The following is a 57264-nucleotide window of genomic DNA, read 5'->3' on the forward strand; positions in this document are numbered from 1 at the left end:
TGTTCAACATACGTCCCTGCAAGGCGCAGATGGGCCGCACTCAGGTTTTCTTCTATGCGGCATAGGTTGATCGCTGGCCCGGTGGTGGCGGTGCCGAAGGATTGCCCCTGCACTTTGCCGCCGAAGGCATGCTGCTGCAAATAGTAAAAGCGGGCGGCCCGCTGGATGTCCGTCAAGGATTCGGTGGACTGATTTTGCATCCACTTAAATACTTGCCGACTGGTGATCGCCCACTTGAACTGGCGCACGAACTCTTCCATGTGATGCTGCACCACGCGGTACAGATTCACCAGTTCGCCATTCACATCATTGAGTACCTCGGTGCCTGCGGGCACCGGGCGCAGGAAGTACAGTGCAGCACCTCCACAGAACAATTCCACATAGCATTCATGCGGCGGGAATAGCGGCAACAATCTATCAGCCAAGCGTCGTTTGCCGCCTAGCCAGGGAATGATCGGACTGGCGTCCATCTGTAGCTCCTGGTTGAGGCGCTCCGGGGCGCTCTGCTTTGAAATGGTTCATCGCCCGACAACGCGGGCACTTGATGTGCAATTCCAGATAACGACCGGCCGCCAATTTGCGACCGCACTGTGTACAACGAATATCCTGATTCATGTCTGCAAGACCCTTAACGGGTGCCAATAATTCCGCTAGACTTGCCGCGCTTTCAGCGCTGAAGGCGGCAGCCTTGGGTGAGCTTGCAGGTCTGTTCTGCGGGTTTGCTGGCCGTGTAGGAGGTTACCGCCTCTTGCCCGGTCGCTGTCTTCTCTATCTCTTCTATTGCCTACGTTCCTGCTAGGTGGAGAGCGTCGGCCACTCGATGACGGTGGGGAAACCGGCCTGGGTGGTGACATCCCGCAGTGCTTGTCGATATGCCTTGATCCGTGCAAGCCGTGCAGCACTAACCGGGTAATCCGGCATCAAGAGGTAATCCGTGGCGGCAATCAGTGCGTCACGCTGGGCGCGGGCATGAGCCGCCAACACGTCCAGGGCCGGTGCCGGTGGATCAATGGCAATCGGCAAGCCGTCTTGATCCGCCGCAATGATCTTGACCGAGTCAGCCCCTTGCGCGGCCATGAGTGCCTGACGTGTTTCAAGGCTGATTTCCACGGCGTCTTCGGGTAATTCGGTGTTAATGGCCGAATCGTAGAAGCCCAGGGTGGAGGCTGAGAAATAGATTTTGCTGTTTGTCATATTGTGCCCGATCAGTTCGGATCAGAATCCAATGGCAATATAGAAGATGGGGGTCGTGCCGCCCCCAGCGCCGCCGACGTTGAATGCCGCCACGGGGATACTGGTTTTAGTGGCGGCATCCGCATTCGCCAGTACGGTGGTGACATTGACCCCCGGTGAAATGATGTTGCCAGTAAAGGACACCAGCCGATTGGGGAAGGCCACCGGGAAGGTCCCTTAACGACCCGGGCCATGTTCTGGCGAACCAGGGTAAGTGCTGGGCGTAGGCTCATCCGGGCAGCGGCCAGATTCAAAGGCATGGGGATTACGCCCAGAATGTTGATGCCCAGGCTGACCCAATCCAATAACTCTTTGGTCTTGCTCTTGGAGAGGGTGATGATGTCATTGAACACATCGACCAAGGCGATGATGTTGCCTATCACCGGCAAACTCCCCGCCACCATCTGTACGTTGCCCATCAAAGCCGGTTTCGTCCAGCAGCCGCCCGAGGCGGTCCCAGCGGTAACGCAGGGTTTGGCCCAGGGCGTCATGACGCTGGGCAATGAGGCCCGCACCGGTGTAGTCGTAGCGGGTGATGCGCCCGAGCGGGTCGATGTGGGCGAGCAGCCGCCCTTCGGCGTCTTGAACGTAGCGCTCTACACTGCCGTCAGCACGTTCAATACTATCTAGGTGGCCTACAGCGTTGGGGGGGGAGGCCTTCGAGGCCGGATATTTGTGCTGCTTGTGTTGCTTGTGCGGTTTCTACGCCTTCTGCATAACGGTATACCAAACGCCAGGAATGTGGCTAGACAGCCAGCGAAATCCGGGCCCTGGGCAAAAGAAGCTTGATATAAATGACAACAATCTCGTTGCTGCAGAGAGATAACAAATGGCTGCTGAAAGATATTGGGATATTTTTCCTGGATCGCAACAGCTGGCTATGGGCATGAAAGCCGCAGGACAGATTGCCCGAAGCGTCCCTGGAGCCTCACGTATTTTTGGTAAGCCGGGGTCTAGTGATCCTGGTTGGACGGAGAGGTGGGGGCTTGAAGGGGCCGAAACATACGATTCCGGAAAAGAGCAATTTCAATGCCCTTGCGACTCTAAATAACATGATGAAATTTTATTGTTTATTTTGTGTATTTTCTTTCGTGATTGATGTGCTAGTTCAGTCACCTTTGTTAACCTTCATCGCTTCTGCGATTGGCATCTTATATTTTGGAACAGCATTGCGTCGTCATTCGGTTGTTTCAAGCGTGGGCCAAACGAAAAAGATTTACATTGTTTTTGTTTAGTTCCTGTACTGTCAAGCCTAACTGTTGGGATTTTTTTGTCGTACCTTGCTTTGATGCAGGCTAAAGAAATCAGGGAGTTTTCCGTGTCGTCAAATACTCCAATATTTTTAGCCTATAAAAACATGTGTAGTGGCTATGAAAATAAACGATGCGGATATTTTTCTTATGCCATAGTTCCAAATGGGCCTAGTACAAAAGCTCCGAAAGGAACATTGATCGTTATGCAATTTTTTGAGCAAAAAGCATTGATAGATGTACAAACGGGAGCTGTTTATAGTTCAGATATCGCATATTAGCCAAGGGTGCGCAACGTGTTACGCATGCGTTCGGGGCGCTGGTTGGGACATGCGTTTGTTTGATGGACTTTCTTCTGCGACGGCCCGTGCTTTCTTGATCATCACGCGTTCGCACGCTGCGCGTGCAAACCCTACGGTTGCCTCCGTTGGTCGTGTGTGTTGGTGCTGATTTTGACGTGGCGATGCTTTGCAAAACGCATTGACATATCTATCATGCGTTCATGTCACGTTATCGTCGGGCGACGGTGCCCGGGGCTTTATACTTTTTCACGGTGGTGACGTTCCGACGGCGGCCTGTGCTGACGGATGAACGGGTGTGGGCGGCGTTGCGTACTGCCATTGCGACTGTACGCCACAGCCATCCGTTCTTGATTGATGCTTGGGTGCTGTTGCCGGATTGATCGACCTTACTGTGGGATGGCACTGACCATGAAATGCCAATTGTTGTAATGCTCCACCTTGTCGGTGGCCACTACACCCACGATGTAAATGTAGGGACTTCCCTCCTTGGTTGGTCAGGATCGATTACCCGAGATAGGTATGGACGGTGGTATACAACCCCATGGGGTGCTGGCATTGGAAAAGCAGCCCCTAAAGTATCTGGTAGCTTGACAGCAAATTGGATGAATATGGGCGGCACACCGAACGAACGCACATTAGATGGACTGCTGTCTGGTCATGGTTTTAATGCATCGCTAGGTTACGGTTTGGGGCTCTCCGAGACAGGTTACTCCGGAAGCGGGAGTGCGACAGGTATTGGTCTATTTACTCCGCAGATAGGTGTGGGCTACGGTTATTCGTACGGGCATTAACTTTGTAGTACATCGATTTCTGGGCTTTGCTGTGGTCAGACCGTTGGGTAAAATGTTGCCGAGTTCATAAGTTATAATCCCATGTCGAATTTCGGTTTAATGGCGAATCGAGCCTTCTTCACTGCACATGCAGCGTTATGGAGTTATGTTATGTTTATGGTGATGATGTTAATGCTCGGACTGGTTTGTCTTCTTATTCCTGCAAGAATTCAGAAATTTGTGATTTGGCTTAGTGAATTCGATAGAGGGTATGAAAAAATTGCAACGAATTATGTTAGAAGTCAATTTTATATATGGCATTTGCGTTTTTGTGGTCTTATAGCATTGCTGATGGGGATAGTTCAAATTCCTGGTTGCGCCCCATGAGCCGGGTAGGGTGTGCAACTTGTTGCGCATGCGTCCGGGACGTTGATTAGGATATGTCGTCTGTTTGATGATATTTTCTACGTCGGGCCGTGATTTTTCGATCATCACTATATTGTTGCCGGGTTAATAATATATGTTTATGGTTAAAACATGATGAATTCTATGTTTTCTTGGTTGAATTCAGTAGGCGTGTTTCTACTGGTTTCCATGCGCTAGTGGTGATATTTAATATGTTTAGTAGAAAAATATAGGGGGTGGAAGATTTACGCTTTATGCTCGGATTTGCAAGGTATTTGCTTGGTGTTTAGGGTTGGCTATAACATGTTCTTGGTTTTTTTATCGTATTGGTTTAAGTCTACGACTGGTTCAATAGATGTGGTTTCTGGTATGTTGACGTTGTTTGTGTCTTTGTTTTTCTCGGTAAAAAAAGAAATGGCTTACAACGGTTACCCGTAAGGTAACCCGATAGCTGGGTAGGTGCGCAACTTGTTGCGCACGCGTTTGTGACGTTGATTGGGAGTGTCGTGTGTTTGATGGTGTTTCTGCTGCGACGGCCTGTGCTTTCTTGATCATCCTTGGCCAAATGATGGGTTATGTTCCCAAAGGTGGAATTAGCACCCTTCAGCGTCTTCTTGAAGCCCCAGCTTCTTCTTCACTTGTGGCTCTGGAGGATAAACCATGGTGCATTTAAGACTCTGGTGTTTTATCGCGTTTGCATTGCTAACATCCTGTGTGTCAATACCGCCTCTTAAAATAAAGAGCGTGGAAATGTTGGCGACAAAAAAAGAAATATCTGACCACTATGGAAACGCAGTCTATATAAAAGGCTATCTATTGTTTACGATTGAGTCCGGTAAGGATCTCGCAGCATTGGCAAGAGAAAATGATTCTATGGTTGTCGCCCAAGCGGAAGGTTGTCGCTCTCATATAAAAATGGACGTGCGTTCTTGGGTTTATGCTAATGACCCTAGTCACAATTTAGTAATTGTTTCTTATAAACACACAGGCATTAATCCATACAATATTGCTATTCAACCTGAGGATATTTGTCTTGAGATAGGCTTGGGTGAGAATATGAATTTATTTAAAAATTCCAAGGTTCGTTTGCGTTACGTCATTACCGATGAATTACTGCAATCAATAAGAGTTTTTGACAGAGAAGACGGTGTAGCAGTGTATCAGCTTGATGATAAATGCCAATTTTCTTTATGCATGCCTCAATATGGACCCCATGAAATTGGTTATTCGCCATGATGAGCTGTAGCCAGGGGACGCAACGAGTTGCGCACGCGTTTGTGACGTTGATTGGGAATGACGTGTGTTTGATGGTGTTTCTTCTGCGACGGCCTGCGCTTTCTCGATCATCACGCGTTCGCATGCTACGTATGCAAACCCTACTTGCCTTCGTTGATTCTGTGTGTTGGCGATGCTTTGCAAAACTCATTGACATATTTAGCATGCGTTCATGTCACGTTATCGTCGGGCGACCGTGCCCGTGGCCTCATACTTTTTTGCGGTGGTAACCTTCCGACGGAGACCTGTGCTGACGGATGAACGGGGGCGGGCGGCTTTACGCGCTGCCGTGACGACGGTGCACCAAAACCATCCTTTTGTGATTGATGCCTGGGGGGGTTGCTGTCGGATTGATCGACCTCACTGCGAGATGGCACTGGCCATGAAATGCCAATCGCTGTAATGCTCCACCTTGTCGGCGGCCACTACACCCACGGGCAGATTCTGACGTACCGGGCTGGACAGGCTTTGAGAATACACGCCTGTGATGCCTCCGTCGTCTCCATGGATCAGGCCCCAATTGTAAGAGCGGGATACTGCGTCCCAGGGGATTTCGCGTAGATAGCGCCGTGTGCCGCCAAAGCGGCGGTCTTCCAGCAGGTCTTCCAGAGATTGCGGATTCAGATGCAAGCCTCCCTGTCCGACCAGGGAATAGGCACGAATGGCGCATGCAATATTCTGTGCTTGTTCGATCATTTGGGCTTCCCGTTCAAAGCGTAAGGTTTGCGCCAGCATGGGCACAAAGGCTCCCAGTGCAATCCCGAACAGTGCAATGGCAAAAAGCAGTACCCAATACGTAAAACCGCGCTGATGTTGGTGCCGGAGGGCGCTACCATGCTGCATAGGGTTTGCCATGGCTATCCTCCCCCTGTGTGCCACTGTGCACATCAAAAATGCCTTCGCCACGGCGGGTGTCCGTCACCAATTGCCAAGTCTCGGCAGACTCGGTCAGCGGGTCTCCTGGAATCTGGCGCAACAGACGCGAATCCACCAGTTTCTGCAAGGAGGCTGGGTAACGATCATATTGCCCCTGGAAGCGATCAATCGCTTCACGCATGCCAAACAGTTGCTGACGTAATACGGACTCTTTTGTACGGTTGACCTGATGAAAATATCTTGGCGTGATGATTGAGAGCAGAATCGCCATGACCACCAACATCTCGATCAGGGTAAAACCACGGTGTTTGGATGTACGTGCGTGCATACGGGCCTACCACTTCTGATATGCACGGCCACCATCACCGAGATCGGTCTGTTCACCACGCGCTTCCGCACTGGGTAGGGAGAGGAAATCATGCGCGGGGGAAACACTATGCATGAACCCCTCTTTTCTTTCTCGCGCTCAGAAAATAGAGCATTTGGTCCGCTTGCTGGTTCAATTTCATGTCGTACAGGTCAGTCAAGTATTCCAGAGGATCGGCCAAGCAACTGCAAGCGTCGCCGCAAGAAGAAGCCACTGCCCAACATGGCAGAACTCAAATGGTTCGACCGGACCGAACTCGATGCGCTCTTCCAGAAGAAACTGGCAATGCCGGTCAAACTTGAACTCGAGCATCACTACTTCTCTCCTCCAGTGAGTGGCAGACGACAAGCACAGTTTCTGGAGCGTTGTCGTCTTGCCTCTCCACTTCTCAGCTATAGCCATCTTCGAGAAGAAGTCCTCTCTGCGCAAGGATTCAGCACGCTGTCAAAGGAAATCATGGTGCTTGGCTGCAGCAAGCCGATGGCATATAAATTATATCCTTGCTATGCCGTTTTGGCTTTGCTGAACGCAGTCTCATGGACCGGCGTTTTGCATGTGGAGCCAAAGGGGAGTGCAGGTTCTACGAAGAAGGTGGCAACAAGAAAGCAGGGAGAAAACTGGTAGAACGGTACTCTCACTTCATTTTAGGGAACCCGTTTTTTCAGAACAACCCGGGATGGGCCGTGATTGGTTCAGTCGCATCATGGCAGCGGATGGAGAAATCTCGGCTTCCGAGAAAATTCGCATGAAGATGCCAGAGCGCATGAATCGAACGATCAAGGAAGCGACAGTAAAACGCTACTACTATGAATCGCACGAACAACTGAAGAACCACTTGCAGACCTTCTTGATGGCCTACAACTTTGCCAGACGATTGAAAACCCTCAAGGGCCTGACTCCCTACGAATACATCTGCAAAATCTGGACAACTGAACCGGAACGTTTCAACATTAACCCAGCCCAGCACACTGTGGGACTAAACAGTTAGGTACTACGACATGCTAGGTAAAGCGTGCGTGAGTGGTTGTTACGACGGAGTTACCCTGCTGGTTGCAGAAGCGCTCCTGCGTTCGTTGGATGCATTTCTATATTTGGTTGAGCCTAGGTAGGTGACTAATTAGCCTATGAGCGATTATTGGCGTTGTGGCAACGACAACTGCTGGAACGCCCATGTGCAAGTGCCCCCTCGGTTAGGAGGGGTTCACAGCAAGAACTTTATTGTCTAGGAAAGAACTATATTGTTTCGCGATACAATTATTCGCTGCAATTAGAGTTGCGAACTGCACTTCAATGCCCATGCGGCTCTTCGAGACTATCAATCATTTGCCTTTGCAAATAAAGTCGCAAACTACGCCTAGCAAGGCTTGCCGAGCATGTTTATCATGCTCCCCATCTCAAAAGCAGATCAATCAGTTGTGATTTCCAGAAATAGATGAGACAAAATCTGGCCGGAACAGTCGTGGGTGACTGATGTAGTAGAGTCTGAATGGCAGGTTATCGCTGACTATTGATGATTAGCAAACTGCGGCCGCATTTAGAAGGTTTTCGGACATTCCACTTCTAACTAGGTGGCGATTTAAGCGGTGGGTTCCAATTTACGTAGTCCTTCAATGTCCCGCTTGGGTGGTATGCCAAAAAGGCGACTGTACTCGCGGCTGAACTGCGACGGGCTTTCGTAGCCGACTTCAAACGCGGCACTCGCCGCATCGAGATCTTCATTCAGCATGAGTCGGCGAGCTTCATTCAAGCGCAACCACTTCTGATATTGCAGCGGGCTCATGGCAGTAAGCTGGCGAAAGTGGTGGTGCAGGCTTGACGGGCTCATCTGCACATGTGCCGCCAGGTCGTCGATCTTTAGCGTGGCAGCGTAGTTCATCTTGAGCCAATCAATGGCTTTCGATACACGGTGTCCCTGACCGCCCACCGAGGCGATCTGCCACAGGCGGGCGGCTTGATCACTCATCAACAAACGATAGTGGATTTCCCGCGTGATCATAGGAGCCAGTACGGGAATTGCGGTGGGTTCGTCCAGCAAGTCGATTAGCCGTTTGATCGGATCCATCAAGCCAGCTGTGACCGAGCCAAGCCCGATTCCGATTCCCTTGTCATTTGATTGCTCCAGGGGCAATGGCAATCGGCCTTGCGCGATTAACTCAGCGATGGTGCGAAGGTCCAGCTTTAAGCCGAGTCCGAGGCAGGGGTTTTCAGGACTCGCTACGACGATCTGTGACTTGGCAGGGATATCGAGCGACGTCACCAGAAAGCGATCGATGTTATACGGGAAGGCTTCCCCGCCTGCGAGCATCTGTTTCTCGCCTTGAACAACCAGAATGATGCTGGGCTCAACCAGACAGGTGGTGGGCGGCATTGGGGCCTCGCGTCGGAACAACATGAGATCCGGAATCGGGGATATCCAGTCGGATTTGCCAATGGTCCAGTGGCCAATGCGCTTGATCATCGCCTCACGCATTGCAGCCAGCGTGCCGGTTTCATCGTTTTCAGTCATGCCTCTACCTTGCGTTTGATTCCTATCCTAAGAATACGCAGACCTGTTGCTTGCGCCAATCAATAATCAGTAGCCTCGGAGGATCAGGCAAGAAACAAGCAGGATTTGGATACCGATCAATGGGGGCGGCCGAAGAGAATTTGCTTCAGGTGATCGCTGGTGCTTTGCCAGACAGACCCTGCCTTTCTCTAGCAAGGAAACCGAACCCATGAAATTTTCTCGCAAAGCTTTCATCCAGACTTCCATGCTTGCTTGTGTGGCCTTTTTCATCAGCACGGGCTCAACTCTGGCGAAAGCTAGCACCGCCTCAACCGGAGGAGACGTGCTCAAACTGACTCAGGAGTGGGACAAGACCTTCCCCAGAAGCAACAAGGTTGATCATGAGAAGGTCATCTTCAAGAACCGCTACGGCATCACGCTGGCGGCTGATCTCTACCTGCCCAAGAATCGCGGCAACAAGCGCCTGCCTGCGCTGGCAGTAGGCGGCCCGTTTGGTGCGGTGAAGGAACAGTCCTCCGGCCTGTATGCACAGACAATGGCTGAGCGCGGCTTCGCGACTCTGGCTTTTGATGCCTCCTATACCGGCGAGAGCGGCGGTGAGCCGCGCAATGTAGCCTCTCCCGACATCAATACCGAAGACTTCAGTGCTGCCGTCGACTACCTGGGACTGCGCGCCGAGGTGGATCGCGAACGTATCGGCATCATTGGCATCTGCGGCTGGGGTGGTATGGCCTTGAATGCTACAGCGGTAGACAAGCGGATCAAGGCTGTCGTAACCAGCACCATGTACGACATGACTCGTGTGATGTCCAAGGGCTACTTCGATAGCATGACCCTGGCGCAACGCACGCAGGCACTGGAACAGATGAGCCGACAGCGCTGGGTTGATGCCGAAAAGGGCAGCTCCGCTTACCAGCCTGCTTACAACAGCCAGCCGACCAGCGACGCGCCTCAGTTCGTAAAGGACTATTACGACTACTATGGCACGCCGCGCGGCTACCATCCGCGTGCAGTGAATTCTGGCAATGCCTGGACGCAGACCACGCCGCTGTCATTCATGAACATGCCGCTTCTTACCTACATCAAGGAAATCTCGCCGCGTCCGATCTTGTTCATCCATGGCGAGAAGGCTCACTCGCGTTACTTCAGCGAGACGGCCTATGCTGCTGCCGCAGAGCCCAAAGAGCTGCTGATCATCAAGGGTGCCAGCCACGTCGATCTGTATGACGACAAGGCAGGCAAGATCCCGTACGACAAGATGGCAGATTTCTTCAGCAAATACCTGAAGTGATTTTCGAAGCGATCCTGTCCTGCAACCGGCCGGATCAAGGCCGGTTGTCTGCTTTTTTAGGATTCTTATGTCGGACGTCATCATGCGCTCAACCACCACCGGGCATGCAGAAAAAAGCGGCGCGGTGCTATCGATGTCTTTTTGTGTAGCCATGCTGATCGCTGCAGAATTCATGCCGGTCAGTCTGCTGACCCCGATCGCTGCCGATTTGGCTGCTACAGATGGCACGGTCGGGCAGGCGATTTCAATATCCGGTCTGTTTGCCGTGATAGCCAGTCTGATGACGGCCAGCCTCACAGCACGCCTCGACCGGCGGCATGTCATGCTGTGCTTGACCTCCCTGTTATTGCTGTCTTTGATCCTAGCTGCCTGCGCCCCCAGTTTCTTGATTCTGATGCTTGCGAGAGCACTCCTGGGCATCGTGATTGGCGGCTTCTGGTCCTTGGCGACGGCCACTGTTATCCGCTTGGTCCAAGCCGAGAGCGTACCCAAGGCACTGGGGACGATGTATATGGGCAATGCGGTTGCCACCGCGTTTGCCGCGCCAGTAGGCAGCTATCTTGGTGGTTTCATTGGATGGCGCGGAGTTTTCTGGGCTCTGGTACCGGCCGCCATTCTGGCCCTCCTCTGGCAGTGGAGAAGCCTGCCCTCGATGCCATCCCACCATGCCACATCCATTCGCGAACAGTTGGCCTTGCTCGGGCGCAGAAACATGCGTTTTGCCATGCCGTCCGTCATGCTGACTTTTGCCGGCGCGTTCTCGGCATTTACCTACTTCCGGCCCTTTCTGGAAACCCAGACGCATGTGAGTCTGACACAGCTCTCGCTCCTGTTGTTTGGGCTAGGGTTGGCCGGATTCATTGGCACACGCGGCGCAAGCGCATTACTGGATAAACAGCTATACCGCCTGCTGTGTTGGCTGCCCTTTGTCATGGCGTTTGTCACCCTGGGATTGCTGGAGGCCGGGTCGATGTTATGGCCAGTGGCCATCGCCCTGATTGTCTGGGGGGCAGTGAACGCAGCTATTGCAGTGAGCTGGTCTGCATGGATTGCACATGGGATTGGCGACCAGCCGGAAGCTGGCGGTGGATTGATCATTGCCGCGATCCAACTCGCCATTCTGCTGGGCGGCACACTTGGTGGCGCCTTGCTGGATCACTGGTCAATTCAAGCCACCTTTGTTGGCAGCATCATTCTTCTCGTACTGGCATCAGTGCTTGTCGGCAATGGCAATCGTATCAAACCAGCATTTTGAAAGGCTAATGTAATGAAAATTCTGCATAACGGCTCGATTCCCTCCCTCACTGGGCCAGCCGAGTGGTTTTCTGGCAAGGTCCGGATTGATGGCATGTTCAACACAGAGGCACCGGTCACCGTCTCCGTGGCCATGGTGACGTTTGAACCCGGCGCCCGTACGGCGTGGCATAGCCATCCACTTGGACAGACGCTGATTGTGACAACCGGCTGCGGCCGTGTGCAGTTGCAGGGCGAACCGATGAAGGAAATCAAACCTGGCGATATTGTCTGGATCGCGCCTAGCGAAATACACTGGCATGGCGCAGCACCCGAAACCGCCATGACTCACATTGCCATTCAGGAAGCAATGGATGGCAAAGCCGCCGACTGGTTCGAACTCGTCAGCGACAAAGAATACACAGAGAACTGATTGAAAGGACTATCACGATGAACAATTTCAGCTACAAAAACGCTACCCAAATCCATTTCGGCCAAGGGCAAATCGACAAGATCCGTGAAGAAATTCCAGCGGGCAGTCGTGTATTGATCACCTATGGTGGTGGCTCGATCAAGAAAAACGGCGTGCTGGATCAAGTCCATGCTGCGCTGCGAGGATTTACCACTTTCGAATTCGGCGGCATTGAGCCTAACCCGCATTTCGAAACCCTGGTTAAAGCCGCAGAACTGGTCAAGAAGGAAAGCATCTCGTTCATTCTGGCAGTAGGCGGTGGTTCTGTGATTGATGGCACCAAATTCATTGCTGCCGCCGCCCTGTATCCAAACGACCCATGGGAAATCATCCAGACTTATGGCGCCAAAGTGACTCAGGCGGTACCATTCGGCAGCGTCCTGACGCTGGCCGCCACCGGATCTGAAATGAATAATGGCGCGGTCATTACGCGCGCTGCCACACAAGACAAGCTCTTTTTCTTTTCAGATCATGTCTACCCGCAATTCTCGGTACTTGATCCGGCCACCACCTATTCACTGCCACCCCGCCAAACCGGCAATGGCGTCGTCGACAGCTTTGTGCATGTCGTTGAGCAATATGTGACTTATCCAGTCAATGCCAAGGTACAGGATCGTTTTGCTGAAAGCCTGCTGCTCAATTTGCTCGAAGACGGCCCGAAGGCGCTGGAGAATCCATCAGATTACGATGTACGCGCCAATCTGATGTGGACCGCAACCATGGCGCTGAATGGCTTGATTGCCACTGGAGTGCCTGCTGATTGGGCAACACATATGATCGGCCAGGAAATCACCGGCCTGTATGGGCTGGATCATGGTCAGACCTTGGCTGTCGTCCTGCCGGTGGTCTGGCAATATAAGAAGGCACAAAAGAGAGAGAAACTCCTTCAGTATGCAACACGAATCTGGAGGCTGACCGAAGGCGATGAAGACGCACGCATTGAAGCCGCCATTGAGCATACGCGTCAGTTCTTCGAGAGAATGGGGGTCAAGACCCGGTTGCGCGATTACAACCTGGACAAGTCCATTATCACGGCCGTGGTGCAGAAGCTGGAAGCGCACAGCCACGTCAAACTAGGGGAGCACGCCGATATCACCCCGGCTGATGTCGCGCACATTTTGGAATTGGCGCTGTAAGGCATGTCAAAAGAGTAGGTGTAGAGCTGTTGTTTCAGGCCGCAGATCCACGTTTGCGGCCTTTGTTCACTCAGGATGACGCCTAGCGAAGATCGCTCTTTCACCCGCGTATTCCTTGCCCCGCAAAACCATAGCTGAATTCACGGTGCTACAGCTTCAATGGTGATTTCCAAGCCGCCCCGGGCCTTCAACAGGTCCACGCCCCCATCAAATCGGCCCAGACGAATCAGCCCGGTTGAATAGCCAAAATCGCGGTAAAAAATCGCCAGATTGCCCCAAGGAGCGTAGTAGGTGATGTCGCCAACTTCCGGGTCGATGCCTGCTGGCGCCCCGGTTGTTGTCAGCTTGCGTGGCAGATAGGCGATTTTTTCAGTGGCGTTGTAGTCATCAAGTTTCAATGTCATTGGCAGCATACTCAGGAAATCTCTGGCTGACGCGTTGTCCTCTAGTGTGGCAGTTGTGCTATAGCCGTTGATGGCCATGCGGACTTGCATAGTTTGGGCTCCTGTCATGGGTGATGAACTGCTTGAGGACGGCACAGCAGGCGATGGGGTCGGGTCATTACCACCAGAGCATGTTGAAATACAGCCAGCCATCAGTACGGACAGCAAACCGCCGAAGACACACTTCATTGTTTTTCTCCTGTAAATGTGGGAGACAGTTACGCTGTGATGCCGTTCCACCATGGGGAAAAGTACTGCGTTTGTACGTCCAGCCTCATTTGTTCACCCATCATAGGGGTGAGCAATGTGTAGCTTTGCTGCTGACTGGCAGCAACAATGCGCTCTAAAGGCTCGGTCCAGGTATGGCGGGCCAGATTGAACTTACCCACATGTGCTGGCAACAAAGTTTTGGCATTCAACTCTTGGGCGTTCTGTGCTGCCTGTTCAGGCGTCATGTGGATGTAGGGCCAGCACGGGTCGTACTGGCCCATGTCGAGCGCAACCAGATCAAAGCTGCCATAGCACTGCGCCAGTTCCTTGAAATGCGGGCCGTACCCCGTGTCGCCACTGAACAGCAGCCGCCGGTTTTCAGATTCCAGCACGAACCCCACCCCCACCCCACAGGGTTTTGTTGCGGGTCAGCCAACGGCCGGAATAGTGGCGGGCCGGAATCAAGTGGATAGTCAGCCGCTGGCTTACAACAAGCTTGTCGTACCAGTCGCCTTCGTGGATTTGGTCTGCAGCGTAACCCCAGCTTTCCAGGTGAGCACCAACCCCCAAAGGCACCATGACCTGGCTGACCTTGTTCTTGAGTTCGATGATCGTAGCATAGTCCAGATGATCCCAATGATCATGGGTGATCAGCAGTACGTCGATGCTCGGCAAGTCCTCAGCGGTATACAGGTTGGTTCCGGCAAAGGACTGGATCGAAAACGACACGGGCGAAGCATGGTCGCTGAATACCGGATCAATCAGGATGCGCTTGCCCGCTTGTTGCACATAAAATGAGGAGTGCCCCAGCCAGATCACCATGTCCTGCTCTATAGTCAATGATTTGAAGTCTGTTTTGAATGCAGGCACAGGCCGTGTCGGGCGGAGGTGTTCGACTCGCTCAAACAGGCTCTTGGTGAGGATGGAAAATGTACCCGTATCGCCGACCAATATAGGGGTGAGAATTTGGTTGCGGAATTCACCGTCGACATAGTGCGTGGAGCGGGCAATTCTTTCCTGACGATGACCAGCCGGGTAGCTGCCAAATTTCGGGTGCTGCAGGTAGGCACAGGCCCCCAGGCCCAAGCCAGCAAGCAATGCGATCGAGGTGACCATACGCTTTGTATGCTCGTCTCATCTGGAGAAATTTCCATAGATCATACCAAATTCTCTGTGGCAATCCAGACAAAGGGGTAGACAGATCCTCGACCTTTCTTGCCTGATCCTCCGGGTACTAGAACTGCCGACTGACCCGCAAATGTGTCGGCAGTGCATCCGGAAAAATGGGGCTCAAGCAGCCAAAACAGTGCCAAGTGGCGTTTGCAGACGCTCAGCGAAGTCTTTTTGCATGCGGGCCTGGGTTGCTTCATCTGCTCCCATCTCCAATCGATTCGTAGTTGATGTCATCGCGCCAGTCAGCGCGCGGCGTCGATGACCATTCCGCCGTCAGGTGTGAGGCTGTAGCCAGTGATGAATTGCGCGTCCTTTGTGGCGAGAAACAGGATGACCGGAGCGATGGGCATTGCCTACGTTCCCACTTCTGTGGTGCAGTCCTGCCTGGATGCGGGCCAACTGATAGAGGTTTTTTCTAACTGGTGCCCTGCAATCCTGGGTCTGTTTCTGTATTACGCAGGGCATCGGCATGTTCCTACGGGTCTGAGGGCTTTTATCGAGGTATTGAAGGAGCTAATGCCTTGACTCACTGGCGCACTGGAAATGCCTGAGCATACGGATACCGTCGCTCTACAAGCGGCGACTTCACGCTGTAACCAGCCAATCAACCATTGTGGCGATGAATGACTCCTGAGGGGCGGAAACACCTATTCGTCGGAAAGGAGGGCTGCCGTTCGCGATCTCTAAATGCTGAACGGCAGTTAAGCGGCGAATTGCTGTCTGATTTGGCGCTTCAGACCAAGGTCCGCTAAGGCCGAGAACCGAGCTTTCACTCCCGATTGAGGCCATGTAAAAACGCCGTGGCATTCCGAGGGACGCATCTGGACCGTTTCCCTTGACTTCAATGAGATGAGAGTAGGAGTCGTCAGGCGACGTCACGCGCTGATGGATGCGACGAACTGGTCAAAGATCGCGATGCATTCTTTCAACGCGTCACTCTCGTTAAACTCCCAGCTTGGAAACTGCCCATCAACGTACATGCGAGCCAAGCCGTAGACGAGCGCGCGAGCGGCCATCTGATGATGCCTAACATCCCCTGGCTGCAGCAAGCCCACTGTTGCTGCCTCATCCATCAACTCGGTCATTTTTGCGCGGATCATATCGTTGCGCTGGCGCAGAGACGACCCCTCGAAATCAATCACCGCGCGTGCCGAAATTACCTGAAAATGCGTGGGATTGGCAAAGGCCCAACGCAGAAAACCAATGCCAATTGCACGAAACTGCATAAGCGGATTTTGATCCGCAGCCGCTTGCAAGGACAACTCAATAGTCCCGGCTAGCCTGTTCATCGCTTCCTCAGCGACTGCGGTCAGCAGTGCCGTACGAGTGGCGAAATGGCGAAAAGGGGCACCAGGTGATACCCCCGCTATTTTGGCGACAGCCCGTACGCTTACCGCATCAACCCCATGTGTCTCGATCAACTGCACCGCAGCATCCAACAAAGAGCGGCGTAGGTCACCATGGTGGTAGCTGCGGCGCAGCAGTGTATCCTCAGGCGGCGAAGGAGGTCGGGTTTTCGTCATGGTCGGAAATTGTCAATGGTCGCTAAATGTAATCATTGCACACATCCTTCAAACCATGCCACAATTCAGAATGCAATCACTGATTACATTTTCAATGTCCATCGTCGAGGGCCTCCATGAAATTTCAATCACTTGTCGCTCGTTACCTGGCAATCACCGCTGCTCTCCTAAGCCTCACAACCGCGCATGCTGACGATCATGATGCCCATATTCTGCCTACAGCTCCGGTTGAACCCGCAGCCCAATTAATTGTTGATGCGCCGCTGGCCATCCCGTTAGCCAAAGGGATCGTGGTGGTGCCGTTCCGCACGGAGCACATTAAGATCATTCCCGTCTACGGCGAAGCCGCGTTGCGGGTCGTACCGAGAATCGGCCATCTGCATATCACGGTAGATCATGCAGCTTGGCATTGGTTGCAAGCCAGCGAAGAACCCATCGTCATTCAGGGATTGTCACACGGTCCCCACCAACTTACGTTGGAATTGGCAGACGCGAACCATCATGTGCTTGCGGNCAAAGATTTGGACTTCACCATTCCCTAGTTCCAGCAACCTGGGTGGAAGCCCGGCAATACCGAGTAATAGTGCAAGTGCCGGACTCATCAGGCAACAGCGAAGGGCGAATCAGCATGGCTATTCCTTTCTATCCAGTACGGATGGGATGGGCGACGCGAGTGCTGACAAGGAACGGATGACGACGGCAAGTGCCTTGGCGTGTGCCGCAGTGCCGTCCCAAGTCTGACGGAGGGCTTCGATGAGTTCCGTGTTCTGACAGACTGCCTCATGTGTCACACCTTGGGTCTTGCGCTCGGCGTAGAGACAGACTTCTTCAAATAAGCGGGAGGGGCGCAGGTTGTGGCCACCCAGGATGCGGCTGACCTGCGCTTGGGAGGCGCTGACGGCCTCGGCGATCTCTGTCTGGGAGATGCCAAGCTCCTGGAAGATCTGGCGGGCGCGTGTGGCCCTTGCCTGTAATTCAATCTCAATCATGTATTATGTATAGAAAAAAACATATATACATGCAAGGAGAAATAACGATAAGCAGCTTAACCGTGGTTCGCGTACTGTCAGATGGCATTACGAAGAGGCGATCACATGCGCTGTCGGCAAGTCGGATTTACTGAAGTCAGTCAAATAGATCTCTTGTCTCGCCTTGATGCTTGAGCGCGACATCCAGGCATTTGCGGGTCAGCGGAAGCCGGTCTAGCGCATTGAGTTTGGCTTTGAGTTCGGGGACTTCCTGGTAGATCTGCCAAAGGCGAAGTTTTTTGTGTGGGTGTTCTGTCTTGATCTTTAATACAGCGTCTTTCACCTGATGGCTGAGGCACCGATCCCTCTCGTCCCATCGAACATGAGGTTTACTGGATTTGGCAGAAGATAGTGCCGGAATGGCATGCGCTTGGAGCCAGATTCGATCATTCCTGTATAGCCAAGCGTAGGTTGTAGGCTCAATACTGCGCAGGTATTTTGTTCCAAGCTTGGCATAGCGTTGGATCGCCTTTTCCCAATCCTTTCTGGCTTTCCGCTGAGCTTTCTCGAAGCGTGCTGCCTGCCATTGTGCGTGCAGCATTGGAGTGGTTCGGAGGATCTTGGTGATGGTTACCACGGCAAGCCCATAGCGCTGAGCTGCCTCAGCCTTGTCCATGCCCCGTTGCAGAGCCTTTACAAGTCTTGCATGAAGTTCCGGTTTAAGGACTTTTGCACGGCGATGAACTACGATCCCGCATCGTGCCGCCCAGACCATTGCCGTGGTGATATCGACCTGCAAGTGGCTGGCCAGTCTGCGCATGCTGTAGTGCTCGACATCAACGAGCCTGTGGATTTCTGTTGCAGGAGTTTCGGGCAGGGTTTGGGAGTATGCCTGCTGACGGCCTGAAGGAAAGACACTCACTTGCTGCATTTGTCCGTAGCGCTGCAAGAATGCGCCAGCATCGCCGTACAGCCAGTCAATCAGCAGGAAGTGACGGATCGGGTGAGTGCCTGAGCGCATGGGGCGCAGCAATCGGCTCACCTGGGTCTGGGCCTCTTCAACGGTGATGGGAAGCGTGGCAAATTCCGGAATCTTATGCAATCCTTCCACATATGTCAGAAAGTCTTCTGCGATTAATCTTTGGCGTCGCTTACCTGCAGGTGTAAGGTAGTTTTTGTCAGCCAGTGCGGCGTCATAGCATCGCTGCAATTGTTCTATTTGCAAATGACCGCGTACCTGTGCGTTCACCAAGTCAATAATCAATGCTCCAAGATGAGCCAACCTGTCTTCACATTTGATGAAGGCGCGCTGTGTGGCGGACGACCAAGCGCGAAATTGACGGCTATCCGGCAGATGCCACAGAAATCGTTCGGCACCCGAGGATTTAAGGCGTGATTCACGCAATGGGATATGGTGTAGCGGACAGATCCAGACACCTGGACACTGATGGGTGAGGTGCCAGTAAGCGACGCCATGTCGCTCCACATCTGCTTGCATGCAGAGCGGACATGCCTTGAGGGGGTGGTTGGCCCTGAAACGACTGGTCAGCAGACCAAGCTTGAGTTTGAAATGTGCAAGTGAATGCCCGCACAAGGCATCCACGAAATCCTGACATTCAGGTTCATCCAGAAAGATTCGGTAATACTTATAGAGCGTATGCGTCTTGGCGATATCTGTAGCGCTTCCCAATAGGCCTTTGGTGTTCTGCGCAAATTCTGTGAGTCGGGTTGGGAAGTCGTGCTGACTCCCTCCCCGGTGGTGACCAAACAGAATCTGCGTGGTACTTCCCGCCAGCGGGTAGCCCCAGAGCTTATGTAGACGGCTGGCCAGACTGAAGACCGTTTCGTCTTCAAGCCAAGGGACAAGGAACACCACTTGTTGTTCCTGCATGACTTTGCCTCCACCCAGTCAAGTCATCTCTTCTTTTGCTCATGAGCATTCGGAGAAGACTGCGTTTTTGGAGAATGATCGTCCAGAAAAGCCGTTTTTACGCCTCGAATCAAGCAAACAAACCCATGTGCTAATGCATTGTTTTATTGAATAAAATCTTCAGTTCGCGACTTTATTGCACTGTTTTGGTGAAGTGCAGCCAAACGTGATCAATTGCGCGCAAACAAAAGCCCTGCGGGCGTTTGAGCGATTCCGCAGGGCTGGGTGGTAGTTCGCGACTTTAATAACCAGTTCGCGACTATAATTGTCGCGAATAAAAATTGTCACGGAACACAGGGATGATTATTCCACTGTCACACTCTTTGCCAGATTGCGTGGTTTATCAACGTCTGTGCCGCATGCGCATGCAGTGTGATATGCCAATAGTTGGAGTGGCACGACGTGGAGAATGGGGGAGAGTACGCCGTAGTGCTCTGGCATGCGGATGACATGGACGCCTTCCTGGCTTTCGATCTTGGAGTCTGCGTCTGCAAAGACGTAGAGTTCCCCTCCGCGTGCGCGTACTTCCTGCATATTGCTTTTGAGTTTGTCGACGAGGGTGTCATTGGGGGCGATGGTGACGACGGGCATTTGGTCGTCCACTAATGCGAGTGGGCCGTGCTTGAGTTCGCCTGCCGGGTAGGCTTCGGCGTGGATGTAGGAGATTTCCTTGAGTTTGAGTGCGCCTTCCAGGGCGATGGGGTAGTGCATGCCGCGCCCGAGAAAAAGGGCGTGGTGCTTGCGGGTGAAGTCTTGTGCCCAGGCGATGACTTGGGGTTCCAGGGCGAGCACAGCCTGCAGGGCGACGGGGAGGTGGCGCATGGAGCGCAGGTATTCGGTTTCCTGCTCGTCAGTCAGCCTGTTGTGGACTTGGGCGATGCTGAGGGTGAGGAGGAATAGGGCTGCCAGTTGGGTGGTGAAGGCTTTGGTGGAGGCGACGCCGATCTCGACACCTGCGCGGGTGATGTAGGCGAGTTTGCATTCGCGCACCATGGCGCTGGTCGATACGTTGCAGATGGTGAGGGTGTATTCCATGCCCAGGCTGCGCGCGTGTTTGAGTGCTGCGATGGTGTCAGCCGTTTCGCCGGATTGGGAGATGGTGACGACCAGGGTTTTGGGGTTGGGGACGCTGTCGCGGTAGCGGTATTCGCTGGCGATTTCGACTTGCGTGTTGATCTTGGCGATGGATTCGAGCCAGTATTTTGCGGTGCAGCCTGCGTAGTAGCTGGTGCCGCAGGCGAGGATGAGAACGGAGTCGATGTCTTTGAAAATTTTGTAGGCGTCGTCGCCGAAGAGTTCTGGAGTGATGCTTTCGATGCCTTGCAGGGTGTCGCCAATCGCGCGCGGTTGCTCGAAGATTTCCTTTTGCATGAAGTGGCGGTAGGGGCCGAGTTCGGCTGCGCCGCTGTGGGCATATACGGTGCGAACGGGGCGATCTACACGTGCAAAGCCATCGCCGACGCGGGATTCGACCCAGTATTTGCCGATCTGGAGGTCGACCACGTCTTTGTCTTCGAGATAGACGATCTGGTTGGTGACGCCTGCCAGTGCCATGGCGTCGGAGGCGAGGAAGTTTTCTCCGCCTTGTTCGCCTACGCCCATGACCAGCGGGCTGCCTTCTCGGGCGCCAATGATGCGGTGGGGTTCATCGCGGCAGAATACGGCAATGGCATATGCTCCCTTCAGGCGGAGCACGGCTTGTTTGACGGCGATAAAAAGATCGTTGTCATAATAGTAGTCAACCAGGTGGGCGATCACTTCGGTGTCGGTCTGGCTTTCAAAAACATACCCCTTGGCGCGTAATTCGGCTCGCAGCTCTTCGTGGTTTTCTATGATGCCGTTATGCACCAGGGCGACGCGTGCATCGTCCAGCGAGGGGGAAATGTGCGGGTGTGCGTTATGTACGGCAGGTACGCCGTGGGTGGCCCAACGGGTGTGAGCGATGCCCGTGAAGCCTTCCACGTGGTCTTCCTGGATCTGGGTATCCAGTTCTGCCACGCGTGAGGTGCTGCGTGCCCGGCGTACGCCACCGTGCTGGTGTACGGCAACCCCGCAGGAGTCGTAACCACGGTATTCGAGGCGCTTGAGTCCTTCGACCAGGATGGAAACGATATTGCGTTGGGCAACAGCTGCGACGATTCCGCACATGAGCAGGTACTCCTTGTTGAGAGGGCTTGAATGCTGCGCATCTTAGCGAGATGGGTGTAAAATTGTCTTGCAAAATTTAATAGTTATTGAAATTAATGTTCTTTTGGCTTGTTGCGAGAAATTTTATTCCTAAAAATATGGTTTTTTGGAGGTTTTCTTGAAGAGTCTTGGATTGGATGCATGTGATTTGCGGATTCTTGCGTTGCTGCAACAGGATGCTTCGCTTTCAAATCAAGACCTTGCAGCGCAGGTCCATATCTCCCCGGCTACTTGTTTGCGTCGTGTGCGCAGGCTTGAGGAGGCTGGGGCCATTGAGCGCAGGGTGGCGATTTTGTCGCAGGAGCTTTTGGGGGCAGGGCTGACCGCCATCGTGGAAGTGACCTTGGATGAGCAGTCCAGCGATAAGCTGCGCGCTTTTGAAGCACGCGTTTTGAGCGAAGCGGCGGTGCAGCAGTGCTATCAGGTATCGTCGGGGATGGATTTCGTGTTGATCCTGCAGGTGCGAGACATGGAGAGCTACCACCGGGTCGCGCATCGCCTGTTGGCCGCAGATGTGAATGTGCGCAATGTGCGCACATTCTTTTCGATCCACCGGGGTAAGTTTTCAACCCAGATTGATCTGCCGGATACGCCTTGATCACCGGGTGGTCAAGGCGCCAACCAGTCGGCCTGCCAGAGTAGGGGCTGCGTTTTAATGCAGGGCCAGGTCAAGCTCTTGGGTGCCATCATTCTCCAGGTGTATTGCTAATTGCGCAAAGCTTGGGGCCCCGATGGTAAATGTGGGCCTGTGGCCAAAGCCATACGGTTCCATCGGCCAGTCTTCATCATTCCGGTCCAACATGCCGTTGCCGTTATCATCCTGATAGGCCGCAACCACATAATCTCCAGGAGGCAGAGCGGGGAAATCTGCAACCAGATTTTGGCTGGCCATTAGTTTTTGGCCCCGGTAAGGGTGCTTGGTTTGGTATTGGTCCTGGGTGGCAAATACGGCCACCATGACAGGGGTGCTCTGATTCGAAAGATTGGTGAAATGCACGCGAATTTCACCGGCTTGGCTCGTAACGCAGCAGGCCAGACTCAGCATTGCGATGATGGGGCGTAACATGGTTTTTTCCTCCTGTGCATGAATGGTGATTCCATCCTATGCACCCGCTGCGTGTAAATGCAGTGCTATGAGATGAACTGCCTGAAGTGAGGCGTGAATCACCTGTTTTGCCTACCGACAGGAGGGGGATTGCCATGCTGTGTGGCCTTGGGGTTACGGCGCCTGGGTGCCATACTGGTGAAATAAGGAGCACTCATGAACCACATGCGCAAATCTCCAGAGAGAGCGTATCTGCGGCATCCTGCAGAAATGCCGATCCATGTGCATTGCGAGCACGCCCCCAAACATGCCGCCCATAGAATGCACAACGTCTGCAGGGGCGGGCTGGCCTGTCGGTCCGATGCCCCCTTGCCGGTTGGTGCCCAGGTATCGATCTGCATCCCTGTTGTACATCCTCCGTTTGAAGTACCGGGTGAAGTGGTGTGGTGTCGCCGGATTGATGACACATGCTATGAACTCGGGCTTCGTTTTGTCTCTGCAGAAGATGCATTTGCTGCCCGGATGGTGGAGCAGCTGTGCCACATTGAGCGTTATCGACGTGAGGTGGCAGAGCAGGAGGGGCGTGCAATTGATGCTGAAACCGCTGCCGCAGAATGGATTGCCAAGTTCGCGGGGCACTTTCCGCGTATCAATTGATCCCATGTGGGCTGGCTTCTCAATTTGTTTCAAGCTTGTGCCGATAATCACATGAGTTGGTTTTGAGTTAAGCAAGCCGCGCCAGAAGGCAGGAACTGGCGTAGCGGACCAGGGTTTTTATCGTGGGGAGATCTGCTGGTGAGACAGGGGACTGCCGATTCCAATGCCACGATGCAGTGGTTGATGCTGATGCTGGCCGTGCTGGTTTCAGGCTGTCTGGTGGCTGTCGATCTGTACCAGAATCATCGTCGGGTGGATGAGCAGGAAAATGTCCGTCTGATGACCCAGGGGCGCGTTGTCCGCCAGAATGTGCTGCGCCAGCTGGAAAGCACCAATCACATGTTGCGCCTGCTGCAGGTTGAAAGCGGAGGCGATGCGCCATATCTGACCAAGCTGGCTCAAGGTGTGCCTGGCATTGATGCCTTGATGGTGCTCGACGCCAAGGGCAGCATCTTCATGGCCAACCGCAGTTCGATGGTGGGGCAGGACATGAGCCAGTCGGCCATTGTTGACGCCATGCATCAAGGCCCGCCGCAACCCAAGTTATACGTGGCGCTGCCCCGGCCGGATGCCAAAGGTAGTCGCCAGATGCAGTTTGCCCGCATATTGCTGGCGCCCAATGGCGAATATGCCGGGGCGGTGGTGGCAAACGTCAATGTCGACTACTTTTCCACCTTGCTGGAGTCCATTAACTATGCTCCGGACATGTGGGGGGCGATTCTCCATAGCGATGGCCGGGTGTTTCTGACTACGCCGGAGCGCCGCCCGGAAACCGCCCGCCAGGATCTGGCCGCATTGGCAGATTACTTCAAAGACTTTAAACCCCTGGGGCGGGCAGAGGAAATACAATCCAGACGGAATCAATTCGGCCGGGATACCTATCGCATGGCCATGCTGACCGTTGATGCGGATTTCTTTGCACCGAACACGCTGCTCTATATTGGCATCAGCCGCCAGAATTCAGCCATTTATGCGCCGTGGATGCGCGAACTTAAAATCCTGCTGGCGGGTTATGGCTTGATTGTTGCACTGCTGGTGGCGGGGTTCTGGTGGTATTTATGGCGGCAGTCTCACCAGCAAAGGCTGCTTGCCCGTACCGAGCGCCAACTGCAAAGCAGCGCCAGTCTGCTACAACTGGCAGCCAAGGCCATGGGCCTGGGGCAGTGGGAGTTCTATCCGCAGATCAGAAAAAACATCTGGGATGCGAACATGTTCGCCATCTACGATGTGGACGACCCCAATCCCTCGGACTTCCATACCTATTGGACAGAACGAGTGTTGCTCGAAGACATCGAGCGTGTCTATCAGGAATTGGATGAAGCCTTAGCCGGATTGCGGCCTTATGACGTTCAGTTTCGGCTGCGTCGCCGCGATGGCGTCATTCGCACTGTGCGTAGCTGGGGGCACGTTTTCCGCGATGCCGACGGCGCGGTCGAACGTATTGTGGGGCTCGACGAAGACATCACGGAAAGGGTTCTGGCGGAGGAGCGCCTTGTTCAGCGTGAGCATGATCTGCAATCCATTCTGGATAATCTGCCCTCGTTGGTCGGGTATTGGGACAGTGATTTGCGCAACCGTTTCGGCAACCGTACCTATGGTGAATGGTTTCATGTTGATGCTTCAGTCATGCCTGGCATGCACCTGTCTGAATTGCTCGGGGAAGAGAACTTCCAGCGCAACCTGCCCCGCGCACTGGCTGCCCTGCGTGGTGAAGCTCAACTGTTCAACCAGGTTATTCCTCCGGACGATGGGCAGGGCGCGCGCCATACCTTGGTGCACTACATTCCGGACGTGCAAGAGGGGCAGGTGAATGGATTCTACGCCATGGTTTCCGATGTCACCGTCGCCAAAATTTCTGAAGACGCATTGCGTGAGAGTGAGCTGCGCTACCGGACATTGGCCCAGGTAGCGCCGGTAGGGATATTCTGTCTTGATGAAAATGCTGATTGCATTTATGTGAACGGGCATTGGCTCGATATTTGCGGCATGGCGGCTGAACATGCCTTTGGCCGGGTCTGGCTCGACAGCATTTATGGCAAGGATCGCCTGCGTGTCGAGAGTGAATGGCAGATGGCCATGCAATCGAATGCCAGCTACACGGGGGAATTCCGCTACCTGCGTGCCGATGGGCAGATCGTCTGGGTGCTGGCAAGAATTGCAGCAGAACTCCTGCCCAATGGATTGTTGAAAGGATATGTGGGAACGCTGACGGACATTACGGCAATCAAAAAGGCCGAGGATGAGCTACGCCTGGCGGCTAACGTGTTTTCCTATACGCAGGATGGGATTGTCGTCACCAATGACCAGAACCTGATTATTGACGTCAATCCGGCCTTCTCAAAAATTACCGGCTATTCACGAGAGGAGGCTTTGGGGCGTGACCCGCGTTTCCTTGGCTCCAAGCGCCAGTCCAAGGAGTTCTACACCCGCATGTGGCACAATCTGATGACGGACGGGTATTGGCGTGGTGAAATATGGAATCGGCGCAAGAGTGGTGAGGATTATGCTGAACTCATCTCCATCGCTGTGGTGCGCGGCAGTGGTGGTGGGCTGAAATACTATGTGGCCGTGTTCTCCGATATTACCCGTTATAAGAACTATGAAGCCGAATTGAGTCGGCTCGCCCATTTTGACCCGCTGACTTCTCTGCCCAACCGGCGCATGCTGACCGATCGGCTGAGTCTGGCGATTGCCCGAGCCCGGCGGACAGGGCAATCCCTTGCGGTATGCTATCTGGATTTGGATGGATTCAAGCCGGTCAATGACCGCTTTGGGCATGATGCGGGTGATCGGCTTTTGCTGGAGGTCTCCCGTCGTCTGCAGGAAGCGCTGCGTGCCGATGATACGGTGGCGCGCCTGGGGGGCGATGAATTCGTGCTGCTGCTCAATGGGGTGGCGCAAGTCGAAGAATGCCGGGTTGCCCTGCAGCGGATACTCACTGCGGTGGGCCTTTCACGCCTGGAAGACGTTCCGCTGGGAATTTCGGCAAGTATTGGTGTGACGCTGTTTCCCGAAGATGACGTTGACGCAGATACGCTGTTGCGGCATGCCGATCAGGCGATGTATACCGCCAAGGAAGAAGGGCGGAATCGCTACCACATGTTTGACCCGAGGTATGACAAACAGGCGCGCGCGCAACGTGAGGCGATAGAGCGCCTGTCAGAAGCCAAGAACGCGGGCGAGTTCATGCTCTACTACCAACCCAAGGTCAATCTGGTCAGCGGCGAAGTGATTGGGGCCGAAGCCTTGATCCGCTGGCGTCATCCTGAGCGTGGCATTGTGCCCCCCGGTGAATTCCTGCCCTTGCTTGAAGGCACGGACCTGGAGATTTCTGTCGGTGAATGGGTGATTGAACATGCCTTGCAACAGATCGAAGCCTGGAAATCCAAAGGGGTGAATCTGTCTGTGAGCGCCAATATCAGCCCGGAACATCTGCGCCATGAAGGGTTTATTGATTACTTGCGTGAAGCTTTGGCAAGACATACCAATGTTCTACCCGGCGATCTGGAGCTTGAAATCCTGGAGTCTGCGGCGATTGGTGATATTGAGCAGGCATCGGGCGTGTTGGCTGCCGGGGTGGCAATGGGGGTTCGTTTCTCGCTCGATGATTTTGGTACAGGATATTCTTCGCTGACCTATTTCCGGCGCCTACCGATCAGCGTGCTGAAGATTGATCAGACTTTCGTGCGTGACATGCTGGAAGATCCTGATGACCTTGGGATTGTGGACAGCGTGGTGCGTCTGGCAGAAGCGTTTGATCGCCCAGCCATCGCCGAAGGCGTAGAAACGCCGCAGCACGGTGCCATGCTTGTTTTGCTGGGTTGTCAATTGGCCCAGGGCTATGGCATTGCCCGGCCGATGCCCCCCGAGCAGATGGCGGATTGGATGGCGGAATGGGCGCGCAACGGCGCTTGGCGTGCCATGAGTTCAAGCGCAGCCCGCCATGCGGATGTGACCTTGTTGGTCGCGGTGCATGGTGAGCGGGTTTGGTTTGATGGAGTGGTGGAATGTCTGCGTGAGGGGGGCGGGGTGAATGTTCCCAGTCTGGTTGCCAGTGCCGGGCGATTTAGGCGCTGGCGGCAGGGTAGCGCCCACCGGCGCTATGGCATGATGCCCGAATTTCTGCACATGGGCGTTTGCTATGAAGCGGTGCACACGCTGGCTTCCGAGCTATTGACCCTGGCCGGTACGGCAGACGGCCCGGCCGCCTGTGACCGGCTGATTGAGCTGATCGGCCTGCAGGAAGAATTCATGGCCAGTGTGGAAAGCTTTACCGCGCAGTTAAGGTTGGGGCAAGCTTGATTGCGGTATATGCCGGTATAGTTTCAATCTACTCCCTGTCATACATTCCGGTTTTTGTGCGGTGTTGCACATGGGTTGCGCCATCTCGCGACAGACTGTGAGCAGATTCTGACAAGTACTTTGCATACCTTAACGTCTGAAGGCCGCAAAATGCGAGGGATTCTTGGTATTTCTGGAACTGCGCCGTCAAAAAATGAGATTTTTGTCTAAGAAGACGTTCTATGTGCTGGGCACCATTGTCGTGCTGGGTGCCGCAGTGGTTTTGCGCCTGACCGTGTTTGGTGCTGCCCCGCCGCCCCGGTTGGTGACTGCACAGGTGAGCCGGGCAGATATTGAAGACAGTGTGCTGGCTACCGGGGCTATCGAGGCGCTCAAGCAGGTGAGTGTGGGCGCCCAGGTCTCAGGGCAGATTACCAGCCTGAAGGTGCACTTGGGGGACCGGGTCAAGAAAGGTGATTTGATCGCCGAGATCGACTACCTGTCTCAACAGAACTCTCTGCGTACCGCAGAGGCATCGCTGGCCAACACCCGTGCCCAGCTTGAATCCAAGAAGGCCAGCTTGCGCCAGGCCGAACTGGCGTTTGCCCGGCAGCGCCAGATGATGGCGCAGGATGCCACCTCGCGTGAGTCCTATGAGAGCGCCGAAGCGACGCTCAATGTGACCCGTGCCGAGATCAAGGAACTGGAGGCGCAAATCACCCAGTCTGCCATTTCCGTGGATACCGCCAAGTTGAACCTTGGCTATACCAAGATTCGTGCGCCGATGGATGGTACTGTGGTGGCCATCGTCGCCAAGGAAGGGCAGACGGTGAACGCCAACCAGAGTACCCCTACCATCATCAAGCTCGCCAAACTCGATACAGTTACCGTCAAGGCCGAGATTTCGGAGGCTGATGTCACGCGCGTGAAACCCGGGTTGAAAGTGTACTTCACGATTCTGGGTGCCCCCGACAAGCGTTACACCACCACCTTGCGGGAGGTTGAACCTGCGCCGGATTCGATCAGTTCGGATTCCAGTTCTTCGAGCACTTCAAGTACAAGCAGCAGTTCCAGTAGCTCTTCCAGTTCTGCGATTTACTACAACGGCCTGCTGGATGTGCCGAACCCGGATGGCATCCTGCGGATTTCTATGACGACCGAAGTGCATATCGTGCTCGGCGAAGCCAAGAATGTTTTGAGCATTCCATCTACCGCACTGGGGGCACGCGGTGCGGATGGTAGCTATGAAGTCCGCGTACAGGATCGTGACGGCAAGGTCAGCCCCCGCAGCGTGAAAATTGGCCTGAACAATAATGTGGTGGCGCAAGTGCTCAATGGCCTCCGAGAAGATGAGGAAGTGGTGCTGGCCGAAGCCAGCGCCAGTGCCGCGCCCGCATCCCGTCGCATGGGCCCCGGCGGCCCGCCACCGATGTGAGATGCGCATGACGAACGATTACACCGACCCTATGCTCTGCCTGCAAGGGGTGTGCCGGGATTATCCTGCGGGTGAAGGCAAGCTGCGCGTGCTGGATGGGGTGGATCTGTTGATCCAGGCGGGTGAGATGGTGGCCATTGTCGGCGCCTCCGGCTCAGGCAAATCCACGCTGATGAATATATTGGGTTGTTTGGATCGGCCCAGTGAAGGGCGTTATCTTGTGGGGGGGCAGGAAACAGGCAAGCTTGAACCCGACGCCCTGGCCGCCTTGCGCCGCGAATATTTCGGTTTCATCTTCCAGCGCTATCACCTCCTCGCGGATATGGATGCTCTGGGCAACGTTGAAGTGCCTGCCATCTACGCCGGGGTGAAACGCCAACGTCGGCGTGAGCACGCACTGGGTTTGCTGCATCGCCTGGGCCTGCACGACCGTACCCACCACCGCCCAGGCCAGCTTTCGGGCGGGCAGCAGCAGCGGGTGAGTATTGCACGGGCATTGGTCAATGGTGGGCAGGTGATCCTCGCTGATGAACCCACCGGGGCGCTCGATAGCCACAGTGGGCAGGAGGTGATGCAGGTTCTGAAAGACCTGAATGCCGAGGGGCACACCATCATTATCGTGACCCATGATATGCAAGTGGCACGGCATGCCAAACGGATCATCGAGATCAGCGATGGATGCATTATTGGTGATCGGCCCAATGGCGATAATCCGCCTGATGCGGCCCGCACAGCAGCAGCCTTGCCCATTGAGCAGGGAACGTCATGGGTGGCAATGCGCGACCGCTTGGTGGAGGCCTTCCGGATGTCCTTGCGGGCGATGGCTTCGCACCGCCTGCGTACCTTTCTCACCATGTTGGGGATCATCATCGGCATAGCTTCGGTGGTGTCGGTGGTCGCGTTGGGGCAAGGCACCCGCCAGAGTATCCTCAATGACATCAATTCCATGGGCACCAACACCATTGATGTCTACCCCGGCAGCGGTTTTGGCGACATGCGTTCGCAAGCCATACGCACGCTGGTGGCAAGCGACGCGGATGCGCTTGCATCGCAGACCTGGGTGGATAGTGTGACCCCGGCGGTGTCGACCTCTAAAACCCTGCGGTTTGGCAACGTGGCTTCTTCCGGCTCGGTCAGCGGCGTAGGCTGGCAATATTTCCGTGTGCGCGGCCTGAGTTTTGCAGAAGGGCAGGGGTTTGACGCCAGCAGCGAGAAACGGCTGGCGCAGGAAGTGGTGATTGACACCAATACGCGTAAGGCATTATTCGGCACCCGGTCCCAGGTGATTGGCGAAACCATCCTGTTGGGTAACGTTCCGGTGCGGGTTGTCGGGGTAACCAAGAAGAAGGACAGCGGGTTTGGCAACAACGACAGTCTGAACGTCTGGGTACCCTACACCACCGCACAGAGTCGTCTCTTGGGGCAGTATTATCTGAAAAGCATTACCGTGCGGGTGCAGGATAATGTGTCGACCGTGGCGGCGGAGCAGGGGATTACCCATCTGCTATCGCTGCGACATGGCGGGCGCAAGGATTTTTACCTATTCAATTCCGATAGCATCCGGCAGACGGTGGAAAAGACCACGGCCACGCTGACACTGCTGATTTCTGCGATAGCCATGATTTCCCTGGTGGTCGGCGGAATCGGGGTGATGAATATCATGCTGGTGTCTGTGACCGAGCGCACGCGTGAGATTGGGGTGCGCATGGCAGTGGGGGCGCGCCAGTCGGATATCATGCAGCAATTCCTGATTGAAGCGGTGCTGGTCTGCCTGATCGGTGGCCTGCTCGGGATTGGGTTGGCACGGCTGGCCGGGTGGGTTTTCGCGCAGTTCGTCACCAATTTCAGCATGGTTTTCTCGATGACCTCGTTCATCGCCGCATTTGCCTGCTCTACCCTGATCGGGCTGGCCTTCGGTTTCATGCCTGCGCGCAATGCGGCAAAACTTGATCCGGTTGACGCCCTGGCGCGTGAATGAAAGACAACGTCATGATGAAGTATCGTCTCTCCACTCTGCTGTGTCTGCTGGCGCTGAGTGCCTGTGCCAGCCTGACGCGCAGTGAATACCATCGGCCAGCAGTCAGTACGCCCGCGCATTGGGCCTACGCGGGTGCCTCAGCGCAAGAGTCAGCCAACAATTGGTGGCAGGATTTCGGTGTGGCTGATCTGGATGCCTTGGTCGATCAGGTGCTGACCCGTAACAATAATCTGGTGGTGGCCGGAATCAAGCTGCACCGGGCGCGCCTGGAGGCGGGGCTGGCTGCTGACCAGATGATGCCCACGCTTTCCGCGCAAGTCTTTGCCAGCCACAGCCGCACCCTGAGTGCGCCTGAACGGACGACCCGCAGCTATGGCAGCACGGTTTCGCTCTCCTGGGAGGCCGATCTGTGGGGGCGTTTGGGTAGCGCCAGGGATGCAGCCCAGTGGGAGGCGCGCGCCAGCGAGGAGGATCTGCAGAATACCGCCTTGTCTTTGATCGGCACCACGGCGAAGCTGTATTGGCAAAAGGCCTATCTGAATCAACGTATCGAATTGGCGCGCCAGAGCATCGGCTACACCGAACGGGTGCTTGATCTGGCCCAGAAAAGGTATGCGGCAGGGGCGGTATCGGCCCTGGATGTGTTCGAGGCGCAGCAAAGCCTTGCCAGCCAGCAGGCCAGCTTGAGCCAGTTGCAGCAGCAGCGGGTTGAGGTGGATTCCTCGCTGGCCCTCCTGCTTGATGGCCCGCCAGGCCCCAGTTTTGTCGATCCGGCACGGCTGCCTGATCAGGATGTGCCCCAGGTGGATGCCGATCTGCCCGCCAAGCTGTTGGCGCGTCGTCCCGATCTGCATGCAGCAGAACTACGCTTGCGCAGTACATTGGCGACCGGAGACGCCACCCGGCTTGCCTACTACCCGAGCCTGAGCCTGACGGGTTCCTTGGGGACGAGCAGCACGGCGCTACGCGATATCCTGCAAAATCCTGTCGGAACGGCAGCAGCACAGTTGAGTCTGCCCTTTCTGCAATGGAACGAGATGCAACTGAAGGTGAAGGTAGCTAAGGATGATTACGATCTGGCTGTCGTTAATTTCCGCCAGACGCTCTATTCCGCCTTTGCCGATGTGGAGAACGCCCTATCGGCGCGTGCCCGCTACGCCGAGCAGGCGGTGCTGCTCAAGCAATCTCTTCAGGCCGCCCTGGCCAGCGAGCAGCGCTACGAGATCCGCTATAAGGCCGGAGCCGTGACTTTGAAGGATTGGCTGGACGCACAGGAAAAGCGGCGCAACGCCGAGGTATCCCTGGCGGAGAATCAGCTCAACCAGTTCAATAACCACGTGACCCTGATGTTGGCGCTGGGCGGCAATGCCTCGCATTCCCCACCGCCCTGATCCGCACTCGGCTCCAAACACGGGAAGGCCTGCTTTTGCAGGCCTTTTTCATGCGATCAGCCAAGGCTAGATACAAGCCGCAGCCTTGCGCACGGCCTGCTACGGCTTGATGTGCCGGTTCGGCGCAATGATGCTGCGCAACAATATGCAAATAACCTATAGATGCAGTTGAAAAGCCCAGGCGTTTAAAATGCCAATAAAATAACACTGGGTAAAGTATAAGGGTAAGTACCTATCCATAAAGTCAGCCCGAAGCGAAGTTCAAAAGCAGTTTTCTGCGTGTTGAAATCATAGAAACCCTGAAACCATCGATAAGAAAACTAGAGATAGTTAACGCCATAAAAACTCCGATATCGCATTGATAAAAAGCAACTTCTCCCTGGCCCTCAATGCTAATTTTTGATCGTGCCATCTGCGCTGTTTATTTGTTCCAACAAGAGGAACAGGTTTTTCAGACGAAATTTTAGCGATTTGGCATTGTCAGGAAGCAAACCGGGGGTTTTCCTGAAATCAGGGAAACATAGTGAAGTAGCTGAGTGTTTTGCGTTGTGGATGGCGGGTGGTGGTCGATCCCCCGGGGCAAACAACCAAAGGAGACTTGAGATGAGTGAAGTAAGCAGCGCAACGGCGGATACTTCCGTCGCTGACAAGGGCTTTTGGCCCAATGGCTGGTGGAAGGTGTTGAATTACAAGATTGGCGTGGTGCCGCTTCCCCTGTTCGTACTGACTGCTGTATTGATTTACGGCCTGGTGAGTACCAAAGGTGGGTTGAAACCGGATATCACCAGCATGGTGGCGATGTTTGCCTTCTTTGGTTTTGCCTGTGGCGAAATCGGCAAGCGCATCCCCTATCTGGGCAAGATGGGCGCAGCCGCGATCTGTGCCACGTTTATTCCGTCTGCAATGGTGTATTACAACATCCTGCCCGCAGAATTGACTGATGCAACGACCAAGTTCTACAAGTCGACCAATATCCTGTACCTGTACATCTGCTGCATCATCGTCGGCAGCATTATGAGTATGGACCGCAAGACCCTGATCCAAGGCTTCCTACGGATCTTTGTACCGATGGCCAGCTCGGCCGTGTGTGCGATGTTGGTGGGTACCCTGGTTGGCATGGCGGTGGGCAAGAGCGCGTTCGATGCCTTCTTCTTTACTGTGCTGCCCTGTATGGCGGGTGGTGTGGGTGAAGGGGCGATTCCGCTGTCGATCGGCTTCTCCGAAATCCTCAAGCAAGACCAAGGCGCGATGTTCGGCAAGATCATCCCGATGGTGATGATGGCCAACGTGATCGCCATCTTTACCGCAGGCGCGCTGAATCAATTGGGCAAGAAGCGCCCCGAGCTGACGGGCGAAGGCAGCCTGTTCAAGGGCGCCGACAATGATATCGGCTCCTTGTCTTCCGAAGGCAGCGGCAAGGTGGATATCACCAGCCTCGGTGGTGCGGTGCTGATGGCGGTGCTGATGTACCTGATCGGCGTGGTGGGGCAACGTTTGATCAGCCTGCCTGCTCCGGTTGGCATGCTGTTTGTGGCCGTGGCGGTGAAGCTGTTCCAGGTGTCGTCGCCGGAACTCAACGATGGTATGCGTACGGTCTACAAATTCTTCCAGACCTCGGTGACCTATCCGATCCTGTTTGCCGTAGGCGTGGCCATTACCCCGTTTGATGAGCTGATTGCCGCGTTCTCCGTCACCAATGTGATCATCATCTTCGCTACGGTGATGACGGCTGTGAGCGTGGGCTTCTTCGTCTCGAAGAAGATCGGGATGAATCCGGTTGATGCGGCCATCATCTCCTGCACCCAATGTGGTCAGGGTGGCACGGGCGATGTGGCAATCCTGAGTGCGGCCAACCGCATGATGTTGATGCCGTTTGCCCAAATCGCAACACGTATCGGTGGCGCCATTAACGTCACCCTATCGCTGATGATATTGGCAAAGTTCTTCCACGCTTGATTGTGTGATGCAGGCGGCTTGCGCCCAAAGGCGCAGGTCGCCTTGCTGCAAAAGATTCAAAGATATGTCGGTGGCGTTTTGTTTGCCGCATGCTTAACGAGAGGTAAAAAATGAAACTGGTGAGTATTTGCACCCAAGAGGGACGTAAGAGTTACGGAATCCTGACTGACGCTGGCATTGTTGACCTGGGCAAGCGACTGGGGGAACGTTTTCGTGACATGAAGGCGCTGCTGGCTGGAGGCGGTCTGTCGCTGTGTCAGGAGTTTGTGAATGCAGCACCGGACTTCTCCGAGAGCGATGTGGTGTTTCGGCCACTGATCGAGCAGCCCAACAAGATCTTCTGCGTCGGGATGAACTACGCTGCCAAGCGTGTGGAATTTGCCGAAACCAATCCGGCACCCACCTTGTTTGTGCGCTTCCCTGATTCCCAGACCGGCCACGAGTGCCCGGTGATCAAACCTGCGCAAACCAACGAATTTGACTACGAAGGCGAATTGGCCGTCGTCATTGGCAAGAGCGGTAAAGGCATCCACAAGGAAGACGCCCTTTCGCACGTTGCGGGCTACAGCTGCTATATGGATGGCTCCGTGCGTGACTGGCAACACACCTGGTTTACCGCAGGCAAGAACTGGAGTGAGACGGGTGCCTTCGGCCCCTGGCTGGTGACGGCTGACGAAATCCCTGATCCGCAGGAACTGGCGATCCGCACCTTCCTGAACGGCCAGATGGTGCAGGACGACAACACCGCCAACATGATTCACCCGGTGGCGGCGCTGATCGAATACATCAGCACCTTCAGTGCGCTTTCCGCAGGCGATGTGATCATCACCGGTTCGCCCGGCGGTGTGGGCAAAAAGCGCGTTCCCCCGCTGTTCCTGAAGGAAGGGGATGTCATCGAAGTCGACATCGAACGCATTGGCCGACTGCGCAACTATATTGCCCGCGAAGCGGTGGCGGCGTAATCATTGAGCAATTGATGTGAGGCCAAAGCTACATGCCACAAGCAAGAAATCTTTGGCCTATGCACATCAGGCAGCCACGAGGAGGGTCTGCCTGTGAGTGAAGAATTTGAGTTCTATACGGTGGCCGCCCCCCTGGAAGATGCAGAGGGTGCGGAAGTCGAAACCCTGCTGGCTCTGTGCGACCTCGATTGCGAGGAAGGCATCCAGACCTTTGTGCTGTGTCGCCTTGGGCGGCGTCTGGTCGGTTGCGCGGGTCTGCAGGGCAATATCGTCAAATGCGTGGCGACGGCCCCCGATCTGCGGGGAGAATCGCTCAGCCTCAAACTGATGAGCGAAGTCGTTCATCTGGCGTTGGAACGGGGGCATACCCACCTGTTCCTCTACACCAGCCCGCGCAACGTTTCCTTCTTTGAAGGCTGCGGTTTTTACGAACTGGTGGAAGTGCCGGGCTATGTCAGCCTCATGGAGAACACTCCCATCGGGATCAAGGGTTATGCCAAGCGCCTGATTCCCTTGCGTCAGCCGGGCGAGAAGATCGGCTGCATCGTCATGAATGCCAACCCGTTCACCTATGGCCACCAATACCTGGTGAAACTGGCGGCTGAAGCCTGTGACTGGCTGCACGTGTTCGTGGTCAGCGAAGATGCCTCCCTGATCTCCTACCGCGACCGCTTTGCCCTGGTGCAAGCGGGCATTGCGGGTATTCCCCGCCTGACCCTGCATCACGGTTCGGAATACATGATCTCGCGGGCGACCTTCCCGGATTATTTCTTCAAGGAAAAAGGTGTCGTGGGCGACTGCTGTACCGCCATCGATCTCCTGCTGTTCCGCAACTACATTGCCCCCGCGCTGGGGGTGACGCACCGCTTTGTGGGTACCGAACCGTTCTGCCCCACGACCCGCAAATATAACGATGACATGAAGTACTGGTTGCAGGCTGCACCCTCAAGCGCCCCCTCCATCCATGTCATTGAAGTACCGCGCACGGCTTCCAGTGGCGTGCCGATTTCGGCTTCCGAAGTGCGGCGGCTGCTCGGGCGTGGTGACTTCTCCAAGATCGGTGCCCTGGTGCCTCCTGGCACACTGGGGTTGTTGAACGACAAATATGCCACGAATTTTGCGGCACTGGTTCCCTGAACCGGCCCGCTTGTACGGATAGACCGCAGGTGACGCACTTTGCGCCCATGCATGCAATGGAGGTTATACAGATGGAAATCGTCAAGGAAGCACTGGCGGGCACGCTCGAATCGAGCGACTTGCTGGTGAAGGTTGCCCCCAGTCGGGGAGGTGACCTGGAAGTAGTGATCAACAGCGAAGTGATGCGCCAGTTTGGCGCCCAGATTCGCAAAGTGGTCGAGGAAACGCTCAAAAAACTGGATGTGACGGCTGGGCAGATCGTGATTGAAGACAAAGGCGCGCTGGACTGCGCCATCCGCGCCCGCGTACAGACTGCCGTGATTCGCGGCGCCAACTGCCAAACCCTGGACTGGAGTGCGCTGTCATGAAACTGCGTCGTAGCATGCTCTTCCTGCCCGGTGCCAATGCAGCCATGCTCAGCACCGCCTTTGTGTACAAGCCCGACTCTATCATGTTCGACCTGGAAGACGCTGTCTCGCTGCGCGAGAAGGATGCCGCCCGGCTGCTCGTCTTCCACGCCCTGCAAAACCCGGCCTACGCCGACATCGAAACCGTCGTCCGCATCAACCCCCTCAATACCCCATTTGGTTTGCTGGATCTGGAAGCCGTGGTCCGTGCAGGTGTTGATATCGTCCGCCTGCCCAAGACCGACTGTGCCGAAGACGTGCATGAGCTTGAACGCCATGTCGAACGCATTGAACGCGAATGTGGCCGTGAAATCGGCTCCACTAAATTGATGGCGGCGATTGAATCCGCCTCCGGGGTGGTCAATGCGCTCTCGATTGCCAAGGCTTCCACACGCATGATCGGCATTGCACTGGCCGGTTTTGACTACGTGATGGACATGCAGACTGAACGCAGCGACGGCACCGAACTCTTCTATGCCCGCTGTACCGTGTTGCATGCTGCCCGCGTAGCCAAGATTGATGCTTTTGACGTGGTGTATTCCGACGTCAATGACGAAGAGGGTTTCCTCAAGGAAGTGGAACTCATCAAGAAACTCGGCTTCAACGGCAAATCCCTGATCAATCCGCGCCAGATCGAATTGCTGCACAACGCCTACGCGCCCACCGAAGAAGATGTCGACTATGCCCGTCGCGTGATCGCCGCCGCCGAGAAGGCCGAACGCGAAGGCTTGGGCGTGATCGCACTGAACGGCAAGATGATCGATGCACCGATTGTCGACCATGCCAAGCGAGTGCTCCAGAAGGCCCAGGCCTCCGGGGTCCGTAAGTGAGCGCCGGGAGAAAATTGTCATGAACACACTGGTTACAAAATACCTGCAAGAAGATCCCGCCCTCAAGGGGTTGGAAGGTTTCGATGGCTTTGCCAAGCACACCCCGTATCTGAAGGATGCGCAAGAAAAGCTCTCGCGCAAGATCGTCGACTCCATTGAAGAGGCGGTGCGCCGCGTGGGGTTGAAGGACGGGATGACCATCTCCTTCCACCACGCTTTCCGCGAAGGCGACAAGACCATCAACAACGTGGTCGACGTGCTGGCCAAGATGGGCTTCAAGAACCTTACCCTGGCTTCTTCGTCGCTCTTGAGCTGCAATGCGCCGCTGATCGAGCACATCAAGAATGGGGTGATCACCCGCATCTATACCTCTGGCATGCGCGGTAAGCTTGCAGAGGCTATCTCCAACGGGCTGATGGAACATCCGGTCAACATCCACTCCCACGGTGGGCGCGTCAAGCTCATCCAGAGTGGCGAGTTGCACCTGGATGTCGCCTTCCTCGGGGTGTCCGCCTGTGACGAATTTGGTAATGCCAATGGCGTAGGCGGCAAGTCGCGTTGTGGTTCGCTGGGCTATGCCAAGGTGGATGCCCAGTTTGCCGACAAGGTGGTCATGCTCACCGAGGAATTCGTCACTTTCCCGAATACTCCGGCCAGCATTTCGCAAGATCAGGTCGACTACATCGTCAAGGTCGAACAGGTGGGCGACCCCTCCAAGATCAGCGTGGGCGCTGCCCGTGTCACCAGCAACCCGCGTGAATTGCTGATCGCCCGTCTGGCCGCAGACGTGATCGAACACTCCGGCTACTTCAAGCAAGGTTTCTCGCTGCAAACCGGTTCCGGGGCATCCTCTACTGCCGCGACTCGTTTCCTGGAAAACCGCATGCGCAAGGCCGGAATTGTTGCGAGCTTCGCCCTCGGTGGTATCACTGGTGGCATTGTCGATCTGCACCGCAAGGGCCTGATCGAAAAGCTTGTTGATACCCAGAGTTTCGATGTCGATGCCGCAGAATCTTTGCGCACCTCGCCGAACCATATCGAAGTCTCCACCAACGAATACGCCAACCCCGGCTCCAAGGGCACCTATTGTGACCGCCTGGATGTGGTGATTCTCAGCGCACTGGAAGTGGATCTGGACTTTAATGTCAATGTCATCACCGGTTCGGATGGCGTGATGCGAGGAGCATCCGGCGGGCATAGCGATGTGGCTGCCGCAGCCAACCTGTCGATTGTGGTCGGACCCTTGATCCGCAGCCGTATGCCGACGGTCGTCAAGAAAGTCACCACCGTCGTGACTCCCGGTGAATGCATCGGCGTGCTCGTCACTGATCATGGCATTGCCGTCAATCCCAATCGCCCGGATGTGGCCGAACGCCTCAAGGCTGCCGGTTTGCCGGTGATGACGATCCAGGAATTGCATGACCGTGCCATGAGCATTACCGGCGAGCCCGCACCGATTGAGTTTCTCGACAAGGTGGTCGGGATTGTCCGCTACCGCGATGGCACCGTGATCGACATCGTCCGTCAGGTCAAGCCATGAACGCCTGCACCCCTGTGACGCTGGAGCAGATGCTGGCTGCCCGCGAAGCACGGGTGCAGCGGCAACAACAGGCCCTGGAGAATTATCGTCACCCGATTCTGTCGATCAGTCTGGTGAGTCCAGGGCCGCTCAAAGATAGCCCCGATACCCGCTTTCTTTTATCTGTTGCACTCCAGGCCGTTGATGCTTTGCTTGAACAATGTGGATGGCATAGCCCCTGGAGCCAGATCGTCAGTGGTGTAACCGGCCCGGAAGCGCTCTACGTGGTGGCCTGCGAGGCCACCGCCTTCAAACACCGCCTGATCCTCCTTGAAGAGCAACACCCCTTGGGCCGTTTGTGGGATCTGGATGTGATCTGCCCACAGCGCGGGAGCCTCTCGCGTCGCTCCCTGGGTGCGGCCCCCCGGCGCTGCCTCCTCTGTGGGGAAGCTGCCCACGCCTGTGCCCGCTCGCGCACCCATACGCTCGAAGCCCTCGGGCAAGCCATTACTCGGACAATCCATGGATATCGCCGTCTCTGCGCTGGCTGAGGCCTACCACAGCCTGCGCCACGGCCAGCACGACCCGGCCCGGCTGGCCGAAGCCTTCGCACATCTGGCTTATCAGGCCCTCGTCACCGAGGTCGAACTCACCCCCAAACCCGGTCTGGTCGACAGGCGCAACACCGGTGCCCACCATGACATGGATGTGCACACCTTCTACGCCAGCGCCCAAGCCCTCAAACCCTGGTTTGCCAGCTTCTACCGCTGTGGCGTGAGCCATAGTGACCTGCCTGCCGACTACGCGCTGCTGCGCCTGCGTGAAGAAGGACTGGCGGCCGAGCGTGACATGTTCCAGGCTACCGCTGGCGTCAACACCCACAAAGGCGCCTTGTTCGCGCTGGGTCTGCTGTGTGCCGCTGCCGGTCGGCTGGTCGGGCAGGGGATTGGCCCGGATCGGGAGAGCCTGTGTGAAGAAGTCGCCCGCCTGTGTGAGGGGCTGGTGCGCAATGAACTCAATCGCCAAAGCGAAGCGCAAACGGCGGGCGAACACCTGTTCCAGCGCTACGGGCTGACTGGCGCACGCGGCGAGGCGGCCTCTGGCTTTGCCACCGTGCGCCACTATGGCCTGCCGGCCTTTGAAGAGGCCTGTCTGCAAGGGGTGGATGAAGAAGCCGCGCTGCTGGCAGCCCTCCTGAACCTGATGGCCCATAACCCGGACACCAACGTCGTCTCACGCGGTGGGCTGGAGGGCTTGGCCTTTGTGCAGGGAGAGGCGCAAGCGCTGCTTGCCCGGGGCGGCATTCATGCGCCGGGTTTCATGGCCGATTTTATCGCCCTGGATGAAGAAATGATCACGCGCCACCTGAGCCCCGGTGGCAGCGCAGACCTCTTGGCGCTGACTTGGTTTTTAAGTCGGTTGCCTGCCTGAATTTTTTAGCATGTTTGTGGAATTGGACTCGGTTGATCGTGTCGTTTTATAGTTGGAGAAGTGACAACAGTGTCGTGGTCTATCTGAATGTACCTGAGAGGGGGCACATGAAACGGTTTTTCTCCAGGCTGACGCAGGGCATGACCTTTGAAATCAGGTTGTTCCTGCTTCTGCTGGCCGTCTCCTCAATGCTGCTGTTTGTGGTCGGGTACTACGTTTCGCTCAGGATGCAGGATTCCCTGTATGAGCAGATGGGCCAGCACGCCGAGGTACAGGCCAAGCAGATTGCTGCCATGCCGGAATTGGTGCATGCGGTCGAGACACGCAATCTGGAGGCCATCGCCAATATCGTGCAGATCATGAAGCAGCGCACAGATGCGAGCTTTATCGTGATTGGCGACGAGCAAGGGCGGCGCCTGTATCACCCACAATCTCCCGTCGGAACGCCGATGCAGGGCGATGACAATACCCCCGTTCTGGTCCACGGTGAGAGCGAAGTGACCTTACGCCAGGGTTCTCTGGGTTTTGGCCTGCGTGGCAAGGCGCCCATCAAGAACGCACAGGGCACGATCATCGGCGTTGTCTCCGTTGGCTATCTGCAAGACATGATCTTCAAGCGCTACGTGGCGCAGCGTGGCCCGGTGATCCTGTTCCTGGCCCTTGCGCTGGGCATCCTGTTCTTCAGTGCATGGCTGTTTGCCAGGGGGATCAAGCGACAGATGCTCAACCTTGAGCCCCTGGATATTGCCCGGCTGGTGCGGCAGCAGGAGGCCGTGTTCGAGTCGATCAAGGAAGGGGTGATTGCGGTCAACCGTTTCCATCAGGTGAGCGCCATCAACCGCGCAGCACGCGAAATCCTGGGCTATTCCGACATCAGCACGGATCTGATCGGCCAGCCCTTGCGGGAAGTGGTGGCGGATGTGGCCATTGATGGCGGGGGAGACGAGGAGAAGGAGATCCGCGATGAAATCTTCCTCTTCCGCAATGTGCAGGTGATCGTCAACCGCGTGCCCATCCTGATCGACAACACCCTGCATGGCTGGGTGATCAGTTTCCGCCGCAAGGACGATATTGCCACGCTCAGCATGCAGCTCTCGCAGATCAAGCGCTATGCGGACAACCTGCGGGTGATCCGGCATGAACACATGAACTGGATTTCCACGCTCTCCGGCCTCTTGCAGATGCGCTATTTTGACGAGGCGCTACAACTGGCCAAGATGCAATCCGAGACCCAGCAACGGACGTTGGACTATATTTCCGATACCTTCCTCAATCCCCAGGTGTGTGGCCTGTTGTTAGGCAAGTTCTACCGCGCCCGGGAGCTGGGATTGCAACTGGAGTTTGACCCCGGTTGCCGCCTGACCGAATTGCCAAGCGTTCCGAGCACTTCGGAATGGATGTCCATTATCGGCAACCTGCTCGATAATGCGTTTGATGCGGCGCTGGCCGAAGGCGCGCAAGGCAAGACCATCACCTTTTATATGGCGGATTCGGACACCGAGGTGATCATCGAGGTCGCGGATAATGGCGTCGGGGTCGATGAATCGATCCGGGAGCGCATCTTTGAGCGTGGCGTGAGCAGCAAGGGCAGCGGGGAACGAGGTATCGGGCTTTACCTGGTCAAGACTTTCGTTGAGCAGGTCGGCGGCGTGATTACAATTGACGAGAATGAGCCGTGCGGAACCGTGTTCTCGGTATTCGTCCCCAAAGGAGAGAAGAGTGGCACAGATATTTGATGTATTGATTGTTGAAGATGAGTTGCGGCAGGCCGAGTTGCACGTAGACCATCTGCGCAGCAACAATCGTTTCCGGCCCGTTGGCCTGGCTGGCACGCTGGCCGAGGCACGCAAGATGATTGATGCCTTCAAGCCACGCCTGATCCTGCTGGACAATTACCTGCCAGACGGCAAAGGTATCGATCTGCTGGAATACATCGTGGTCAACAAGATTGATGCGCGGGTGATCTTCCTCACCGCCGCCAGCGAGATGGAAACCTGTAGCAAGGCAATCAGCTATGGCGCGTTTGACTACATCATCAAACCGATTGCCTACGAACGCATGGATGCGGCCCTGGCGCGTTTCTGCCAGTTCATGGATTCACAGCAGACCTCGCGGCTGGTGGATCAGCGCCGCATCGATGAACTCTACAACCTGCAATCGAGGCATCTGCGCGAAGAGCGCCGTACCAAGGGGATTGAAGACATTACCCTGGCGCGGGTCAAGGATGTGTTCTTGGGCGAGACCGAACAGGAAACCACCGATAGCGTCGCGCGCCTGCTCAAACTCAGCAAAACCACGGCCCGCCGTTACCTGGAGTATTGCGTGGAAATCCGCTTCTTGCGGGCGGAAATCGTGCATGGCAAGGTGGGGCGGCCTGAGCGGGTCTATAAACGGGTGACAAGCGGCTGAAGTCCCAGGCTGAACGTGGTAATCTTAACCTTTCGCGCAGAAACTCCCTCCGTAGTCGCTTCACGTCCCTCCCATGAAATCCAGCTATCACCGCGAGATTGACGAACACCTTCTGGCGGCCTCTTCGCGTTATGAATTCGTGCTTGTGCCCGGTCTTTATGACAGCGGCCCGGAGCATTGGCAGACCTGTTGGCAGAACTACCATCCGTTCTGGCGCAGGGTGACGCAACGCAACTGGAACGTGGCCGACATCGAAATCTGGATTGCCTCCATCCGCCGCCTGCTGGCGGGTTGCTCGCATCCTGCAATCCTCGTCGGGCATAGTTTTGGTGCACTGGCCTCATGCTGTGTGGCGGTGGATTACCCTGAACTGGTGGCCGGATTGATGATCGTGGCGCCGGCCGAACCGATGAAGTTCGAGGTGGAAGACCGTGTGCCATCACATGCTCTTGGCGTACCCAGTATGCTGGTGGCCAGTCATAATGACCCGTTGATGAGTTTTTCGCGGGCAGACTATTGGGCATCCATGTGGGGTAGTACCCTGATCGACGTAGGTGAAGCAGGGCATATCAACGTGGAATCTGGTTTTGGGCCTTGGCGCTATGGCCTGGATGTGTTGAGCATGCTTGTTCGGCAGATTGATCAGCCGGGCGACTGATCTGGCATATTTAACCGGTATTTTCCGGATTTTACATGCGGATGGCTTCTTTTTTCTGATGCCCTGTCGTTGACAGAGCTGCCAGTGTTACTGCGCCAGCGCGCAGGGCAACCAGAAAAGGAGTCAATGATGGTCTCCGCAATCTCTTCTACCAGTAGCGTTACGGCTACATCGTCGAGCAGCAGTACTTCCAGCCGCATTGCGGCCCTGCAAAAGCAGATCGCTGCGCTTGAGAAGCAACTATCCTCCTTGCAGAAGGATTCTGGCTCATCAAGCTCAACTTCCAGCACGCAACAGGTTCGGCAGGTTGAGCAGCAGATAGCTGCCTTGCAGGCCCAGATTGCAGCACTCCAGCGTGCTGAAACCCTCAAAGCCGAAACGAACACGGCTGAGCAAACCGCTGCCAGCACCACCCAGACCTCGTCTTCCAGCAGCTTGCTGGGTAATGTGGTCAATGAACTGGCCTGACAAGGCCCGGTCTGCGTCAGCTCTTGTGTGGAGGCCGCCCGGTTGAGTTGCGCACCACCAACTGTGGGCAGGAAGTGACCAGCACTTCGTTTTTGGATGCTGCCCCCTCCTGAATAACCTTCAGCAGCATCTCGACCGCCATTTTGGCGGTTTCTGCCGTGGGGGCCGCAACCGTAGTCAGGGCAGGGCGGAACTGGTGGGCCAGCTGGATATCGGTGATTCCGCTGACCGACAGTTGCGTGGGCACGTCCAGCCCCAATTCGGCTGCTGCCTGCAATGCACCAAAGGCAGGCAGGTCGTTGGTGGCAAATAGTGCAGTCAGATCAGGGTGGGCGGCCAGCAGCGAATGTGCGGCATTGCGCCCGGAATCGATGGTGTCATCGCAATAGCGCGTTTCAGCGGCGCGCAGCTTGATGCCTGCCTTCTTGAGCGCATCACAGTAGCCACGGTAACGCCAGACGTGCTTGCCTGCCTTGTCGCTGCCGACAATGGCTCCGATACGGGTATGCCCGAGCTTGATGAGGTGCTCTGCTGCAATGACACCGGCCTGATAGAAATTGACGGCCACGCAGGGCAGTTCTGGATGTTCGTCGGGCTTTTCCCACATGCATAAAACAACGGGGACGCCACTGCGGCGAAGGGTGATGAGCTCATCAAGCTGTACGTGGTCGGTATGCATGGCCAGTACGCCGTGAGCGAGGGAGCCACCTACCGCATCCAGGTAGGCTTTTTCCTGCAAAGGGTTGTCATTCGTATTGCATACCAGCAGAAAGTAGCCGTGCTTGCGTAGCTCTGCCTCCACCGCTTCAGCAAATTCCGGATAGAACGGGTTGGCGATGCTGGAAACCACCAATGCAATGGTCAGCGGCCGCCCCTCCACGAGCGCACGTGCGTTCAGATTGGGGCGGTAACCCAGCTCATTGACAATGGCACGCACCCGATCACGTGTCTCCTCGCTGACACGGCCTTTGCCACGCAGTACGTTTGAAACCGTGGCAGTGGTTACCCCGGCACGTTGGGCAACTTCAGCGAGTGTTGTCATGACAATGGTGTGCTTTCAAAAAACGTTCAACTTGGCTGCAGAGGCGCGACAAGGCTATCGATTTTAGCCAATATTTCGGGCGTGAAGAGTTCGGCGTTGACGGCCGCTACAGCGTCCAGCACCTGAGCCGGACGGCTGGCGCCAATGAGCACCGAGGTCATGCCAGGGTGGCGCAAGACCCAGCTCAAAGCCATCTGCGCCAGCGTCTGACCACGTTCGCGGGCAATGGCATCGAGTTGGCGCACCACATCGATTTTCTCCGGCGTCAGATGTTCGGGACGCAGGAAGCCGACCGGGCGTGCTGCACGGGAGTCCGCCGGGATTTCCGCACCCAGGTAGCGATCAGTGAGCACACCTTGAGCCAAGGGTGAAAATGCAATGCAACCTATGCCTTCGGTATCCAAGGCCTGCAGTAGACCGTGCTCGATCCGGCGGTCCAGCATGTTGTAGCGCGGCTGATGAATCACGCAGGGCGTACCCAATTCGCGTAATATCTGTGCTGCACGTTGCAACAAGGGGGCCGGATAGTTGGACAGACCGACATAGAGCGCCTTGCCGCTGGCAACGATATGGGCGAGCGCGCCCATGGTTTCTTCCAGCGGGGTTTCTGGGTCCGGACGATGGTGATAGAAAATATCCACATAATCCAGGCCCATGCGGCGCAGGCTCTGGTCCAGGCTGGAAACCAGATACTTGCGCGAACCCCAGTCACCATAAGGGCCGGGCCACATGGTGTAACCGGCCTTGGTGGAGATGATCAGTTCGTCACGGTAGGGGGCCAGATCGCTACGCAGCAGCGCACCGAACGTTTCTTCTGCCGAACCGGGTGGCGGGCCATAATTGTTGGCCAGATCGAAATGGGTGATGCCATGATCAAAAGCAGTCCGCACCACCTCGCGCCCGGTTTCAAAACGATCAATGCCGCCAAAGTTGTGCCACAGGCCCAGCGAGATGGCAGACAACTTTAAACCGCTGCGCCCGCTGCGGCGATAAGGCATGCTGGCGTAGCGTTCAGCATTGGCAAGATACGGGTTCATCCAGATACTCCCATTGAGGTCGAATCCATCAATATAACGCCTGCCGCTTTATTCATTTATTAGGGTTTTCTTAGAATGGGTCTGCGGTCTTGCTCAAGAAGGCTTCCCGGTAACCGGAACACCATTGGTGTTGCTAGGCCATCCCTGCCAAAACGCCAACGAGGCGCTGAGGAAAAAATACTGCGCCATGCAGGTCAATGGCGCAGTATTTAAACGGCATTATACCAGGGCGCCAGCGCCCGCTGAGGCACGGCAGACATAGATTGTTCCGGCTTCGCCCGTGGGGGCGCGGTATTCGCGTTCCACCGCAGCGCGCACAGATTCCACCTTGTCCTGCGGCATCAGCGCCACAACACAGCCACCAAAGCCTCCACCCGTCATGCGGGCGCCGCCGATCTCGCCAATAGCCTCTTGCAGGATCTGCACCAAGCGGTCAATGGCGGGCACGGTGATCTCAAAATCGTCGCGCATCGAGTTGTGCGAGGCTGCCATCAGTCCGCCCATGCGGCGCAGATCGCCTGCTGCCAGCGCCGCAGCAGCATCGGTGGTACGCTTGTTCTCGGTGATGACGTGGCGCGCACGGCGCAGCACGACCGGGTCCAGTTCGCTGGCACGGGCTTCCAGCGTTGTCAGATCCAGATCACGCAGGGCTTTCACGCCGAAATGCTTGGCGGCGGCTTCGCATTGCTGGCGACGAGTGTTGTATTCGCTGTCGACCAGACCACGGCGCACACGGGAGTGGACGATCATGACCGCCAAGTTATCGGGCATGGGGACAGCCTGCGCTTCGAGCGAACGGCAATCGATCAGCAGGGCGCGACCCGTTTCGCCACGGGCCGAAATGAGTTGGTCCATGATGCCGCAGTTGCAGCCCACGAAGCGGTTCTCAGCGCGTTGAGCGATCAGGGCCATGTCTGTCGGGCTCAGATCGGTGAAGCCTTGCAGTGTCTTGAAAACCTGGGCGACAGCTACTTCGAGGGAGGCGGAGGAGGAGAGCCCGGCCCCTTGTGGCACGTCGCCTGCGAGCGCGAGATCGGCACCGCGCAGCGGCAGGCCGAATTCCTGAAGATACTTGACTACGCCACGGACATAATTAGGCCACAGCACGTCGCCTTGAGGCTCGATGCTGGCATCCAGGCGGAATTCATCGACTTCGCCACGGTAGTCGGCAGCCACAACGCGCACGATGGAATCCTGACGCGGGCTGGCGGCAATGACAGTGCCATGATTGATAGCGCACGGCAGCACGAAACCATCGTTGTAATCGGTGTGTTCGCCTATCAGGTTGACACGTCCAGGCGCCTGCACAATGTGTGCGGGCTTGTAGCCAAAGGCGGCTTCAAAGGCTTGGGTGGCGGTTTGGGTCAGGGTTTGGGACATGAATGATCAAGCCTCACGGAAATGAATGTCATTGACAGCACGCAGGCGTTCGGCGGCTTGTTCCGGGGTCAGGTCGCGCTGGGCTTCGGCCAGCATCTCGAACCCCACCATGAATTTGCGCACGCTTGCTGAACGCAGCAGGGGCGGATAGAAGTGGGCATGCAACTGCCAGCCACGATGGTCGTCGCCATCAAACGGGGCGCCATGCCAACCCATTGAGTAGGGGAAGGAACATTGGAACAGGTTGTCATACCGGCTGGTGAGCAGCTTGAGTGCCAGGGACAGATCAGCCTGCTGGGCAGGGGTCAGATCGGTGATGCGTTGCACAGCAAAGCGCGGCAGCAGCAGGGTTTCAAACGGCCAGGTTGCCCAGTAGGGGACTACCGCGAGCCAGAATTCGGTCTGCACCACCACACGTTCGCCACTCGCGGCTTCACGTTCAACATAATCAATCAGCATGGAACGGCCATGCTTGGCGAAATATGCATGCTGATTGGTGTTTTCGCTCTCGACTTCACTGGGGATGAAGTTGGTGGCCCAGATCTGACCGTGCGGGTGCGGGTTGGAGCATCCCATCATGGCCCCCTTGTTTTCAAATACCTGCACCCAGCGATAGCTCTTGCCTAGATCGGCAGTCTGCTCCATCCAGGTTTCGACGACCTTGCCAATGTCTTGCAAAGACAATTCGGGGAGCGAACGGCTGTGGTCTGGCGAGAAACAGATCACGCGGCTGGTGCCACGTGCGCTCATGAGCTGGAACAACTCATCCATGCTCTCGGGCGCTTCGGGGGCTTCGGCCATCAGGGCCGGGAAATCGTTGGTGAACACGAAGGTGTTCGGGTAATCCGGATTCTTTTCACCAGTGACGCGGGTGTTGCCTGCACACAGATAGCATTGGGGGTCGTGCCTGGGGCGCTCGGTGCGGTCAGGCGTTTCCTGTTGGCCTTGCCAGGGGCGCTTGGCGCGGTGCGGCGAGACGAGGACCCACTTGCCGGTAAGCGGGTTGTAGCGGCGGTGAGAATGATCAGTGGGTTCGAACATGATGGGTTCCTTGCTCATGATGTTTTTCAGCAGCGTGAAATCAGATGGCCGATATCGGTTTCAATCGGCATAACCATTCGGGTTGGAAGATTGCCAGCGCCAGGTGTCTGCACACATGTCTTCCAGCGATAGCTTGGCGGTCCAGCCTAGTTCGCGTTCTGCCTTGGCCGTATCGGCCCAGCAGGCGGCTACGTCGCCAGGGCGACGAGCTGCGATGGTGTGTGCCAGGGGGCGTCCGCAGGCACGTTCGAATGCAGTCAGCATTCCCAGCACGCTTTGGCCACGGCCGGTGCCCAGGTTGAAGATGTGGGTGCCGGGTTTACCAATGGCATGACGCAGGGCGGCGATGTGTCCATCGGCCAGATCCATGACGTGGATGTAGTCCCGCATGCCTGTGCCATCCGGTGTGGGGTAATCGTTGCCAAACACAGTCAGCTTCTCACGGCGACCCACGGCAACCTGGGCAATGAGGGGCATCAGGTTATTCGGGATGCCTTGCGGGTCTTCACCCATCAGGCCACTGGGGTGGGCGCCCACAGGGTTGAAGTAGCGCAACAGGGTGACAGACCAAGCCGGGTTGGCGTGGACGATGTCGCTAAGCACTTCTTCCGTCATCAGCTTGGTGCGGCCATACGGGTTGGTGGCGCCGGTGGGGAAATCCTCCAGGATTGGTACGCTGGCAGGGTCGCCATAAACAGTGGCGGAAGAGCTGAAGATCAAGGTGCGCACCCCCGCAGCTTCCAGTGCCTGGAGCAGGGTGAAGGTGCCGCCGACATTGTTTTCGTAATATGCCAAAGGTTTGGCCACGGATTCGCCCACCGCCTTTAAGCCAGCAAAGTGGATAACGGCGTCAATCTTGTGCTGGGCCAGGGTTTGGTCGAGCAAGGTGCGATCCCGGATGTCACCTTCAATCAGCAGGGGCCGTTTGCCGGTGATGCGCTCAATGCGGTCAATGACGGTGCGTTTGCTGTTGCAGAAATTATCGAAAATGATGGGCGTGAACCCTGCTTCAATCAGGCGCACGCAGGTGATGCTGCCGATATAGCCCGCGCCACCGGTAACCAGAATGTTCATCAAGCAGACTCCTTGGTGTTTTGGATGCCAGGAATTCGGGCTTGTTTGCCTGATCCCCGGTGAATGTGTTTTTGGGTGTTGCTGTTTGTTGATTAGAATCGTAGAAGATTAAGCGATTAACCACAAGACCGATTAGCGGGAATTTTCAAAAAAACCGACTGTCTTTGTGTTCGCCCAGCAAGTGGTGCCGGGCTGCTGGCCCAAATTGGCGCCAACCGGCCATTTGGGTAGGGGGGATGTCCATTCCAGGCGGCAGACCTTCTGCTGTGTCGGCAAAAGGTCTGCTGAACGGGTCAGGCCAAGCGGTAGGCCGTGACGGTTTCCCGCATGTGGGTGCTCAGTTCGTCCAGTTCGTTGGCCACTTCGGCACTGGCCAGTGCCGCCTGACTGCCTTCTTCGGCCATCTGGGCAATTTGCTCCACACGCTGGGCAATCGAGGTGCTGGCTGAGCCTTGTTCGCGGATGGCATGGGTGATTTCGATGACCATATCCACCGCCTTGAGGTTGGCCTCGCCGATCTGGGTGATGGCGTCCCCGGCGTCATGTGCGCGGGCAACGCCATCATTGACGCGTTGTACGGCCAGTTGCATGCCTTCCATGGCAGTGTGTGTGCCAGAGCGTACTCGTTCGACCATGGCGCTGATCTCGCGGGTGGAGGTTGCGGTGCGTTCGGCGAGTTTTCGCACCTCGTCTGCCACCACGGCAAAACCGCGCCCTTGTTCCCCGGCACGGGCAGCCTCGATCGCTGCGTTCAGTGCCAGCAGGTTGGTTTGATCTGCCACTTCCCGGATGACCGACACCACGGTGGAAATTCCCTCGACTTCGCTGCCCAGTTTGTGGATGCCTTGCGAGGCGGAGTCGACGCTCGTGGCGATGTCCTGAATGTCGTTGAGGGTACCCTGGATGACGGCCCCGCCTTTCTTGGCCAGATCCACCGAGTTTTGCGACAGCGTTTGGGCCTCGTTGGCGCGATCATTGACCATGCCGATGGAAACGGTCATCTGCTCCATGGCCGCTGCCATGGTGGAGGCCGCGTCACTCTGGCTTTCTGCCGCCTCGGCGCTGGATGAAGCGCTGCGGGCCACTGCGCTGGCAGCATCGGCTGCGCGTTGGATGCCTGAACCCAATGTCACAAGGCTGGCCTGCAGAGTGTCGAACAGGGTGTTCAAAGTGCGGGCAATCACGCCGATTTCATCTTGGCTGCGCACAGGTACGCGCAGGGTGAAGTCCATATGCTGATTGATTTGCTCCACTGTGCTCTTGAGCGAGTCGAGCGATTGGGCGATCTTGCGTACCAGCAAAAAGCCAACGATGCCGATGGCGGCGATGCCCAGCAGAATGACCGTCCAGGATAGCGCCCGGCCATTGCTTGCTGTGCTTGCGGCAGCTGTTGCGGCTTGCTGCGAAGCCTGGGCATTGAAATCGGCATGGGCTTGCAGGGCTTGCAGGGCACGGTTGCTGGCGGGCAGCATTTCATTTTCCACGACGTGGCGGGCCGCATCTTCCATATTCTTGCGCGATAGTGCGAGGATGGAGGGCACCACTTCCAGAAAGGCCTTGACCGCGGCACGATCGTTGCTGATCAACTTGCGTTCGGCATCATTGGTGGCACGTTGCTCCTGTGTGGCAAGCAGTTTTTCCAGACGCGCCTGCTGGGTATTGATATCTTTCTCGATAGCGTCTTTTTTGGCGTCAAGAATATTGATCAGGTGGGTAAACAGCCCCACCTGAATCTGCAGGAGTGCAGATTGTGCACCATCGATGGTGTTGATGGCGGGAATGGTCTGCTGGTTACTGGTGACGATGGCTTTATCCAGACTGACTGCACTGGCCAGACCCACAATGCCGACGACCAGCAGGGCAAGCGTTGCCACCCCGACCATGAGCCATAAGCGGACAGAAATGCTGAATGATTTCATTACAAGGTCCTCACCAATCGCCAGTTTTTCGAATGCCGAAATTGCCCGGATAACACAGGGCGCCTATCTTTTCTTGCTACATTGTGCCGCGTCTGCGTGAGGCGCGGATGTGTTTGACAGAATATTGCACCTGCTTTTGTGATCGTAAACGACAAAAAGCGGCATGCCAACATCTGCTGGCATGCCGCTGTGCTATCGCGTATCAGTCACCTTCTTTGATGAACTCGAAGTCATCAACGTTACCCCAGTTGCCCGCAGTTCCATCGATGCGTACACCGATTGTGCAGTTGCCGCCACTGACCTGGATGCCGCTGACAGTGTACTGGCCCCACTTCTGCCAGCCGGTATTGGTGGCTTTGGCGGGGGCGGGATCAGCGCTACCGCAATTGGCTGCGAACAGCTCAATCGATTTCTCGCCGCCGCCGCCGGCAATCCAGGCCTTGAGCGCGTACTTGCCATCTTTGATTTTGGTCAGCTTGCGGGTGAATTCAAACTTGAACGGCTCGCCACCCCAATAGTGCATCGAGAAAAGACCCGTATGCGCATTGCCGGGGTTCTTTTCAATGGATACCGCACTGGTGGCACCCGTGGTCGTCCAGCCGTTGAGATTGCCGTTTTCAAAGCTGTTGTCTTCGACCATGTTGCGCCGTGGGATGACTTCCACTTCGGCCTGTACCGGCATCTGGTAGGTGATCGCTTCACCCTTGAGGACAAACTTGCCTGCCTGATTGAGCTTGTCGGCAGAGATGCTTTCCCATTCTACAAAAGAGTGGCGTTGGGCATCATCACTGAATTGCAGGTTGATGGCATCAGGTGGCGTGAAGGTTTCACCCACGAAGGCGGTCAGCTTCATCGGGGCCACGGGTTGTGCCTGGGGCGTGTTTTCAGGTGTGCTGGCATCACGTACATGCTTGAAAACAGCGAGCGAAGGCAGCGCTTTGCCCTTGAAATCGAACATGGCCTGATTTTCCCAGGCATTGCCCTCGCCAGTGCGCCAGCCCACATTCCTCACCGGAATCCAGTCCGGCTCCCAGTAGAAGATCCCAATGCCACGCTCGCCCGGGGTTTGGGCCACGGTATTGATCACATCACGGACCAAGCTGGCCTGACCCTGGACGGTGGCCTTGTACCCCGCACTCTTGGCCAGATCGGCGCTGAACAGGTTGTTGAAGCCATCGCTATCGGCAGTGGTATAGCCGTATGAGGTTTCCATGACCACCACTTCTTTGCCATAGCGCGAAGAAATGTCTTCCATATTGGCCTGGAGGTCGACCAGCGGGCCATGCCAATACGGGTAGTAAGACAAGCCAATGACATCGTAATCAACATTGCGTTGCGTCATCAGATCGAAGACGCGGCGATACAGCTCATTGCTGCCGCCGTTGGCAAGGTGAATCGCAATCTTGATGTGCTCAGGCGTGCCGGTTTTAGGGTCGGATTCGCGCACGGCGCGGATGCCTTGGGTGATTAGGGCGACGAAACCATCGTTGCCACCAATCACTTCATCGGGTTTTTCTTTCCAGGTCTTGCCATCTGGCCACAGCATGCCGCCATTGAGTTCATTGCCCACCTGGATCATATCCGGGAAGACGTCGTTCTTCTTCAGTTCGGCCAGTACGCTCTTGGTATAGTCATACACTGCTTTTTGCAGGGCTTCGCCATGCAGGTCTTTCCATGCAGCGGGCTTGTTCTGCTTTTCCGGGTCAACCCAGAAATCGCTGTAATGGATGTCCAGAAGGAACTTCAGCCCTTGGGCCTTGACGCGCTTGGCCAAGCGGATGGTGGTCGCCAGATCGTTGTTGCCGCCACCGACCGGGTCACCCTTGTGGCTGATGGTGCGCCCGCCAACGATGATGTCTGAATCATTGACCGGATTGTTCCACAGGCGCAGACGAATCCAGTTGACGCCATTCTCTTTGAGAATGGCCATGCAATCTTTTTCAATACCTTGCTGATCGTAGAATCTGCCGCCGTTGTGTTCGAGCTGATCAAGCATCGAAACGTCTGCGCCCATGATGAAGTCAGCACGAAGGTCACTGACTGGTTGTACCGTAACGGCGCTGTCTGTCGCCATGGCAAACGGGCAGAGCAGTGTCAGACCACCTGCAATAAAGGCCAGACGGATGGCCTTCGGGATATTTCGCATTTTCTTCTCCACTGACGCACGCAGCAAAAAAAGGGGCTGGATCTTGCGAGCCAGCCCTTAATTTTTCTCCATATCTTGGTGTCATTTCACAGCAAGGGGGTTGCCGCCCCCTTCGCGCAAATCTGAATTGGGCACGATGCTGTTTGCGGCACACATCGGCCCAAGCACCCAAAACGGAGAACGACTCACATAGGATAGGTCACAAACTCACACAGAAACTTGGCTTACCACCAAGTTTCCACTTGCACGCCGTAGCGGTTAGCAGACTTCTTGCTCTTGCCCAGCGTTGCTTCATCCAGACCGTTAGAGCCATCGTCTGCAGCAGCTTGGTTCCAGCTTGCGTGAGTGTAGTACAGGCGCAGTTCTGGGCGATCAAAGAAGCCTTGGCCCACGGAAATGGTTGGAGCAATCGTGAACTTGTTCAGCTTTTCGGTCTTGAAGCCATCGGGTTTCTTGCGAGACATACCTGCTTCGCCAACCAGCTTGAAGTTGTTGGTGAAAGCGTAGGAAACGCGACCGCCAACGGTTTGACCGGTGGTCTTGTAGCCGGACAAATGATCAATTTGGTGGTGTGCAAGCACTTGGCCACCAAAAGCACCAACCTGCCATGTGAACGTATCGGCAATACGATAAGAGGTTTTTGTACTCGTATCGACTGCGGCAGTGGCGCCGTATTTGCTGGAGATAAGGTCGTTCAGCCATCCGTTGTATGCGCTGGAGAAGTTGCCATCCAGACCGGCAGAACCTCTTGCCCATTGCAGATAAACAGTGTTGCCACCACCCAAATTGAACAGGTTGTGTTGGTAATGCTGAATGGTCAGTGCTTGACCGTTCTTTGCTTTTCTTTCACCGCCGACAACCTCGGTACCGTTAATCCAAACGTCTTGATAGTTTGAATGTTCTTCGCTGTGGACATACGTTCCCAAAACGCGTAGCCAGCCACCAGGGTTAACCTTATCGGTGGTGAATTCTACGTTCACGCGTTGTGCAGCGCCCCAACCCGTGTCAACGGCTACATTGGCGGTACTGGAGGTGACGTCCCAGCTTCCGGCTACAGTTTGTGGATCGCGGCGGAAATACGAAATTCCCAGCTTACCGATGCCGACATTGATGTTATCAACGCCACCGCCAGTACCGTCGAGCTTGGTGTACTTGGTATCGGTGATGTGGATGTCGGAGCGACCATAGTAACGCTTACCTGCCCAGAAGTTGACTTCTGGTGCAAAATCCACTCCCTTGGCTTCAACATAGGCCTGGGAGAGCGTGAAGTTGGAGTTGTTGTTGCTGTCGCTGGTGTTCTTTGTGTAGTACGTCGGCATGATGTTGCCGGTGATCTGCATGCCGCCGAACTTGACCGTGTTCTTCAGGCTGATTTCAACATCGGTATCGCATTCGTTACCCAGGCGATAGCCCAGCCCGGCACCAGCCAGTTTGTAGCAGGTGTTTTTGGTGCTGTTGCCAGCGCCGGTACCAGAACGGAAATAGCCGTCGGTGCTGAATTCTGCATGAGCGGCGCCTGCCATCAACAGGGCAGAAGCGATCGCGCAGAGGCGGAATGTTGTAGCTTTGGTTTTCATCAACGTCTCCTCGATAGAACGTAGAATGGATTGGTAGTAGTACAACTGCATGCATCGAAAATCAGCTTAAACGTTTTAAGCCTAGGGTGAACACGTACAACGCGTCCTCCACTTGATGAACTGCAGAACCATTCTTGTACCACCGTTTGATTGGCTGCTACAAGCACGTTTCGTCGATTCATCAAGAGTTGTTGTAAAAACCCCTTATTTTTAGCCCTTAACTGCACCAGAGGTCAGACCAGATACAAGCCAGCGCTGAGTAACCAGGAACAGAAGAGTGAGTGGCATCCCGGCAAGAATTGCGGTTGCTGCGAAATCGCCCCACAAGTAGCGTTGATTAAAGAGGAATAACCGGGAGCCAATCGCCAGTGTCAAATGCTGCTCGTCGTGCATGAGAACCGACGCTACAGGGTATTCGATCATGCCGCCCAGGAAGGCCAGTACAAAGACGACGACAAGGATGGGAACGGCCATGGGCAGCAGCACATGGATAAAAGCCTGAAATGGTGTGGCTCCATCCACTGCAGCGGCTTCTTCCAACTCTTTGGGAACGCTGTCGTAATAGCCTTTGATCAGCCAGATGTGCTGCGCAACGCCACCCGTGTAGGCCAGCGCAAGGCTCCAGTGGCTATTCAGGCCCAGCCAGGGAATAAAATCACCGATGCGGTCAAACAAGGCATAAATAGCAACTAGGGCTAATACGGATGGAAACATTTGCAACAACAGCAGGCCGTTGAGCAGCGTGTCGCGTCCCTTGAAGCGCATCCGTGCAAAGGCATAGGCGCTTGTGATCGATAACACCAGTGAGACAAAGGCTGAAATGAAAGATACTTTCAGCGAGTTCCAGATCCACAGCAATACAGGGAAGGGGGGCTTGACCAGGGAACCGTCTGCGTCGATATAGGATATGCCAAGAGCAAGCTTCCAGTGTTCAAAGCTCAGATGTTCGGGGATCAGGTGTCCGCCTGCGAAGTTGCCGGGGCGCAGCGAGATTGAGAGAATCATCAGGAACGGCATGACCGTGATCAGGATGAAGGTCAGCATTGCCGCGTGTGTGGCAAATACGCGCCAGCGGTGGGATTGCTTGAGAACGATGGCCATGATTCAGAGCCTCACTGATTGGAGCTGTTCACTTTGAACAGGCGCAGGTTGACGATTGCCAGCGTAGCCACGATCAGGAACACGATGGACGAGATGGCGCAGGCCAGTGCATAGTTCTGCCCCGAGTCTTGGAAGGCTATGCGATAGGTATAAGAGGCCAACAGGTCGGTTGCACCAACGGGCACAGAGGTGTCCAGATAGTCAGGGACGCCACCGGTGAGCAAGGCGATCAAGGTCAGGTTGTTGAAGTTGCAGGCAAACGATGCAATCAGCAGCGGTGCAATTGGGCGTGCAATCAAGGGCAGCGTGATGCGGAAGAAGTTGGTCAGCGGCCCGGCGCCTGCCAGCGCAGAGGCTTCATACAACTCGTTCGGGATAGCCTTGATGAGCCCCATCGAGATGATCATCATGTAGGGGTAGCCCAGCCACGTATTGACGATCAGCACCATGGAGCGGGCGAGCGTGGCGTCGCTGAACCAGTTGGGACGGACACCAAAGAACATGTCCAGCACCATGTTGATTTCACCCAGGTTTTCGTTGAACAAGCCTCGGAAGACCGGAATCGAGATGAATGCCGGGACTGCATAGGGCAGGAACAGCATCATGCGATAGAAGTTGCGGTACTTGAGGGCATCCCAGTTCAGTGCGGTAGCGAGCAGAATGCCGATGCCGAAGGTGAACAAGGTGTTCAGTGCAGCAAAGCTGATCGTCCAGGTAAATACACGGCCAAACGGTTCCAGGAAGCGCTTTTCGGTAAAGATCTGGATGTAGTTGTCCAGGCCGACGTAGCTGCGGAAACCCGGTTCGGCATTGGTTCCGTCAGGGTATTTCCA

Annotated in this window: 55 protein-coding genes and 1 pseudogene (1 of these 56 only partly in view); 31 read left to right on the forward strand and 25 right to left on the reverse strand. The window is 55.6% G+C overall.

What is annotated here, in order from left to right:
* The 4 genes from B145_RS0120135 to B145_RS0120145 all read right to left on the reverse strand — a co-directional run.
* A partial coding sequence (locus tag B145_RS0120135; RefSeq protein ID WP_018609757.1) for a DNA adenine methylase occupies positions 1–470 on the reverse strand: 470 nt, incomplete at its 3' end.
* Complete coding sequence (locus B145_RS29690; RefSeq protein ID WP_083917830.1) at positions 418–615, reverse strand: Com family DNA-binding transcriptional regulator; 198 nt, start codon at positions 613–615, stop codon at positions 418–420. The genes B145_RS0120135 and B145_RS29690, both read right to left, overlap by 53 nt.
* A 180-nt stretch (positions 616–795) precedes the next feature.
* Positions 796–1194, reverse strand: coding sequence for a tail fiber assembly protein (locus B145_RS26430; protein WP_018609758.1), 399 nt, complete (start codon positions 1192–1194; stop codon positions 796–798).
* Positions 1195–1215: 21 nt separating this feature from the next.
* Complete coding sequence (locus B145_RS0120145) at positions 1216–1398, reverse strand: hypothetical protein (protein ID WP_018609759.1); 183 nt, start codon at positions 1396–1398, stop codon at positions 1216–1218.
* A gap of 171 nt (positions 1399–1569) precedes the next feature.
* Between B145_RS0120145 and B145_RS29695 the strand changes: the two genes are divergently transcribed.
* From B145_RS29695 to B145_RS0120165, 5 genes are all read left to right on the forward strand, one after another.
* On the forward strand, positions 1570–1863 hold the full coding sequence (locus tag B145_RS29695; protein WP_425425625.1) for a hypothetical protein: 294 nt from the start codon (positions 1570–1572) through the stop codon (positions 1861–1863).
* Between the two features lie 688 nt (positions 1864–2551).
* Positions 2552–2764, forward strand: a complete 213-nt coding sequence (locus tag B145_RS28840) for a hypothetical protein (protein WP_157288546.1) — start codon at positions 2552–2554, stop codon at positions 2762–2764.
* Positions 2765–2985: 221 nt separating this feature from the next.
* Positions 2986–3165 (forward strand): hypothetical protein, encoded by a 180-nt coding sequence (locus tag B145_RS0120155; protein WP_018609761.1) that lies wholly within the window; start codon positions 2986–2988, stop codon positions 3163–3165.
* Positions 3166–3657: 492 nt separating this feature from the next.
* Positions 3658–3942, forward strand: a complete 285-nt coding sequence (locus tag B145_RS0120160) for a hypothetical protein (RefSeq protein ID WP_157288547.1) — start codon at positions 3658–3660, stop codon at positions 3940–3942.
* A gap of 768 nt (positions 3943–4710) precedes the next feature.
* Entirely contained in the window at positions 4711–5196 is a 486-nt protein-coding gene (locus B145_RS0120165) for a hypothetical protein (RefSeq protein ID WP_157288548.1), read from the forward strand.
* 399 nt (positions 5197–5595) lie between these two features.
* On the opposite strand, the gene B145_RS26435 is transcribed toward B145_RS0120165, so the two are convergent.
* Both B145_RS26435 and B145_RS0120175 read right to left on the reverse strand, forming a co-directional pair.
* Positions 5596–6090 (reverse strand): type II secretion system protein, encoded by a 495-nt coding sequence (locus B145_RS26435; protein WP_157288549.1) that lies wholly within the window; start codon positions 6088–6090, stop codon positions 5596–5598.
* Positions 6065–6439 carry a type II secretion system protein gene (locus tag B145_RS0120175; RefSeq protein ID WP_018609765.1) on the reverse strand — a complete coding sequence of 125 codons (375 nt, stop codon included), beginning with the start codon at positions 6437–6439 and terminating at the stop codon, positions 6065–6067. Before B145_RS0120175 ends, B145_RS26435 begins: the two co-directional genes overlap by 26 nt.
* A gap of 108 nt (positions 6440–6547) precedes the next feature.
* On the opposite strand from B145_RS0120175, the gene B145_RS28845 reads away from it, so the two are divergent.
* Positions 6548–7102 (forward strand): hypothetical protein, encoded by a 555-nt coding sequence (locus B145_RS28845; RefSeq protein WP_157288550.1) that lies wholly within the window; start codon positions 6548–6550, stop codon positions 7100–7102.
* A gap of 133 nt (positions 7103–7235) precedes the next feature.
* Positions 7236–7466 (forward strand): annotated as a pseudogene (locus B145_RS0120185) (IS481 family transposase); the annotation flags it as partial.
* A gap of 588 nt (positions 7467–8054) precedes the next feature.
* On the opposite strand, the gene B145_RS0120190 reads toward B145_RS0120185, so the two are convergent.
* Positions 8055–8984, reverse strand: a complete 930-nt coding sequence (locus tag B145_RS0120190; protein ID WP_018609768.1) for an AraC family transcriptional regulator — start codon at positions 8982–8984, stop codon at positions 8055–8057.
* Between the two features lie 208 nt (positions 8985–9192).
* Between B145_RS0120190 and B145_RS0120195 the strand changes: the two genes are divergently transcribed.
* The 4 genes from B145_RS0120195 (at position 9193) to B145_RS0120210 (ending at position 13116) form a co-directional block, all read left to right on the forward strand.
* Positions 9193–10275, forward strand: a complete 1083-nt coding sequence (locus B145_RS0120195) for an alpha/beta hydrolase (protein WP_018609769.1) — start codon at positions 9193–9195, stop codon at positions 10273–10275.
* 67 nt (positions 10276–10342) lie between these two features.
* On the forward strand, positions 10343–11530 hold the full coding sequence (locus B145_RS0120200; RefSeq protein ID WP_018609770.1) for an MFS transporter: 1188 nt from the start codon (positions 10343–10345) through the stop codon (positions 11528–11530).
* A 12-nt stretch (positions 11531–11542) separates the two neighbouring features.
* Complete coding sequence (locus B145_RS0120205) at positions 11543–11941, forward strand: (R)-mandelonitrile lyase (RefSeq protein ID WP_018609771.1); 399 nt, start codon at positions 11543–11545, stop codon at positions 11939–11941.
* Between the two features lie 17 nt (positions 11942–11958).
* Positions 11959–13116: an iron-containing alcohol dehydrogenase gene (locus B145_RS0120210; protein WP_018609772.1), complete on the forward strand. Its 1158-nt coding sequence runs from the start codon at positions 11959–11961 to the stop codon at positions 13114–13116.
* A gap of 140 nt (positions 13117–13256) precedes the next feature.
* Here the strand turns inward: B145_RS0120210 and B145_RS0120215 are convergent, their stop codons facing one another.
* The 3 genes from B145_RS0120215 to B145_RS27035 form a co-directional block, all read right to left on the reverse strand.
* Positions 13257–13610, reverse strand: coding sequence for a cyclophilin-like fold protein (locus B145_RS0120215; RefSeq protein ID WP_018609773.1), 354 nt, complete (start codon positions 13608–13610; stop codon positions 13257–13259).
* Between the two features lie 167 nt (positions 13611–13777).
* Positions 13778–14161, reverse strand: coding sequence for an MBL fold metallo-hydrolase (locus B145_RS29155; protein WP_211209887.1), 384 nt, complete (start codon positions 14159–14161; stop codon positions 13778–13780).
* Complete coding sequence (locus tag B145_RS27035; protein WP_211209888.1) at positions 14148–14885, reverse strand: MBL fold metallo-hydrolase; 738 nt, start codon at positions 14883–14885, stop codon at positions 14148–14150. Before B145_RS27035 ends, B145_RS29155 begins: the two co-directional genes overlap by 14 nt.
* A 399-nt stretch (positions 14886–15284) precedes the next feature.
* Here B145_RS27035 and B145_RS29700 point away from each other — a divergent pair, with 399 nt between their 5' ends.
* Positions 15285–15467 (forward strand): LysR substrate-binding domain-containing protein, encoded by a 183-nt coding sequence (locus B145_RS29700; RefSeq protein ID WP_033407838.1) that lies wholly within the window; start codon positions 15285–15287, stop codon positions 15465–15467.
* Positions 15468–15817: 350 nt separating this feature from the next.
* Here the strand turns inward: B145_RS29700 and B145_RS0120230 are convergent, their stop codons facing one another.
* Complete coding sequence (locus B145_RS0120230; RefSeq protein WP_018609775.1) at positions 15818–16465, reverse strand: TetR/AcrR family transcriptional regulator; 648 nt, start codon at positions 16463–16465, stop codon at positions 15818–15820.
* Positions 16466–16581: 116 nt separating this feature from the next.
* Here B145_RS0120230 and B145_RS0120235 point away from each other — a divergent pair, with 116 nt between their 5' ends.
* On the forward strand, positions 16582–17007 hold the full coding sequence (locus tag B145_RS0120235) for a DUF6130 family protein (protein ID WP_018609776.1): 426 nt from the start codon (positions 16582–16584) through the stop codon (positions 17005–17007).
* Between the two features lie 90 nt (positions 17008–17097).
* Here the strand turns inward: B145_RS0120235 and B145_RS0120240 are convergent, their stop codons facing one another.
* The 3 genes from B145_RS0120240 to glmS form a co-directional block, all read right to left on the reverse strand.
* Complete coding sequence (locus tag B145_RS0120240; RefSeq protein WP_018609777.1) at positions 17098–17454, reverse strand: transcriptional regulator; 357 nt, start codon at positions 17452–17454, stop codon at positions 17098–17100.
* A 136-nt stretch (positions 17455–17590) separates the two neighbouring features.
* Positions 17591–19324, reverse strand: coding sequence for a TnsD family Tn7-like transposition protein (locus tag B145_RS0120245; RefSeq protein ID WP_018609778.1), 1734 nt, complete (start codon positions 19322–19324; stop codon positions 17591–17593).
* Positions 19325–19666: 342 nt separating this feature from the next.
* The gene (gene glmS / locus B145_RS0120250; protein ID WP_018609779.1) at positions 19667–21511 is read right to left on the reverse strand and encodes a glutamine--fructose-6-phosphate transaminase (isomerizing); all 1845 of its coding nucleotides are present in this window, start codon (positions 21509–21511) and stop codon (positions 19667–19669) included.
* 157 nt (positions 21512–21668) lie between these two features.
* Here glmS and B145_RS0120255 point away from each other — a divergent pair, with 157 nt between their 5' ends.
* A complete protein-coding gene (locus tag B145_RS0120255; RefSeq protein ID WP_018609780.1) occupies positions 21669–22148 on the forward strand; it encodes an Lrp/AsnC family transcriptional regulator in 480 nt (159 codons plus the stop codon).
* A gap of 54 nt (positions 22149–22202) precedes the next feature.
* On the opposite strand, the gene B145_RS27785 is transcribed toward B145_RS0120255, so the two are convergent.
* Complete coding sequence (locus B145_RS27785) at positions 22203–22616, reverse strand: DUF2141 domain-containing protein (RefSeq protein WP_018609781.1); 414 nt, start codon at positions 22614–22616, stop codon at positions 22203–22205.
* 195 nt (positions 22617–22811) lie between these two features.
* Here B145_RS27785 and B145_RS0120265 point away from each other — a divergent pair, with 195 nt between their 5' ends.
* The 17 genes from B145_RS0120265 (at position 22812) to B145_RS26460 (ending at position 44114) form a co-directional block, all read left to right on the forward strand.
* A complete protein-coding gene (locus B145_RS0120265) occupies positions 22812–23252 on the forward strand; it encodes a PilZ domain-containing protein (protein ID WP_018609782.1) in 441 nt (146 codons plus the stop codon).
* 138 nt (positions 23253–23390) lie between these two features.
* The gene (locus B145_RS27790) at positions 23391–27554 is read left to right on the forward strand and encodes a bifunctional diguanylate cyclase/phosphodiesterase (RefSeq protein ID WP_157288551.1); all 4164 of its coding nucleotides are present in this window, start codon (positions 23391–23393) and stop codon (positions 27552–27554) included.
* A gap of 193 nt (positions 27555–27747) precedes the next feature.
* Entirely contained in the window at positions 27748–28968 is a 1221-nt protein-coding gene (locus tag B145_RS0120275) for an efflux RND transporter periplasmic adaptor subunit (protein ID WP_033407844.1), read from the forward strand.
* A 7-nt stretch (positions 28969–28975) separates the two neighbouring features.
* The gene (locus tag B145_RS0120280; protein WP_018609785.1) at positions 28976–30946 is read left to right on the forward strand and encodes a MacB family efflux pump subunit; all 1971 of its coding nucleotides are present in this window, start codon (positions 28976–28978) and stop codon (positions 30944–30946) included.
* A complete protein-coding gene (locus tag B145_RS0120285; protein WP_018609786.1) occupies positions 30943–32337 on the forward strand; it encodes an efflux transporter outer membrane subunit in 1395 nt (464 codons plus the stop codon). The genes B145_RS0120280 and B145_RS0120285 overlap by 4 nt, the downstream gene beginning before the upstream one ends.
* Positions 32338–32940: 603 nt before the next feature.
* Positions 32941–34293 (forward strand): 2-hydroxycarboxylate transporter family protein, encoded by a 1353-nt coding sequence (locus B145_RS0120290; protein ID WP_018609787.1) that lies wholly within the window; start codon positions 32941–32943, stop codon positions 34291–34293.
* 110 nt (positions 34294–34403) lie between these two features.
* Positions 34404–35255, forward strand: a complete 852-nt coding sequence (locus B145_RS0120295; protein ID WP_018609788.1) for a fumarylacetoacetate hydrolase family protein — start codon at positions 34404–34406, stop codon at positions 35253–35255.
* Positions 35256–35348: 93 nt separating this feature from the next.
* Complete coding sequence (gene citC / locus B145_RS0120300) at positions 35349–36392, forward strand: [citrate (pro-3S)-lyase] ligase (protein ID WP_018609789.1); 1044 nt, start codon at positions 35349–35351, stop codon at positions 36390–36392.
* Positions 36393–36463: 71 nt separating this feature from the next.
* On the forward strand, positions 36464–36760 hold the full coding sequence (gene citD / locus B145_RS0120305) for a citrate lyase acyl carrier protein (protein WP_018609790.1): 297 nt from the start codon (positions 36464–36466) through the stop codon (positions 36758–36760).
* Positions 36757–37629 (forward strand): citrate (pro-3S)-lyase subunit beta, encoded by an 873-nt coding sequence (gene citE, locus B145_RS0120310; protein ID WP_018609791.1) that lies wholly within the window; start codon positions 36757–36759, stop codon positions 37627–37629. Before citD ends, citE begins: the two co-directional genes overlap by 4 nt.
* Positions 37630–37648: 19 nt before the next feature.
* The gene (citF, locus tag B145_RS0120315) at positions 37649–39169 is read left to right on the forward strand and encodes a citrate lyase subunit alpha (protein ID WP_018609792.1); all 1521 of its coding nucleotides are present in this window, start codon (positions 37649–37651) and stop codon (positions 39167–39169) included.
* The gene (gene citX / locus B145_RS0120320) at positions 39166–39699 is read left to right on the forward strand and encodes a citrate lyase holo-[acyl-carrier protein] synthase (protein WP_018609793.1); all 534 of its coding nucleotides are present in this window, start codon (positions 39166–39168) and stop codon (positions 39697–39699) included. Before citF ends, citX begins: the two co-directional genes overlap by 4 nt.
* Positions 39671–40579 carry a triphosphoribosyl-dephospho-CoA synthase CitG gene (citG, locus tag B145_RS0120325; RefSeq protein ID WP_018609794.1) on the forward strand — a complete coding sequence of 303 codons (909 nt, stop codon included), beginning with the start codon at positions 39671–39673 and terminating at the stop codon, positions 40577–40579. Before citX ends, citG begins: the two co-directional genes overlap by 29 nt.
* A gap of 107 nt (positions 40580–40686) precedes the next feature.
* On the forward strand, positions 40687–42315 hold the full coding sequence (locus tag B145_RS0120330) for an ATP-binding protein (protein WP_157288552.1): 1629 nt from the start codon (positions 40687–40689) through the stop codon (positions 42313–42315).
* Positions 42299–42988, forward strand: a complete 690-nt coding sequence (locus tag B145_RS0120335; protein ID WP_018609796.1) for a response regulator — start codon at positions 42299–42301, stop codon at positions 42986–42988. The genes B145_RS0120330 and B145_RS0120335 overlap by 17 nt, the downstream gene beginning before the upstream one ends.
* A 73-nt stretch (positions 42989–43061) precedes the next feature.
* Entirely contained in the window at positions 43062–43646 is a 585-nt protein-coding gene (locus B145_RS0120340; RefSeq protein ID WP_018609797.1) for an RBBP9/YdeN family alpha/beta hydrolase, read from the forward strand.
* 126 nt (positions 43647–43772) lie between these two features.
* On the forward strand, positions 43773–44114 hold the full coding sequence (locus B145_RS26460) for a FlxA-like family protein (protein WP_083917833.1): 342 nt from the start codon (positions 43773–43775) through the stop codon (positions 44112–44114).
* A gap of 16 nt (positions 44115–44130) precedes the next feature.
* Here B145_RS26460 and B145_RS0120350 read toward each other — a convergent pair whose 3' ends face one another.
* The 10 genes from B145_RS0120350 to malF form a co-directional block, all read right to left on the reverse strand.
* Positions 44131–45156, reverse strand: coding sequence for a LacI family DNA-binding transcriptional regulator (locus B145_RS0120350; protein WP_018609799.1), 1026 nt, complete (start codon positions 45154–45156; stop codon positions 44131–44133).
* Positions 45157–45182: 26 nt separating this feature from the next.
* Entirely contained in the window at positions 45183–46193 is a 1011-nt protein-coding gene (locus tag B145_RS0120355; RefSeq protein WP_018609800.1) for an aldo/keto reductase, read from the reverse strand.
* Positions 46194–46412: 219 nt separating this feature from the next.
* The gene (gene galK, locus B145_RS0120360) at positions 46413–47573 is read right to left on the reverse strand and encodes a galactokinase (RefSeq protein ID WP_018609801.1); all 1161 of its coding nucleotides are present in this window, start codon (positions 47571–47573) and stop codon (positions 46413–46415) included.
* A gap of 6 nt (positions 47574–47579) precedes the next feature.
* Entirely contained in the window at positions 47580–48632 is a 1053-nt protein-coding gene (locus B145_RS0120365) for a UDP-glucose--hexose-1-phosphate uridylyltransferase (RefSeq protein WP_018609802.1), read from the reverse strand.
* Between the two features lie 42 nt (positions 48633–48674).
* Complete coding sequence (gene galE, locus B145_RS0120370) at positions 48675–49688, reverse strand: UDP-glucose 4-epimerase GalE (RefSeq protein WP_018609803.1); 1014 nt, start codon at positions 49686–49688, stop codon at positions 48675–48677.
* Between the two features lie 293 nt (positions 49689–49981).
* Positions 49982–51607: a methyl-accepting chemotaxis protein gene (locus B145_RS26465; protein ID WP_018609804.1), complete on the reverse strand. Its 1626-nt coding sequence runs from the start codon at positions 51605–51607 to the stop codon at positions 49982–49984.
* A gap of 202 nt (positions 51608–51809) precedes the next feature.
* Positions 51810–53753 (reverse strand): glycosyl hydrolase 53 family protein, encoded by a 1944-nt coding sequence (locus B145_RS0120380; RefSeq protein WP_018609805.1) that lies wholly within the window; start codon positions 53751–53753, stop codon positions 51810–51812.
* A 224-nt stretch (positions 53754–53977) separates the two neighbouring features.
* A complete protein-coding gene (locus tag B145_RS26470) occupies positions 53978–55375 on the reverse strand; it encodes a maltoporin (RefSeq protein WP_157288553.1) in 1398 nt (465 codons plus the stop codon).
* 165 nt (positions 55376–55540) lie between these two features.
* Positions 55541–56431 carry a maltose ABC transporter permease MalG gene (gene malG, locus B145_RS0120390; RefSeq protein ID WP_018609807.1) on the reverse strand — a complete coding sequence of 297 codons (891 nt, stop codon included), beginning with the start codon at positions 56429–56431 and terminating at the stop codon, positions 55541–55543.
* A gap of 11 nt (positions 56432–56442) precedes the next feature.
* On the reverse strand, positions 56443–57264 hold the 3' portion of the coding sequence (gene malF / locus B145_RS0120395; RefSeq protein WP_018609808.1) for a maltose ABC transporter permease MalF. 753 nt of this gene lie beyond the right edge of the window; 822 of the gene's 1575 nt are visible here — the last part of the coding sequence; its start codon lies beyond the right edge, outside the window; the stop codon is at positions 56443–56445.

The sequence above is a fragment of the Uliginosibacterium gangwonense DSM 18521 genome (assembly GCF_000373965.1).
Classification (GTDB): Bacteria; Pseudomonadota; Gammaproteobacteria; order Burkholderiales; family Rhodocyclaceae; genus Uliginosibacterium; species Uliginosibacterium gangwonense.

What these genes read in the sequence shown, in the direction of transcription:
- B145_RS29690 (WP_083917830.1), bottom strand. Translation starts at nt 615, where the DNA reads ATGAATCAGGATATTCGTTGTACACAGTGCGGTCGCAAATTGGCGGCC.
- B145_RS26430 (WP_018609758.1), bottom strand. Translation starts at nt 1,194, where the DNA reads ATGACAAACAGCAAAATCTATTTCTCAGCCTCCACCCTGGGCTTCTAC.
- B145_RS29695 (WP_425425625.1), top strand. Translation starts at nt 1,570, where the DNA reads ATGATGTCATTGAACACATCGACCAAGGCGATGATGTTGCCTATCACC.
- B145_RS0120155 (WP_018609761.1), top strand. Translation starts at nt 2,986, where the DNA reads ATGTCACGTTATCGTCGGGCGACGGTGCCCGGGGCTTTATACTTTTTC.
- B145_RS0120160 (WP_157288547.1), top strand. Translation starts at nt 3,658, where the DNA reads ATGTCGAATTTCGGTTTAATGGCGAATCGAGCCTTCTTCACTGCACAT.
- B145_RS0120165 (WP_157288548.1), top strand. Translation starts at nt 4,711, where the DNA reads ATGTTGGCGACAAAAAAAGAAATATCTGACCACTATGGAAACGCAGTC.
- B145_RS26435 (WP_157288549.1), bottom strand. Translation starts at nt 6,090, where the DNA reads ATGGCAAACCCTATGCAGCATGGTAGCGCCCTCCGGCACCAACATCAG.
- B145_RS0120175 (WP_018609765.1), bottom strand. Translation starts at nt 6,439, where the DNA reads ATGCACGCACGTACATCCAAACACCGTGGTTTTACCCTGATCGAGATG.
- B145_RS28845 (WP_157288550.1), top strand. Translation starts at nt 6,548, where the DNA reads ATGCATGAACCCCTCTTTTCTTTCTCGCGCTCAGAAAATAGAGCATTT.
- B145_RS0120190 (WP_018609768.1), bottom strand. Translation starts at nt 8,984, where the DNA reads ATGACTGAAAACGATGAAACCGGCACGCTGGCTGCAATGCGTGAGGCG.
- B145_RS0120195 (WP_018609769.1), top strand. Translation starts at nt 9,193, where the DNA reads ATGAAATTTTCTCGCAAAGCTTTCATCCAGACTTCCATGCTTGCTTGT.
- B145_RS0120200 (WP_018609770.1), top strand. Translation starts at nt 10,343, where the DNA reads ATGTCGGACGTCATCATGCGCTCAACCACCACCGGGCATGCAGAAAAA.
- B145_RS0120205 (WP_018609771.1), top strand. Translation starts at nt 11,543, where the DNA reads ATGAAAATTCTGCATAACGGCTCGATTCCCTCCCTCACTGGGCCAGCC.
- B145_RS0120210 (WP_018609772.1), top strand. Translation starts at nt 11,959, where the DNA reads ATGAACAATTTCAGCTACAAAAACGCTACCCAAATCCATTTCGGCCAA.
- B145_RS0120215 (WP_018609773.1), bottom strand. Translation starts at nt 13,610, where the DNA reads ATGCAAGTCCGCATGGCCATCAACGGCTATAGCACAACTGCCACACTA.
- B145_RS27035 (WP_211209888.1), bottom strand. Translation starts at nt 14,885, where the DNA reads ATGGTCACCTCGATCGCATTGCTTGCTGGCTTGGGCCTGGGGGCCTGT.
- B145_RS29700 (WP_033407838.1), top strand. Translation starts at nt 15,285, where the DNA reads ATGGGCATTGCCTACGTTCCCACTTCTGTGGTGCAGTCCTGCCTGGAT.
- B145_RS0120230 (WP_018609775.1), bottom strand. Translation starts at nt 16,465, where the DNA reads ATGACGAAAACCCGACCTCCTTCGCCGCCTGAGGATACACTGCTGCGC.
- B145_RS0120240 (WP_018609777.1), bottom strand. Translation starts at nt 17,454, where the DNA reads ATGATTGAGATTGAATTACAGGCAAGGGCCACACGCGCCCGCCAGATC.
- B145_RS0120245 (WP_018609778.1), bottom strand. Translation starts at nt 19,324, where the DNA reads ATGCAGGAACAACAAGTGGTGTTCCTTGTCCCTTGGCTTGAAGACGAA.
- glmS (WP_018609779.1), bottom strand. Translation starts at nt 21,511, where the DNA reads ATGTGCGGAATCGTCGCAGCTGTTGCCCAACGCAATATCGTTTCCATC.
- B145_RS27785 (WP_018609781.1), bottom strand. Translation starts at nt 22,616, where the DNA reads ATGTTACGCCCCATCATCGCAATGCTGAGTCTGGCCTGCTGCGTTACG.
- B145_RS0120265 (WP_018609782.1), top strand. Translation starts at nt 22,812, where the DNA reads ATGAACCACATGCGCAAATCTCCAGAGAGAGCGTATCTGCGGCATCCT.
- B145_RS0120275 (WP_033407844.1), top strand. Translation starts at nt 27,748, where the DNA reads ATGAGATTTTTGTCTAAGAAGACGTTCTATGTGCTGGGCACCATTGTC.
- B145_RS0120280 (WP_018609785.1), top strand. Translation starts at nt 28,976, where the DNA reads ATGACGAACGATTACACCGACCCTATGCTCTGCCTGCAAGGGGTGTGC.
- B145_RS0120285 (WP_018609786.1), top strand. Translation starts at nt 30,943, where the DNA reads ATGAAAGACAACGTCATGATGAAGTATCGTCTCTCCACTCTGCTGTGT.
- B145_RS0120290 (WP_018609787.1), top strand. Translation starts at nt 32,941, where the DNA reads ATGAGTGAAGTAAGCAGCGCAACGGCGGATACTTCCGTCGCTGACAAG.
- B145_RS0120295 (WP_018609788.1), top strand. Translation starts at nt 34,404, where the DNA reads ATGAAACTGGTGAGTATTTGCACCCAAGAGGGACGTAAGAGTTACGGA.
- citD (WP_018609790.1), top strand. Translation starts at nt 36,464, where the DNA reads ATGGAAATCGTCAAGGAAGCACTGGCGGGCACGCTCGAATCGAGCGAC.
- citE (WP_018609791.1), top strand. Translation starts at nt 36,757, where the DNA reads ATGAAACTGCGTCGTAGCATGCTCTTCCTGCCCGGTGCCAATGCAGCC.
- citF (WP_018609792.1), top strand. Translation starts at nt 37,649, where the DNA reads ATGAACACACTGGTTACAAAATACCTGCAAGAAGATCCCGCCCTCAAG.
- citX (WP_018609793.1), top strand. Translation starts at nt 39,166, where the DNA reads ATGAACGCCTGCACCCCTGTGACGCTGGAGCAGATGCTGGCTGCCCGC.
- citG (WP_018609794.1), top strand. Translation starts at nt 39,671, where the DNA reads ATGGATATCGCCGTCTCTGCGCTGGCTGAGGCCTACCACAGCCTGCGC.
- B145_RS0120330 (WP_157288552.1), top strand. Translation starts at nt 40,687, where the DNA reads ATGAAACGGTTTTTCTCCAGGCTGACGCAGGGCATGACCTTTGAAATC.
- B145_RS0120340 (WP_018609797.1), top strand. Translation starts at nt 43,062, where the DNA reads ATGAAATCCAGCTATCACCGCGAGATTGACGAACACCTTCTGGCGGCC.
- B145_RS26460 (WP_083917833.1), top strand. Translation starts at nt 43,773, where the DNA reads ATGATGGTCTCCGCAATCTCTTCTACCAGTAGCGTTACGGCTACATCG.
- B145_RS0120350 (WP_018609799.1), bottom strand. Translation starts at nt 45,156, where the DNA reads ATGACAACACTCGCTGAAGTTGCCCAACGTGCCGGGGTAACCACTGCC.
- B145_RS0120355 (WP_018609800.1), bottom strand. Translation starts at nt 46,193, where the DNA reads ATGAACCCGTATCTTGCCAATGCTGAACGCTACGCCAGCATGCCTTAT.
- galK (WP_018609801.1), bottom strand. Translation starts at nt 47,573, where the DNA reads ATGTCCCAAACCCTGACCCAAACCGCCACCCAAGCCTTTGAAGCCGCC.
- B145_RS0120365 (WP_018609802.1), bottom strand. Translation starts at nt 48,632, where the DNA reads ATGAGCAAGGAACCCATCATGTTCGAACCCACTGATCATTCTCACCGC.
- galE (WP_018609803.1), bottom strand. Translation starts at nt 49,688, where the DNA reads ATGAACATTCTGGTTACCGGTGGCGCGGGCTATATCGGCAGCATCACC.
- B145_RS26465 (WP_018609804.1), bottom strand. Translation starts at nt 51,607, where the DNA reads ATGAAATCATTCAGCATTTCTGTCCGCTTATGGCTCATGGTCGGGGTG.
- B145_RS0120380 (WP_018609805.1), bottom strand. Translation starts at nt 53,753, where the DNA reads ATGCGAAATATCCCGAAGGCCATCCGTCTGGCCTTTATTGCAGGTGGT.
- malG (WP_018609807.1), bottom strand. Translation starts at nt 56,431, where the DNA reads ATGGCCATCGTTCTCAAGCAATCCCACCGCTGGCGCGTATTTGCCACA.